This is a genomic window from Shewanella sp. 10N.286.51.B8 (assembly GCF_041469325.1).
Taxonomy (GTDB): domain Bacteria; phylum Pseudomonadota; class Gammaproteobacteria; order Enterobacterales; family Shewanellaceae; genus Shewanella.
This window is the reverse complement of sequence record NZ_JBFRKG010000013.1, coordinates 1-44,827: the sequence shown is the minus strand read 5'-3', so window position 1 is coordinate 44,827 and position 44,827 is coordinate 1. Positions and strand designations below refer to the sequence as shown.

Genomic DNA, 44,827 nt, shown 5'->3' with positions numbered 1-44,827 from the left:
AGCCAGAGCCAGAGCCAGAGAATAAACCTATTACAGCGGCTTTACCTGCAACAGGTGCATGGGCAAGTGATGCATTTACGGCTTTAGTTTGCCAATATGATGCAAGTGCTGAACTACAGGCCCAGCATCTGAGTTTACTCAGTATTATTAGTCACAGTTACAAGTTACGTAAACAAGCTGATTACTGCCAATACGGCGCAGGTTTGACCCAGCGTTATCAGTTAGCTTATCAACAGTATCGCCAGCAAAACGCCACTGCTGCAGATGATAAAGGCATAGGCTTTATGCAATTATCAACCATGCTCAATGATACTAAGCAATTTGATAAAGCCATTGAAGTCTGTCAGCAGGCCATTGATTATCAATTAACAGATGGAACTGTTACCGGTTTTGAAGGTCGAATTAAGCGTATCGAGAAAGCAAAATCTAAAGCGAGTAATTAAGTGAATTGAATAAGACTAGGTAATTGGCTTTAACCATGATTTAGGTTATTAGGTTTTACCATGATCTAGTACAATGGCACTATCGTATGGAAAAGCGGACTTAGGTTCGCTTTTTTATTGCCCTAAAAGTGTTGAAACTGAATGTAGCTACTGGAATCCTGTAGCTAAATATTGAGATTAAAAGTGCAACTTAGGGTGAAAATAAGCATGCTTAAAGAGGTTTAAATGATGAATCGTAAAATGCGTAATACGCTGTTTTTATTCATGGCTATCATGGGGCTAACCGGCTGTATTCGTACCCCAGAATGGACACTGTTTTATTATGCGGATGAAGCCAAAGCGCCGCAGCAACCCATCAACGCCAAATTTATAGCAGGTTATTACGATACGCTTGAACAATGCCAAGCTAAAGCCAAGGGCATGCTGAGATTAAGCGGCAAAAACAGCCATCCACTGGATGCTAACCAGCTAGAAAATGCCACCGCAATACCGGTTGCCATTGATAAAGGCTATCAATGCAAACAGTTATGCCAAGTCAATGATGACAATGTCATTATCTGTCAATAAAACCTTGCCAGTAGTGAGTTATTAGCCTTCGCCATCAGGCTATTGTAGACCCAAGGAACAGGTTAAATGCAGTTTAAACAGGATTATTTTGAACAACTGGAAGGCTTTTATTCGCAGGTCTATCCATTGCCTATCAGTCAACCCCATTGGCTGGCTTGGAGTGATGACGCCGCCAAATTAATTGGCGCGCAAAGAGGCCAACTTAACGCCCAAGGTGATGATGAATTACTGCTGCAACTGTCAGGTAATCACGCTATGCCTGGGGCAAGTTACTATGCGCAAGTTTACAGTGGCCATCAATTTGGTGGTTATAGCCCACGATTAGGGGACGGGCGCTCAATTATTCTCGGCGAAGCGCAGGCAAACCCTAATGCTACAAGTAAAACAGCTAATAACGCGTCAGCTTGGGATGTGGCCTTAAAAGGGGCTGGGCCAACACCTTATTCTCGCAGTGGTGATGGTCGGGCGGTTATGCGTTCCGCGGTAAGGGAGTTTTTAGCATCCGAGGCCTTGGCGGCATTATCGATTCCGACCACCCGAGCATTAGCGGTGATTGGCTCTGACTTACCGGTATGGCGTGAATCACAAGAAACTGCGGCGATTACAGTGCGTTTAGCCAAAAGCCATATTCGTTTTGGTCACTTTGAGTATTTTTGCCATAGCGACCAAGGTGGTAAAGATAAACTAATTCAGTTACTAAACTTCACCATTAAACAGCATTACCCGCATTTAACTCAAGATTATCAAGGCTATAAAGCCTGGTTTACCCAAGTAGTAAAAGATACTGCTATTTTAATCGGCCACTGGCAAGCGGTAGGCTTTGCTCATGGGGTACTTAATACTGATAACATGTCGATTCTTGGTGACAGCTTTGATTTTGGCCCATTTGCCTTTTTAGATACTTTTAAAGAAGACTTTATTTGTAATCACTCCGATCCCCAGGGCCGTTATGCCTTTGGTCAGCAACCTGGCATTGGCCTGTGGAACCTGCAACGTTTAGCCCAAGCATTAACGCCCGTCATTGAGTCAGATGATTTAGTGGCTGTGCTGAATACTTATCAAGCTGAGTTAGTGCAGCAATATTTACTGCTCATGCGCGCTAAAATGGGCTTGAGTGTCAGTGAGCAAACCACGGCGCAAGCCCAAGAGCAAGATAAAACCGACTTAGATCTCATTGGCCGATTTTGCCATGTGTTACAGCATAATTTATTGGACTATACCAATACTTTCAGGGCGTTTGGTCAGTTAGACATAACCAGTGTCCACGCCAATATTAGTGATGAGATAATCGATAGACCCAAATTTGACGACTGGTATAAAAGTTATCAGCAGCGGGTTGGAAAGGTTGATGATATTGACCAATGGCAAGCACAGCGTAATAGTGTGAATCCCAAGTATATTTTACGCAACTACTTAGCCCAAGAAGCCATAGTGGCGGTGGAAGAAGGCGACAATAGTAAATTGTTAGAGCTGCATACTCTGTTAACTCAGCCCTATGCTGAGCAACCAGAATTAGACCATTATGCCAATAGACCACCCCAATGGGGACAAGGCTTAATCATGTCTTGTAGTAGCTAGTCAGTCATAGTAACAAGGTATTTAAGCAACTTATTTGAAGGAACATCATGTTATTGCGTTCGGTGCAATTAGATAAAGCCTCGCTGAGCATTTTAATTTCAGCAGAAATAGATTTTGAGCAGTTTGAAGCGTTTGCTGAGCCCTTAGCCTTGGCAATGGATTGTGATATTCGCGATCGCTTATGGGGCGCAGATAGGCACCAATGGCAGCTTAATTTTGAAGGCAGTCAGCTGTGGCTTAACTATGAGTTTTACGGCGATATTTGTTGGATATCAACGGAAGTAGAAGCCGATCTTGAAGTGCTAGAATATTTAATCACCTTGCTACAACCGCTGATCACTGCCAATGCGGTAAAGGATACACATGAATAATGACAATGCTGACAACGACTATCTAGATAATGACGAAGATATCGATAGTCAGGAAAAGTCGGGTAATGTAATAGAACCGGAATCACATCTTAACGATATCGCGCCAAAGGCTAGTGCTGACGAGGCTTGCTTTCATTATCAAGCCTTAACGCCTGATTTAATTCTCGATGCCATTGAGAGTGTTAACATCTATCCTGAAACGGGGTTGCTGGCGTTAAATAGTTACGAAAATCGGGTGTATCAATTTCGCTGCGATCGCGGTAATCGTTATGTAGTGAAGTTTTATCGCCCCCATCGCTGGAGTGATAATCAAATTCAAGAGGAGCATGATTACGCACTCGCGTTAGCTGCTGAAGATATCCCCATTGCAGTACCTGTGATTGTTGAGGGTAAAACCCTGCATGAATTTAAAGGTTATCGTTTTACTTTATTTCCCTCTATTGGTGGCCGCGCATTTGAGGTGGATAACCTTGATCAACTTGAAGCAGTTGGTCGCTTTATTGGCCGGATACATCAATATGCTAGTCAAGAGAGCTTTCAATATCGTGAGCCCTTAAGCTGCCAAATTTTAGGGGATGATGCGCTGCAATATTTACAGCAGTCAGGGCAAGTGCCTGAGGCCATTAGTCAGCAGTTTTTCACTGTCACGCAGCAAGTGTTGGCCAAGGCCAAGTCTGTATTGGCGCAGCATCAATTTCCGACATTACGGCTTCATGGTGATTTGCATCCAGGCAATATTTTATGGACCCCAGATGGCCCAGGTTTTGTTGACTTAGATGATGCTCGCCAAGGCCCTGCGGTGCAAGATATTTGGATGATGCTCACTGGTGATAGAGCCCAACGGTTATTACAGCTAGATGTATTACTTGAAGGCTATGAGGAGTTTTGTGATTTTGACCACAAGCAACTTAAGCTGATTGAGCCGCTGCGGGCATTGAGAATGATCCATTACAATGCCTGGCTAACAAAACGCTGGCAAGATCCTGCTTTTCCAAGGAACTTTCCATGGTTTGGTGATATCAAATACTGGGAACAGCAAACATTAGCGTTTAAAGAGCAACTTTCAGCGCTGGATGAAGAGCCATTAAGCTTGATGAGTTTTTAATTGAGTAATTGGCAAACCATAACGTAGATTGTTACAAATGATCCTGATAAGGTCTTGAGCATAAGAGATAATCTACATTATTATAGATTTAGATAAATTAGCGTTAACTATGCTACGGCATAATTGAGATTGCATACTAAAGGAAACAAGATGAAAAAAGCATTATTAATGGCTGCAGCGTTACTATTAGCCCCAATGGCGGCAACCGCAGCAGACTATAAAGAAGGTGTGCACTACACTGTGATTAACGAAGGCCCAGCCACATCAAAGCCTGAAATTACTGAGTTTTTCTCATTCTTTTGCGGGCATTGTTACAACTTCTCAAAAACTGTAGTACCAAAAATTGAAGCGACCCTTCCAGAAGGTGTGGCTTTTAATCAGGCACACGTTGAGTTTATTGGCGCAGATATGGGCGTAGAAATGTCACGTGCTTTCGCTATTGCTCATCAGCTCAATGTTGAAAAGAAAGTTGAACCAGCTATTTTTGCTGCAATCCATGACAAAAAGCAACGCTTCACCAACTTAAATGATATCCGTATGGTGTTTATTGCTAACGGTGTTGACGGTAAAGATTTTGATGCAGCAGCTAAGTCTTTCATGGTGAATGCGCAAATGTCTAAAATGAAGCGTGATACTCAGAATGCAAAAATTTCTGGTGTGCCTTCGTTAGTGGTTAACGGTAAATACCGTGTTGAGACAGGTGCGATTAAGTCTTACGATGAGCTATTAGACATCGCTTATTACTTAGCGACAGCTGACAAGTAACATGAGGGTTTAACCTCCCACGTGACAAAAGGAGCCAATGGCTCCTTTTTTTGTATCTTTAATTTATTAGTGGCTGAAAAAGAGCAAAAAAAAACCGCATGTTTTAAAATTTGCATTTTAAAACAGTGCGGTGTTGAGCCAATTAGCTCGTTATTTACCCTGAGTAACGAAGTCACTTTACCAAGGTGTCAAAAAAATGGCAAGCGTCATCTTACTGGCTTGTTACGTTTTGTTTACATTGAGTTATTTTGAAGCGGAAAAAGATCGATTTTAATGAAACTCTTTTGCGGTTTTTTTGTCCAAATTTGAGTTGTAAAATGAAATATAGCCAAAGGAGTCTCCATGAGAAGGTTTCCGGTATATGCACCTAAACTCATCGTTAAACATGCGCGAATTTTTTTAACTGGGGTGATTTGGGTAAAAGACTTAGGGTGTTTAGAGTTTAGAAAGGGGCGTTTTTTAATGCCGAAAAAAAGCCTGCCAAAAGTAAAGCAGGCTGTTTCTGAGCTTAACCAAATGCTAGTAGCTCAGCATGTTGAAACTAACACAGTTTAGCTTTCGCTATTGAGTAAGCCGACAAGGCCATTCACTTTATCGTTCCAAGAGTTTAGGTCTTGTTGCAATTGCTGATTAGTCTCAGTCAATTGAGCATTCTTTTGCTTCTCTTCTTCAAGCTCCATTTTTAGTAGCTCTGCATTTTCAAGAGTTGCCTGGATTTTGGCTTCCAGTTGGGACAGTAATTCAAGGCTCATATCGGGAGTCCTAATAGTTTCTGGATGGAATGCTGATTCTAGCAGTGACTGGGGTTTAAGGAATAGCCAAATTCGTTAAGTGGTTAAAAAAAGAACGACTTTGGCTACTATTTTGTAAGCTTTATCCATCTGTCAGTGTGAGTGGCTTGTTTTAAGCTAAAAACCGCCACATCCTGTGCTTTTTCAGTGAAATGATAAAACTTTATTTGTTGCGGTTTACCATGCTTTAACGGCTAATTTTATGGTTTTAATTATTGTGAACTTCGATTGACGCTTAATTGTGCTCCACTTTATCCATTTGCTTGACATTACATCTGATGATTCATAGTCTGCTAGCATTGTTTTTAAGGTGGTAGCAAATGGACATCAAATATAATTTAAAAGCGGCATCGTCGCGTCGTACTGAGCAGTTTAAACCAGAAGGCAATGTAGGCTTTGGTAATCTCAGAACCGATCATATGTTTTTAATGGATTATCGAGATGGCCAGTGGTGTGACCCTCGCATTGAGCATTATGCGCCGTTTGAAATGGCCCCGGGCGCCATTGCGCTTCATTATGGTCAGTCCATCTTTGAAGGTGCTAAAGCGTTTAAGCATGACGATGGTGAAATCTACACCTTTAGACTGGATAAGAATGCCCAACGTTTAAATACCTCTGCAGATATCTTATGTATTCCTAACCTTGCTGAAGACATTCAACTGCAAGCCATTAATGCGCTTATTGATGTCGATAGGCTGTGGTTTCCAATGCAAGATGGCGCATGTTTATATATTCGGCCTTTTATTTTTGCTACCGAAGATCGTTTATCAGTGAGCCCAAGCTTGAACTTTACTTTCTGCGTGATCTTAAGCCCAAGTGGTGCTTATTACGCTGATGGGGTGAATAAAGCGATTCGATTACTGATCAGTAAAAAATTCCACCGCGCGGTATCAGGCGGCACGGGGGCATCAAAAGCGGCCGGTAATTACGCAGCATCGTTAAGAGCGGGGCAAGCCGCTGCTGAATATGGCGCTGCCCAAGTGTTATATCTTGATGCGAACAACAAGCAGATTGAGGAAGTGGGCGCAATGAACCACTTCCATATCCTCAAAGATGGCACTGTAATTATCCCGACGTTTACTGACACTATCTTAAAGTCCATTACCTCGCAATCTATGCTAGAAATTGGCCATTTATTGGGATGTGAAGTGCGCCAAGAAACCATTATGCTGGACAAATTTATCGCAGATATCGAAGCCGGTGAAATTGTTGAAGCGGGCGGATTTGGTACTGCAGCCGTGGTATCGCCAGTGGGCTCGTACATCTTTGAAGATGGCCGTATTGTTACAGTTGGTGATGGTGAAGTTGGCCCTTGCATCAAGCGTATTTATCAAATATTTACCCAACTGCAAAAAGGTGAGCTTGAAGGACCTGAAGGCTGGGTTAAGCGTGTTGAGCGTGTCGCGCCATAGCTAAACTGAATAAATTCAGACAATAAAAAAGGCTCATTTGAGCCTTTTTTATTGCTTGGAGTATAGGGTTTAGCTGTGTCGATTTTTATTGAATCGCTTTAATGCTATGCTAGTTTTTCCTGCTGGTTATCTAATCTTAGCCTTGCTAAACAGTCCTCAGCAGTCAGTGGTTTACTGAGTAAAAAGCCCTGCACTTGATCGCAGCCTTCATGCTTTAAGAAGTCAAATTGCGCCTCAGTTTCAACGCCTTCTGCCACGACATTGAGTTCAAGGCTGTGGGCCAGAGTAATAATGGCGCTGGTAATAGCGGCATCATCAGGATCATCAATAATATCGCGGACAAATTCTCTATCAACTTTCAAGGTATCGATAGGGAAGCGCTTTAAGTAACTTAAACTTGAGTAACCAGTACCAAAGTCATCAATGGCAATGGTAAGGCCTAGGGCTTTTAGCTGGGCTAATACTGTGACTGAGTCTTGCGGGTTACCCATGATCATCGACTCTGTCAGCTCTAACTCCAGAGCGCTGGCGGGTAACCCTGATACCGCAAGGGCCACTTCAATAGTGGAAATAATATCGGCTTTAAGTTGTCTTGCTGATAAGTTAACAGCCACAGAAATATGCTCAAAGCCTTGTTGATGCCATTCAGCTAATTGATTGCAGGCCTGATCAATGGCCCAATGGCCAATGCCGTTAATCATCCCGGTTTCTTCCGCTAACGGAATAAATTCCACTGGTGAGATAAATCCAAGGGTTTTACTTTCCCAGCGCAGTAGGGCTTCAACGCCAATAATCCGCTTGGTTTTAATGTCAAACTTGGGCTGATATACCAGATACATTTCATTATTTTGAATCGCCTGTTTAAGGCCTGCCTCAAGCTCTACATGACGGGTGGCATATTGGTTTAAATCTTCAGTGTAAAACTGGAAGTTATTACGCCCTAAAGATTTAGCATGGTACATGGCAGTATCTGCATATTTAATTAATGAGGTACTGTCGCTGGCATCATTAGGGTACAAACTAATGCCGATAGAAGGTGATACGGTAATATTTTTATCATCCAATAAGAACGGACTCTTAAAGGCGTTTAATACTTTTTCTGCCACAACAGCAGCAGATTTTATTTTGCTGAGCCCTTCAAGAATAATGGTAAATTCATCGCCACCGAGACGAGCAACAGTATCGCCATCGCGCACCGAGTTTTGCAATCGAATCGCCACCGCTTTTAATAATAAATCCCCCACATGATGACCCATGGAGTCATTAATGTGCTTAAAGCGGTCTAAATCCAAAAAGAATAACGCCACAATATCTTTAGAGCGATGGGCTTTGGTGATCGCCTGATTAAGCCTGTCTTGAAATAGGGTGCGGTTTGGCAAGCTGGTGAGCGGATCGAAATTGGCTAATATGCGTAAGTCTTCTTCGGCTTTTTTACGGGAGGTAATATCAGTAAATACCGCAACAAAGTGGCTCGTTTCACCTTTAGTATCGATGACCTGATTGATCTCCAGCCACGCCAAAATGCCTTTTTTATCTTTAGTACGAATATTAATTTCGCCAGCCCAATGCTTTTTCCTTAACAGTTGTAATTCCACATTATGATAAAAGGCGCGCGACTGTTTGCCGTAAGCTAAATATAGAAAGTGTTTGCCAGCAATGGCTTCAGATTCAAAACCGGTAATACGACTAAACGCAGGGTTTACCGTGCGGACTCGATAATCCAGTTCGCCTACCACTACGGCCTCGTTCATACTGTGTAGTACTTGGCTTGAGAGTTTTAATTCATTTTCAGTTGCTTTTCTGACGGTGATATCTTTATGGGTACCGGCCATGCGAACCGGTTTATCTTGCTGGTCCCATTCAACGACTTTGCCGCGATCCATTAACCATATCCATTTACCTGGCTGCTTTTCTACGCGGTACTCAGCTTCAAAAAACTCAGCTTTTCCGGCTAAATGGTCATTGAGAAGTTGGGCTACCCTCGCTTTATCTTCTGGGTGGATATTGGTGATCAATGCATGATCGTCTTCAGCGAACGGTTGAGAGGTTAAAATATTGGTACGGTAGACTTTGTTGTCGCGGATATTCCAGTCCCACATACCATCGCCTGAGGCCCATAACGCCAGTTTAAGGCGCTCTTCTGAAGCGCGGATACTGATTTCAAACTCACGTTGTTTTTCACGCTTTAATTGCTTTAAATAAATGAAAAATGTCAGCAGCAACATGAGGGCGATACCATAAATGACGTACGCGCCTTTACTTAGGTAAAATGGCGGCACCACAGTAAATTTGATACTAAAAGGCGGCTCTGTGTAGGGGTTATCAGTGAGGGTCGAGCGCACTAACAGCTCAAACTTTTTCGGCGGCAAATTGCTAAAACTGATGTCATTTGATTGATTTAACTCAACCCAATCATCATTGTGACCGACTAATTTGTAACTCAGTTGCTGTAACCCAGGGTAATTAAAATTCAGTGTACTGACAGTAAAACCAATGGTTTTATCAGAGTAGGGCATTTGTAATGCTGGTGGCTGTTGCAAATTTAATAATGGAAAATGCTGCTCACCCAAATGATAACTGGTTAGGGCTATTCTAGTGTTAGGTCTTTTAGCTGGAACCAATAGTGGATTAAATTGATTTATGCCATTAACGCCGCCAAACCACAGCTGGCCATCAGTATCGTTAAATTTAACCCCGCCGTTAAACTCCGCAGCTTGCACTCCATCAAATGGGTTGAAGAACATATACTCTAAACTAGTCGATACTCTGGCGATACCAGAATTGGTACTAAGCCACAGGTTTTGAGCATCGTCTTCTAACATGGCATAAACCGTGTGCTGCTTTAACGGTTCACTTAAGGGCTCAAATTGCAGTTGGTTATTAGTGGTTTCGATAACTTTATCGACGCCGCTATGGGTTGCCATTAATAAGTCACCAGCGGCAGTGACAATAAAATCTCGAATACGATTATCACTGAGTGTGCTAGTGTCGGCTGCTTGGCGACTTTTGATAATGAGTTCTTGTGTGTCAGGTTTTAGTCTGACTAAGCCTGCCATTGTGCCGAGCCACAGGCTGTTGTTATGGTAAGTAAGGGACAATATTGGGCGCTTACTGGGGACAAATTCAGTCTGAAAATCAAAATTGTATTGATGAATAACCTCTTCACCTGGCAATACAAAATATAAGCCGTAGTTACTAGCAATCCAAAGTCGGCCGCTATCATCTTGAGCAAATTTACGGATCAGCAGCGAGTCTGAAGCGCTATTATCAGCTAAAGGCACAAATGACAGCTGCTGATCTGGCGTTAATTGTGCCAGCCCGTGATTAGTACCAAACCACAGATTACCGTCTTGGGTTTGGGTGATGGCATGTACAGTTAACGGGTACTCTGCTTCATGTACATTAAGGGCCTGAGCAAATAGGTCGTTGTAGTAATAAAAACTACCTTGCTGCTCATCAAATAGTTTTAAGCCTGCGCTTTCAGTGCCAATCCATAAACGCTGCTGATCATCACGAAAAATCGCCCGGATCATATTGGCCATTTTAGGCTTGCTAGGATGGAGTTCGTAAATATGGTTAAAATACACTTGATTGAGGTTAAGCTTATTAATTCCTGAGTAGCGAGTGCCTAACCATAGGTTACCGTCTTCTGCGAGCATGATGCTTTGTAGATTGTCTTCGCTAATAGATTGGCGACTATTGGGATCGTATTTATGGATGCGGCTGCGCCATGTATCACCAATTAAATCCAATTGAATTAACCCAGCGTTTGCGCCAATGGCCCATATTTGTTTATCACCATTGATGACAAAGTCTTTTATTTGATTGTATTTTTTAGTTTGGTTATTGATCCAAATTGTGGTTTGTTCGCCGCTAATCAGATCGTAGCTGATCAGTCGATTGCTAATCGCTAACCACACTGCGCTTTTATCATGACTGGTTTTTATACTATTGACCCGCAGGTTGGGTGGGATATCTAAGCGGATAATGTTTTTGCTATCAATGGCGTAAGTGCCACTGGCTTGGGTGCCAACAAAAATATATTTGTCATCGATATTGGCGATACTGGTGATATGAGGATCGATAGCATTATTTAAGCTTATTTTTGCTATTTTATTGGTATGCAGTGATAGGGTGAATAAACCTGATTGAGTCCCTATCCACAAACTATTATCAATTAACGTGAGTTTAGTTAGCTTTAAGTCTGTTAACCCTTGGGCACTCCCAAAATGAGTAAACTCACCATTACTGAGGTTTAAACGGCTGAGTCCTTGGGAAAAGGTTGCCACCCATAAGTCACTATCAGATGATTGCAATATATCGGTAATGTAATTGCCGGCAATACTGGTGGGATTATTACTGTCGTTAACAAACACATCAAATTGAATGCCGTTATAACTGTGTAAGCCATCTTGAGTGCCAACCCATAACATGCCTGAGCTATCTTTGAACAGTTTAGTGACAGAGTTTTGATTTAAGTCGTTAGAGGCTTCAAATTGTTCAAACGCTAACAGGTGATTGTCATTAAGTGGGCTAATTGCATAGACGGAAGCTGACATTGAGGTGAAGAGCACCAAAATGCATAAGCATGTTTTCAAGGCTAAGGAAAAACGTAAATTCAATCTGCACCTGTAATAATTATAATGGGTAAAGAATGATGCCAAATTGCACATTGTTAATTAATATCTAATTTATAAACATGCTTACAACAGGGCGTACCGCTAGTTTATTTGTATATGTTGCCAGCGATTTAAAGTTTTTATTGTTGAATTATAACCATATTACGCGAGTAATATAGTTTTTTTCAAATTACATTTAAGTTTGCTGATTTTATGCTTGTTGAGAAACTGTTGTTGGCTTAACTGTTTTGATGAAGCTTGTTGGTTTAAAAACAAAAAACACGCAATTAAGCGTGTTTTTAGGCTGATTTTAAACAGTACTATTTGGGCGTAGATGTGTCATTAAGGTATTTTTTATAAATACCATCTAACTGCTGATCCTTCTCGAACCAAACTTGGTTTAACCAGCGCTGAAATTCAACTCGGGTTTCAGGATTAGAGAAATAATCTTCAGCATCCACTTTAGGTACTGGCATTTGCTCAATTCTGACCACAATTTTTTTAACACGCCCAGACATGACCTCATACAAAGCGCCTTTCTCTGTGTCAGCATCAGGATAAGCTAAGGTCATGTTAAGTAACCCAGTAAATTGCTCGCCCATTGCCGAAAGGGTAAAGGCAATGCCGCCAGCCTTTGGCCTTAACAAATGTTTATAAGGCGACTGTTGGCGCTTGTGTTTATCTGCAGTAAAACGGCTGCCTTCCACATAATTAATAATTGATGTTGGGAAATGCTTAAATTTTTCACATGCCTTGCGGGTGGTTTGTAAATCTTTACCCTTAAGTTTTGGATTCTTCTTGAGCTTAGCAGGGCTAGTTCGGTTCATGAACGGCATATCTAATGCCCAGCAGCCTAAACCCAGAAAGGGCACAAAGATTAGCTCTTTTTTAAGGAAAAACTTCAACATAGGAATATGGTTACGCAAGATATAGGTTTGCGCTGCAATATCAAAGCCACTGACATGGTTACTGATCAACAAATACCAGCCGCGTTCATCCAGGCCTTCAAGCCCCTCAATATCCCACTCTATTTTAGCAATGAGAAATAAAATACCGCCATTACAGCTTGCCCATGCCCACATAAAGCGGTTCATTAAGCGAGTAAGTGCGTTTCTTGCTGCAACTACAGGAACGACCAGCTTAATGACGCCACCAATACTAATGAGGCCTGCCCATAGTGTGGTATTGATGATCAATAAACTGCTACTAATAAAAAAGATGACTGGACCTGGTAAAAAACCTAGCATGTAGCTAAATACCTCTTATTTGTTTTCTTCAGCCATAATGCTGATTTTTTTATCTTTTTCTTGCCAAAGTTGATTTAACTGAGACTGAAAATCAATTTTAAACTGCCTATCATTACTATAGTCACCTTTTAAGGTCGCTGGGATATCAGAGATGTGAATATCGACATAAACCTCAGTTAACTCGCCGCAAATATACTCCCAGTAGCTTGGCACTTTATTAGGGTAGTAAATGGTGACATTAACTAACTTGTTGATGTGTTCACCCATAGCATCTAAAGCAAAGGCCATTCCACCGGCTTTGGGCTTCAGCAAGTGCTGAAAAGGCGAAGCTTGCTTTTGGTGTTTTTGCGGATGAAAACGGGTGCCTTCAACGAAATTCATCACGCTGACAGGCTTATGCTTAAATTTGTTGCACGACTTACGGGTAATCTCAATGTCTTTACCTTTAAGTTTTGGGTTCTTTTTCAATTGTGCTGTCGAATAACGACGCATAAAGGGAAAGTCTAACGCCCACCAAGCAAGCCCTAATATGGGAACAAATATGAGCTCTTGTTTTAAAAAAAACTTTAAAAATGGGATCTTACGATTAAAAACACGCTGAAGTACTAAAATATCGACCCATGACTGGTGGTTAGCTATAACCATGTACCATTCTTTTTCAGAAAACTGATCATCACCGCTTAGTTTTATGGTAACGGGATGAAAAATGGCTTCGATAACACCATTAACACTGATCCACGCACTGGCACAGTTATCTAAAATATAACTGCATATTTTACGAATAACATTAATGGGTAATAGTTTGAAAATACTAAAAATTAGAATGGGTGTAACCCAAACGATCGTATTTATGACATAGCAAATAAATGCTATTGAACCTTTAATTTTTGCTAACAGCGGCATCTAGCTCTCCTGTAAATGGAGGCTTATGTTACTCCGTGATAGCCTTGGGCTCAATCTGTTGGACAATAATATCCAATGTTTTGTTGTTTTATTACACTTAATTCAATATGTAACGACAACAGTGAATCATTTTAGTATTGCTGGCTTAATCTATTCATTAACCTATCCATGGCTCTATAACCCAAAGCCTGAGCAATGTGTCTTCTTTCTGTTGTATTGGATTGTTGTAAATCAGCAATGGTTCTAGAGACCCGTTGGATTCGATGGAAACTTCTCACTGATAGTCCTAATTTTTGAATGCTTTGCTCAAGAAACTCTAAATCACTTTGGCTCATGGCTAAATGTTGCTTTAGCAGTGCTGGTGATAATTCACAATTAATGACTCCGGCGCGGCTAAGTTGTTTTTCCCGCGCTAGCTGCACTCGCTTAGCAATGGATTGGCTACTTTCGCCTATTTCTTGGGTTTGCGTTAAGGTGCCTGCAGGCAGTTTAGGGACTTCTATCGTGAGATCGAATCTATCTAAAAATGGCCCTGATAAACGGGATAAGTAACGTTGAATTTGGTCAGGCGTTGCGCGAGAGTTTTCAACATCACCGCAAGGGCTAGGGTTCATCGCCGCGATGAGTTGAAAGCGACTAGAAAAGGTTACTTTGGCGGCAGCCCGCGAGATAACCACTTCACCAGACTCCATTGGCTCACGCAGGCAATCTAATACTTTGCGAGGGAATTCCGCAATTTCATCAAGAAATAAAATGCCTCTATGGGCTAAGGATATTTCCCCTGGTTTTGGCACGCTGCCTCCGCCCACTAAGGATATTGATGAACACGTATGATGTGGCGCTCGAAAAGGCCGCTCTAAAAAGGCTTGGGGTTTAATATTAAGTCCTGCAACCGAATGAATCGCAGCAACATCAATGGCCTCTTCATAGGTAAGCTTGGGCAGTAGCGGGATTATCCGATTGGCCAGCATACTTTTACCTGTACCGGGCGGACCAATAAATAGGGTGTTGTGACCACCTGCCGCTGCGATTTCCAGCCCTTGCTTAGCTTGGTATTGACCAATCACTTCGCTGAGGCAGAGTGCGTTTTCTGCTAAAGGTTCTTCAAACCATTCCAATTGCTGATCAACCAGTGGTAATTTTGCTTGGCCGTGCATAAAGGCTGCGAGGTTTTGCAAGTGAGCGACTAAGTGGGTTTGCGGGTAACCCACTAACTCTGCTTCATGGCGGTTATCTAAAGGGATGAATAATTCATGCTGTTGATTTTTAGCGGCAATAATAGCGGGCAGAATACCAATGCAGGGCCTTACTTGTCCTGACAAGGCTAGCTCACCAATAAACTCACATTGGGCTAACTGGGTATTAGGAATTTGCCCCGAGGCGGCCAAAATACCAATGGCGATAGGCAAATCATAACGGCCACCTTGCTTGGGTAAATCAGCCGGAGCAAGATTTACCGTTATTCGCTGCATGGGGAATTCAAAACCAGCGTTTATTAAGGCACTACGAACTCGCTCTCTGGCTTCTTTTACTGAGGTTTCAGGTAACCCCACTAAATTAAACGCAGGCAAACCATTACTAAGATGTACTTCGACAGTGACTTTAGGCGCTTCTACGCCGCAACAAGCGCGGGTGTTTACACAGGCAATAGCCATTAACAAATCCTTTTGTTTTGTGTGCTGGAATTTAGTAACTATTTAGTTAGTTTTTAAGCTTTCTAAGTGTAGCAGCTAAAATCAACAGTGCGATTTTAGCTGCTGTTGATATTTGAGAGGCTTAAATAACTTCAAGAAAGGCTTTTAAAATAGGTTCTTGAGTGCGTTTTTCTTTGCAGCAACAACCTAATTGAAAGGGGGCGATATCTTGTGGTGATTCAAGCCGCTGTAAGCGTTCTCGCACTGGGCTATTTTCGACTACCACATCAGGACTAATACTGACGCCACAGCCCAAGGCCACCATCGAGGTTATTGCCTCTTGCCCCGAGACTTGCGCATAAATATTGGGCTTGAAGCCCATGGCTTTAAACCAATTATCAGCGCGGCGTCTGCCAGGCCCATGGTCGGGGACAATAAAAGGCAGCTGCGCCCAGTCTATGGGTTGTTGCTTAATCATGCTTTGGGCTTGGCATTTTATGGTGGGCGCATATAGATGCAGCGGCACTTGGCCGATTTCTTCAAAATGTAGGCTTGCTGGCAATGAGTCTGGTAAGGCGATAATGGCAACATCGGCGCGATTATGTTGGATCTCTGCTACTGCATTGGCCGCATCCCCCGTGTTCAAGGTAATTTCCACATGAGGGTGCTCACGTCTAAAGCGGTCAAGCAATGCAGGTAGGTGACTGTATGCGGCAGTGACTGAGCAATATAAGTTGATACGACCGTGAAGTAAGGGCTGCTCGGGGTCAATGCGGCTTTTCAAACTTAACCACTCAGCTAAGGTGTGTTCGGCAAATTGCTTAAATTCATTGCCCGCATGGGTAATGCTGACACTGCGATTGTCCCGCTCAAACAATTTACAACCCACTTCTTCTTCAAGGCGCTGCAATGCGCGGCTTAATGTTGACGGGCTCACATGGGTTTGCTGGGCTGTTTTGCCAAAATGCAGGCTGTCGCATAAGTGTAAATACAGTTTTAATGCACGAATATCCATGTTGTAGCCTTAATAAAATCAGTGTCTTGAAATCAATTTGTTCAGATATGCGGGATATATCAATAACGTTGCAAAAAGTGAAACGTAGTGTGCCGAATATATCATTTTGAGCAATCATGAGCTTACGCTATAGTGATCTCAATCACAACTTCTGGATAGTTTGGCTGCCAGAATGGAGTGTCTCAAATTTCTGAATTAAAGGTGGTATCTCAGATGGCTAACTATTTTAACTCTCTGAATTTACGTCAACAATTAGCTCAATTAGCACAATGCCGCTTTATGGATCGTACTGAGTTTAGCGACGGTTGTAGTTTTATTAAAGATTGGAATATCGTGATCTTAGGTTGTGGGGCACAAGGCCTAAACCAAGGTCTGAATATGCGTGACTCAGGCTTGAATATCTCTTTTGCATTACGTCCGCAAGCGATTGCTGAGAAACGTGCATCATGGAAGCAAGCAACTGATAACGGTTTTAAAGTAGGCACTTTCGAAGAGCTTGTTCCTGCTGCAGATTTAGTGCTTAACCTAACACCTGATAAACAGCATTCAAATGTTGTTAATGCAGTAATGCCATTGATGAAAGAAGGTGCCACATTATCTTACTCTCACGGTTTTAATATCGTTGAAGAAGGTATGCAGATTCGTTCTGATATCACTGTTGTTATGGTTGCGCCTAAGTGTCCAGGTACTGAAGTACGTGAAGAATACAAACGCGGTTTTGGTGTCCCAACACTGATTGCGGTTCACCCTGAAAATGACCCGAAAGGTGATGGCCTTGCCATTGCTAAAGCTTATGCAAGTGCAACTGGTGGCGACCGAGCGGGTGTTTTATTGTCATCATTCATTGCAGAAGTTAAGTCTGACTTAATGGGCGAGCAAACAATCCTTTGTGGCATGTTGCAAACCGGCGCCATTCTTGGTTATGAAAAAATGGTCGCTGATGGTGTTGAGCCAGGTTATGCAAGTAAGTTAATTCAGCAAGGATGGGAAACTGTCACTGAAGCACTTAAGCATGGCGGCATCACTAACATGATGGATCGTTTATCAAACCCTGCCAAAGTGAAGGCGTTTGAAGTTGCTGAAGAGTTGAAAGAAATTCTTCAACCATTATTTGAAAAGCACATGGATGACATTATTAGTGGTGAGTTCTCTCGCACTATGATGGCAGATTGGGCCAATGACGATGCAAACTTACTTCGCTGGAGAGCAGAAACCAACGAAACAGCATTCGAAAATTCACCAGTATCCGATGAACACATCGATGAGCAAACGTATTTTGACCAAGGTATCTTCTTAGTTGCCATGATCAAAGCCGGTGTAGAGCTAGCGTTCGATACCATGGTTGCAGCAGGTATTATTGAAGAGTCAGCTTATTACGAATCACTACATGAAACGCCATTGATTGCTAACACCATTGCACGCAAACGTTTATATGAAATGAACGTAGTTATTTCAGATACTGCTGAATACGGTTGTTACTTGTTTAACCATGCAGCAGTGCCGCTATTACGTGACTACGTAAAAGCAATGTCACCAGAGTTATTAGGTGCTGGTTTAGCTGCGGGTTCAAATAGCGTTGATAACAAGCGCTTAATTGAAGTGAATGAAGCGATTCGTCATACCGATGTTGAGTTTATCGGTGCAGAATTACGCGGTTACATGACTGATATGAAAGGTATTGTTGAAGCTAACTAATTTTTGTTGATTGTGTTGTGAAGTACCTGTTCAGCTACGTTTTCGGGCAGGCATCAAACTTTTGTAAAGTTAAAACTTGCATAAAGTAGAAACAATCAATCAAAAGCTTAGGGTGGTTATCACGGATTTGTGTTGACCATCATAGCTTTAGATTTTGTTGTTGTTTGCATTGTCTCGGCAGGGAAGCTGAATTTTTTTTGACAACACAATTTTATGTTGTGTTTATAAATCGCTTTATGGTACTCCTATAAAGGATGAATTATAAACAGTCTGGCAAAGTGCGAGACCTTATAGCAACATTAACAAATATTTTTTAAGACATTTTTAGGATTCAGTCATTTATGTTTAACCAAGCTGCCCAGCTCATTATTGTGATTATTACCGTCGTGATTATTAAATCACCGCGGGGGTGGAGTTTGGCAAAAAGACTGAGTTAGAAAGTCAACATTTGCAAAAACCCCCGCTCCGAAAGGAACGGGGGTTTTTTAGTTTTAGGGCTGCAAATACTGGGCACATTAACAATACAGAGCGTGAGAGATGCATATGGAATCAGGGCAAAAAATGAGAGGCGCGGACGCAGTCATTAAAGTATTGGCCGCACATGGTGCAACCACAGTATTTGGTTACCCAGGTGGCGCTATTATGCCAATTTATGATGCTCTGTATGGTAGCCCTGTTACCCACCTGCTGAGTCGCCATGAGCAAGGCGCTGCATTTGCCGCTGTGGGTTATGCTAGAGCCAGCGGTAAAACGGGAGTCTGTTTTGCCACATCAGGCCCAGGTGCGACTAATTTAATCACCTCGCTTGCTGATGCATTACTGGATTCTGTGCCTTTGGTGGCGATTACAGGCCAAGTGTCAACGGCAGTGATTGGCACCGATGCTTTTCAAGAAATTGATGTTCTTGGTATGTCATTATCGTGCACCAAACACAGCTTTATGGTGACGGATATCAATGAGCTTATCCCGACGCTTTATAAAGCCTTTGAAATTGCCGCATCTGGCAGACCCGGCCCTGTGTTAGTTGATATTCCCAAAGATATCCAAATAGCTGAGCTTGAATACAAAACTCCAATACTCAGCTTTACTGAAGAACCCGCAGCTGAGCTAAGCGCGATAGATGCTGCTAAAGCTTTAATACAACAAGCTAAAAAGCCTATTTTGTATGTTGGCGGCGGGGTAGGTATGGCGGGCGCAGTTGATCATTTGCGTCAATTTATCAATGAAACGGGTATGCCTTCAGTGGCGACCTTAAAAGGTCTTGGCAGTATTGAACATGGCTGCAAAGGTTACTTAGGTATGCTCGGTATGCATGGTGGTAAAGCGGCAAACTTAGCCGTGCAAGCCTGTGATTTATTGATTGTCGTTGGCGCAAGATTTGATGATCGGGTCACCGGGCGATTAGCCACCTTTGCTCAAGATGCCAAAGTGCTGCACCTTGATATCGATATCGCAGAAATCAATAAGCTCCGCCAAGCTGATGTATCTATTTCAGCAGATTTAAGACAGGTGTTACCCGCGTTATCAATGCCGCTTTCATTAGCGCCATGGCAGCAAGAAATTGAAGATTTATATCAGCAACACCAATGGGATTATCAACATCCGGGTGAATTGATTTATGCCCCAGCAATGTTACGCCGTCTAGCAAACAAATTACCAGAAGACAGTGTTGTCAGCTGCGATGTGGGCCAACACCAAATGTGGGTGGCACAGCATATGTGGTTTCGCCGCCCTGAAGATCATTTATCCAGTGCAGGTCTTGGCACTATGGGCTTTGGTTTACCCGCGGCTATTGGCGCGCAAGTGGCGCGTCCAAATGCCACAGTGGTGACGGTATCTGGTGATGGTTCATTTATGATGAACGTTCAAGAGCTCACCACAATTAAGCGCCGCAAATTGCCGGTAAAAATATTACTGATTGATAATCAAAAATTGGGCATGGTTAAGCAGTGGCAACAACTGTTTTTTGAACAACGTTATAGCGAAACCGATTTATCAGATAACCCAGACTTTGTGTTAATGGCGTCGGCTTTTGATATTCCTGGCAGAACTATTCATCACGCCGATCAAGTCGAAGCCGCACTCGATGAAATGTTAAATACCCCAGGACCTTTCATGCTACACGTAGCCATTGATGATGCGTTTAACGTGTGGCCATTGGTTCCGCCAGGGGCATGTAATAGCGACATGATGGATCAAATGGAGAAGCAAACATGATGCATTCAGTTGAATTAACCTTACACAACCAACCGGAAGTAATGGAGCGAGTGCTGAGAGTGACTCGTCATCGGGGCTTTAGCATTATCCATATGAATATGCAGCTCAACGAGGCAGGTAGCGTCACACTGCATTTTGATGTCAAAAGTGAGCGAGTGATTGAATTGCTTACCCATCAATTAAATAAACTCATTGATGTCATCGATTGCCAAGCAGTGACTGTGCCTGCCGCTATCGATGTTAATACACCAATATTCGCAGCAGCTAGTCAAAAGACGACCGCGCAAGCATAAACAATTTCATCGATATAGATTAAGGGACAGACTATGGCAGCGACACAATCAGAACTTATATGGTTTAACGGTGAAATTATGCCTTGGCAAGATGCTAAGGTACACGTGATGACACATGCAATGCATTATGGCTCTTCAGTATTTGAAGGTATTCGCATTTATGATACTCATCTAGGCCCAGCAGGGTTTAGGCTAACCGACCACGTGCAGCGTTTATTTGATTCCGCCAAAATTTATCGAATGAATGTGCCTTTTAGCTTTGATCAAGTCATGCAAGCTTGCAGTGATTCTGTGCTAAAAAATAACTTACCCAGCGCTTATATTCGTCCATTAATATTTATGGGTGATGTAGGGATGGGGATCACCCCGCCAATTGACGCACAATGTGATATGGTCGTAGCGGCTTTTTCGTGGGGCGCCTACCTTGGCGAAGAGAGCATGGATGCCGGCGTTGATGTCGCAGTGACATCATGGCAGCGCCTAGCACCTAATACCATACCGACAGGGGCAAAGGCCGGCGGTAATTATTTATCATCACAGCTCATTTCTACAGAAGCAAAGCGTAACGGTTTTGATGAAGGTATCGCATTAGATACTAACGGTTTAGTTAGCGAGGGCGCTGGGGCCAATTTGTTTATTGTCAAAAATGGCAAAATATATACCCCGCCTGCAACCGCAGCCATCTTAAAAGGCATTACCCGTGACACGATTATGGTGTTAGCCAAAGAGCTTGGATACGAAGTGATTGAAGAAGCCATGGCGCGGGAATTTTTATATGTTGCTGACGAAATTTTCATGACCGGCACCGCCGCAGAAATAGTGCCAGTAAGAAGCGTTGACCGTATTGAGGTTGGCGCAGGCAAACGTGGCCCAGTGACACAACAAATACAACAAAGTTTCTTTGGTTTATTTAACGGAGAGACAGAAGATAAGTGGGGCTGGCTAGAGCCGCTAACTCAATAGCCTTGAGCTTAATAAGCAGCCTTGAGCTAAATCAAGAGTTATGAGCTAAATAAACAGCTTCAATCCATTTAAAATAATTATAAATTAAACGACTATTACAATTTGAATCAGTTTACTTTCAATGGTTACCGCATCATGTAAATGACTCAAATAAAATGGTTAAAGCAGTATTACAAGGAAAGGATAAGACAATGCCTAAACTACGCTCAGCAACCAGTACCGAAGGTCGTAACATGGCTGGCGCACGTGCCCTTTGGCGTGCAACAGGTGTAAAAGAAACTGACTTTGGTAAGCCAATTATTGCCATCTCGAACTCGTTTACTCAGTTCGTACCAGGCCATGTGCATTTAAAAGATATGGGCCAATTGGTTGCTGGCGCAATTGAAGAAGCAGGTGGTATTGCCAAAGAATTTAACACCATCGCCGTCGATGATGGTATCGCCATGGGTCATGGCGGCATGCTTTATAGCTTGCCATCACGTGAGCTGATTGCTGACAGCGTTGAATACATGGTTAATGCCCATTGTGCAGACGCGCTAGTGTGTATTTCTAACTGCGATAAAATTACTCCCGGCATGTTGATGGCAGCGCTAAGGCTCAATATCCCAGTGATATTTGTCTCTGGCGGGCCAATGGAAGCGGGCAAAACCAAGCTTTCAGATAAGATTATCAAACTTGACTTAGTCGATGCCATGGTAGCTGGCGCTGATACCAATGTCAGTGATGAAGACAGTAAGCAGATTGAACGTAGTGCATGCCCAACATGTGGTTCTTGTTCAGGAATGTTTACCGCCAACTCTATGAACTGCTTAACAGAAGCTTTAGGTTTATCACTACCTGGTAATGGCTCGTTATTAGCGACTCATGCTGCGCGTCGTAACTTATTTTTAGAAGCAGGTACGCGCATCATGGATCTCGCCACCCGCTATTATCGTGATGACGATGCCAGTGTTTTGCCGCGCAATATTGCCTCTTTTAAAGCCTTTGAAAATGCCATGGCGCTAGATATTGCCATGGGTGGTTCATCAAATACCGTATTGCATCTTATTGCTGCAGCACAAGAAGGTGAAGTGGACTTCACTATGGCTGATATCGATAGAATGTCGCGTATGGTGCCGCACCTTTGTAAAGTCGCGCCTTCAACGCCAAAGTACCATATGGAAGATGTTCATCGTGCTGGTGGGGTGATGGGTATTCTAGGTGAGCTAGATAGAGCTGGCTTACTGCATAGTGACGTTCCCCATGTGGCAGCGGATAATGGCGGCAATTTAAAATCAGTATTGGCTAAATATGATATTGCCCAAACACAAGATGCCGCTGTACGACGCTTTTATAGTGCAGGACCTGCAGGCATTCCAACACAAACTGCCTTTAGCCAAGATTGCTATTGGGACAGTGTCGATGATGATCGCCAACAAGGCTGTATTCGTACCCGTGAAAATGCCTTTAGCCAAGAAGGCGGCCTAGCGGTACTTTCAGGCAATGTGGCTGAAAATGGCTGTATTGTCAAAACGGCCGGTGTTGATGAGGAAAACCTGACCTTTGTGGGTACAGCGCGCATTTATGAAAGCCAAGATGATGCCGTAGCAGGTATTTTAGGTGGTGAAGTGGTTGCTGGTGAAGTGGTGGTTATTCGCTACGAAGGCCCTAAAGGCGGCCCTGGTATGCAAGAAATGCTTTATCCAACGACGTACCTTAAATCTCGCGGTTTAGGTAAGGCATGTGCATTGATTACTGATGGTCGTTTCTCTGGTGGTACCTCAGGATTATCAATCGGTCATATTTCACCAGAAGCTGCTGCTGGTGGCACCGTTGCACTGGTTGAAAATGGCGATACCATTGAAATCGATATTCCTTCACGTTCAATCAAATTAGCCGTTGCAGATAGTGAACTTGAGCGTCGCCGCGCTGCTATGGAAGCAAAGGGGCCACTTGCATGGAAGCCAGTATCTCGTGAGCGTTACGTATCTTTGGCACTTAAAGCTTATGCATTATTAGCCACCAGTGCCGATAAAGGTGCTGTGCGCGATCGCAGTAAATTAGAAGGTTAATCCATGCAATCCTTGGCATCAGCAACGCAACTGGAGTTAACGCCCATGCCCTTAGCTCAGCAATATTTACAGAAGATCCTATTGTCGTCTGTGTATGACGTCGCCAAAGTAACGCCGCTATCGAGCATGAAAAAGCTATCGGCACGCTTTGGCTGTGACGTGTATTTAAAACGTGAAGATATGCAGCCAGTGCATTCTTTTAAGTTGCGTGGTGCCTATAATCGTATTGCGCAGCTAACCCCTGAGCAAGCTGCTGCAGGTGTGGTATGCGCCTCTGCAGGTAATCACGCCCAAGGGGTGGCAATGTCGGCGGCAAGCGTTGGCATTAGTGCGGTGATTGTGATGCCGACGACAACCCCCGAAATTAAAATCGATGCGGTAAAGCGCTTAGGTGGCAATGTGCTGCTCCACGGTCAGGCATTTGATCAAGCCAATGATTACGCCAAAGCCTTATCTGAAACCGAAGGCCGAGTGTATATTGCCCCTTTTGATGATGAAGCGGTGATCGCAGGTCAAGGCACCATAGCTCAAGAAATGCTGCAACAGCAGCGTGATATTGATGTGGTGTTTGTGCCTGTAGGCGGCGGTGGTTTAATTGCAGGCATTGCGGCTTATTATAAAGCGGTTATGCCACAGGTTAAAATTATTGGCGTAGAGCCTGAAGATGCAGCTTGTTTAAAAGCGGCATTAGCTGCGGGCGAGCCAGTAACACTAAGTCAAGTGGGTTTATTTGCTGATGGCGTCGCGGTTAAGCGTATCGGTGAAGAGCCATTTAGAGTCGCCAAAGACTATGTTGACCATGTCATTACCGTTACCTCAGACGAAATCTGCGCCGCAGTAAAAGACATTTTTGAAGACACCCGCGCCATTGCTGAACCTGCTGGGGCGTTATCAACCGCGGGGATGAAAAAGTATCTACAGCATGTGGCCAATGACGCCGATAAGCCGTTAAAAGTGGCTTCGATTTTGTCTGGTGCTAATGTCAATTTTCATAGCTTGCGTTATGTCTCTGAGCGCTGCGAGCTAGGCGAGCAAAAAGAAGCTATTTTAGCGGTTAAAGTCCCTGAGCGTCCGGGGATATTTTTACGCTTTTGTGAGCTGTTAGAGAAACGCGCCATGACTGAGTTTAATTATCGTTTCTCCAGCCGTGATAAAGCGGTGGTGTTTGCAGGTATTCGCCTGTCAAATGGCCAAGCTGAGCTTGATGATATTATCGCAAATCTAGAAAGCGATGGCTTTGAAGTACAAGATTTGTCCCATGATGAAACCGCCAAGCTACATGTGCGTTATATGGTCGGTGGTCACCCGCCTGAGCCATTGGATGAACGCTTATTCAGCTTTGAGTTTCCTGAGCATCCTGGGGCGTTATTTAAGTTTTTAACTACCCTGCAAAGCCAATGGAATATCAGTCTATTCCATTATCGTAACCACGGCGCCGCTTACGGTCGTGTGTTAGCAGGTTTTGAAGTGCCCGCCAGTGACGGCGAAGCGTTTCAGCAATTTTTAACTGAGCTTGGTTTTGTTTATCAAGAAGAAACCCAAAGTCCAGCCTATCAGCTGTTTTTAAATACAGCTCAATAATAGCAGTCCGAGCATTTTCAGCCGAGTGCTAGCATATAGCAGAGCATGACAATAAATTTCATGCAGATAGCGATTTTGTGGTTATCTGTGTGTTATTGTCACAGCAGCCTGTTAACGGCGGCCACAAACGAAATTATATTCGGTGGCATAAAAACAATTAAAAAATGTAGGTTTCATTGAGCTATTACTAACTAGACCTCGAGCCAAGGAGACTTTGATGTTATCTGTTTCGTCGAATGCTGTTTCAAAAATTAGTGCCTTTAACCCACCTCGCCGCATCCTTATGGGGCCAGGGCCTTCAGATGTCTATCCTGAAGTTCTTGCTGCGCAAGCAAAACCCACCATTGGTCATTTAGACCCTTTATTCGTCGCCATGATGGATGAGCTAAAAGCGCTTATTCAATATGCATTTCAAACTGAAAATGAAATGACCCTAGCTGTGTCTGCGCCCGGTAGCGCTGGTATGGAAACCTGTTTTGTAAACCTGGTTGAGCCAGGTGAAAAAGTCATCGTCTGTCGTAACGGGGTGTTTGGCGAGCGTATGCGCCAGAATGTTGAGCGCGTTGGCGCGACTGCGATTGTGGTTGATAACGAATGGGGCGAACCTGTTTCAGTATCAGCGGTAGAAGCAGCGCTGCAAGCCAACCCTGATGCCAAATTCTTAGCCTTTGTCCATGCTGAAACCTCTACTGGCGCAGTATCTGATGCTAAAAGCTTATGCGCATTAGCGCAGCAACATGATTGCTTAAGCATTGTCGATGCGGTGACATCACTGGGCGGCGTTGAGTTACGAGTGGATGATTGGGGCATTGATGCCATCTATTCAGGTAGCCAAAAGTGTTTATCATGCGTGCCTGGGATTTCGCCAGTGTCTTTTTCAGCCAAAGCGGTTGAGAAATTAAAGCAACGTAAAACACCTGTTCAAAGTTGGTTCCTCGATCAAACCTTGGTAATGGGTTATTGGGGTAGTAAAGATAGTGGCGCAAAACGCAGCTATCATCATACCGCGCCTGTAAATGCCCTTTATGCACTGCATGAGTCATTACGTATTTTGGCCAATGAAGGCTTAGAAAACGCATGGCAACGTCATGCTGATATGCATCAGTTACTGCGCGCTGGCCTTGAAAAACTAGGGCTTACTTTTGTTGTTGATGAAGCGTGCCGTTTACCACAACTCAATGCGGTGTTTATCCCTGAAGGTGTTGATGACGCTGCAGTGCGTAAACAGTTGCTGGAAAACTATAATTTAGAAATCGGTGCGGGCCTTGGGGCATTAGCGGGTAAAGCCTGGCGCATTGGTTTGATGGGCTACGGCGCTAGACGCGAAAATGTTGCCTTGTGTTTACGTGCTTTAGAAGAAGCGCTGAACTAAGCAGGCTGATGTAAATGTTATATAAAAATGGCATCCAATTGGATGCCATTTTTATTGCTTTTTAGCCATGGTGATGGCTGAAAATACCAGCGATTTTCTACTCAGCTGAGAACTTTTTCTCTAATTCATCCACTTGGGCTTGCAGTGCTTCAAGCTTTTCACGGGTTTTTAATAACACGTGTTGCTGAACTTCAAACTCTTCGCGAGAGACCACATCTAATTTCATTAATTGGTTTTGTAGAATTTGCTTTGAACGTTCTTCAAATTCACCGGCAAATTGCTTTACGCCACTAGGAAGATTATCACTCAGTTGCTTGGCAACTTCTTCAAGTTTTTTAGGATTAATCATTATCAATTCCATATTAAAATTAGCTGTTTGTTAGCTCGATTGTACCTGAGGCGGAGGCGTTTTCCAAAGCAATCACCATTGTTTGCTGCTTCATTTGTCACTTTTAGTATTACGATCGAAAATACCATAACGATCGATATTTTTAATTGCAGCTTGGCGGTTTCTGGTATGATCACGATCCTTTTATTTTCGTTATTGGTGATCTAGTTAGCATGAAGTTAAATCCTGGGCAAAATGATGCCGTTCACTATGTTTCTGGACCTTGCTTGGTTTTAGCGGGGGCGGGTAGTGGTAAAACTCGGGTAATTATTAACAAAATTGCATACTTAGTTGAAAAGTGTGGCTACAAGGCGCGCAATATTGCTGCCGTGACCTTTACCAATAAAGCCGCCCGTGAGATGAAAGAGCGTGTCTCGCAGTCAATGGGGCGTAAAGAAGCTCGCGGTTTGTGGATTTCAACCTTCCATACCTTAGGCTTAGAAATTCTTAAACGTGAATATAAAGTGGTGGGCTTAAAAGCTGGCTTCTCACTGTTTGATGACCAAGACACCTTTGCATTATTAAAAGAGCTCACAGAAGATGAGCTTGAAGAAGATAAAGACCTCATCAAAGCGCTTGCTAGCGCCATTTCAAACTGGAAAGGTGATTTAGTCGTACCTGATCAAGCGCTCAAACGTGGCGGTGACGAACAAACTCAATTATTTGCCAAGCTTTATCAGCGCTATGCCCAGCAAATGAAAGCCTACAATGCGCTGGATTTTGACGATCTGATTTTATTGCCGACGTTATTGTTGCGTCATAATGAAGAAGTAAGAACCCGCTGGCAGACCCGTATTCAATACTTGCTGGTGGATGAGTATCAAGATACTAATACTAGCCAATATGAGCTGGTGAAGCTGTTAGTTGGCGAGCGTGCGCGATTTACCGTGGTAGGTGATGACGATCAATCGATTTATTCATGGCGTGGTGCTAAACCGCAAAATTTGGTGTTACTAGGGAAAGATTTTCCGCAACTGCGCTTGATTAAGCTAGAGCAAAATTATCGCTCTAGCCAACGTATTTTACGTGCGGCCAATATCTTAATTGCTAATAACCCCCATGTGTATGAAAAAACCTTATTCAGTGAGCTAGCCTATGGTGAGCCGCTTAGGGTGCTATTTGCTGCCAATGAAGAGCAAGAAGCAGAGCGGGTGGTAGCGGAGATTATTCGTCACAAATTCGTTGGCCGTACTCAGTTTGGTGATTATGCCATCTTGTATCGGGGTAACCATCAATCGCGGTTATTAGAACGTGCATTAATGACTAACCGCATTCCTTATAAGCTTTCAGGTGGCACTTCGTTTTTTGCACGCGCAGAAATTAAAGACATTATGGCTTACCTGCGCTTGGTGGTGAATCCAGATGATGATAATGCCTTCCTAAGGGTTGTTAACCTTCCTAAACGTGGTATTGGCCCTGCAACACTGGAGCGTTTAGGCAGTTATGCCAATGAAAAGCACATCTCGTTATTTGAAGCGATTTTTCAAGCTGAGCTAAACCATCATCTGTCGCCAGCGGCAATGGGGTCGTTATATCAGTTTGGTAAATTCATAGTCGATACCGGCGAAGTGGCTAGCCGCGGTGAACCGGTAGACGCCATTAAGCAGCTTATTCGTAAAATTAACTACGAAGATTATTTGTATGAAACCAGCACCAGCGCTAAAGCAGCTGAAATGCGGATGAAGAATATTTCAGAGCTGTATAAATGGGTGACTCAAATGCTTGAAGGTGATGATTTGGACGAACCAATGACCTTACCTGAAGTCGTTACCCGTTTGACCTTGCGTGACATGATGGAACGTAACCAAGAGGATGAAGGCGGCGATCAAGTACAGCTGATGACCCTACATGCATCGAAAGGCCTCGAATACCCTTATGTGTTTATGGTGGGCACCGAAGAGCGCATCTTGCCGCATCAGTCGAGTATTGATGAAGACAATGTCGATGAAGAGCGCCGACTCGCTTATGTGGGGATCACCCGAGCACAGAAAGAGTTATGGTTTACTATGTGTCGAGAACGGCGCCAGTTTGGTGAAACCATGCGCTGTGAGCCAAGCCGTTTTTTGATGGAACTGCCTCAAGATGACTTGATTTGGGAAAACCGTAAACCAAAGCAAACTGAGCAAGAAAGGCTGCAAACCGGTAAAAGCAATATTGCTAACTTGCGAGATATGTTTAAGAAGTAAGCTTAGCTAACTGACACTCCGCTCCTTGTTGGGTGTCAGCTATTTTCTCTAACTGCGTTTTTATACAGATGTCGTTAGCAGAGAATAAGCGCCCTTGACCTTGGTAGTACCCCAGCTGTCGTAACGCTGTGAGTTGTTCGTCAGTATTAACTCCATCAGCAAACATTTCAAACCCTAAGGTCGATGCAATGAGGCAATATGCTTTAGCCAATTGCAATTGTTTGCTATTCAGTAAATGTTGGCTTGCATCAGCATCCAGTTTAAGGGCTTTTATTGGCAAAAAGCTGAGGCTGCTTAACGAGCTATAACCTGTGCCATAACCATTAATGCCGATATTAACCTCAAGCTCAGTTAAAGTATCAAAGGCCGTGATATGGTTTTTTCGGTCTTTAACGAAGGCTTTTTCATGGAAAAATACCCATAAATGGCTTGGACTGATTTGGCTATTTTTGATGGTGTTTTTTAAGCTTCGTAAGTCGTATTTCAACTTAATATGCTTGCTTGATAGTGACATGTGAATTTGTGGCGCGTGGCCCAGGGTGTCAGTTAACGCCTTATAGCCACTATCGATATATTTAAATATATAGTCATCAAAAATGGTGATAGTTTGGGTTTTACTCGCCAATGACTGCAGTTGTTGGTGACTGATACTACCATGTGTAGCGTGTTGCCAAGAGGCTATGGGCTCATAAGCCAAAATGCTCAGACCATCAAAATCGACCACGGGGATTAAATTAACATTTATATGGTGATTTTCTAATGCCTGCTGGAAGTCCTGCTCTAATTCCACTCTTTGATTAAAGTGTTGCTCAATGTGCTGATCAAACACCACATAACAACCTTTACCTTTGGCTTTTGCCTGATACATAGCAGTGTCAGCATGACGTAAAATAGACTCGCTGTCATAGGAGGTGTTCTTTGCGCTATAAGCCACGCCAATACTAGCGCCGGAGATTACCTGTTGGCTGGTTAATGTAAACGGCTGAGCGATGGCTTTAAGTATGCGTTCACTGACATCTTCAGCATCTTGTTTACGATGAATTGAGTCTAGCAGTATCACAAATTCATCACCGCCTAAACGTGCAAGGGTATCGTTATCACGGATACACGCTTTTAATCTTTTTGAGGTTTCAATTAAAAATCGATCCCCTTCTAAATGACCTAAAGTATCGTTAATTTGTTTAAAGCCATCTAAGTCGATAAACAATAATGCACATTGTTCATTTTTATTACGCCTAAGATGTTTAATGGTTTGGGATAAGCGCTCCATAAAGAAGCTACGATTGGGTAAGCCGGTTAAATTATCATGTTTGGCATCAAAGACTAATTGGGCTTCGATCTTTTTACGCTGCATAATTTGTCGCTGCAAATTGTCATTCATTTCAGCGATAGCATGGGTGCGCTTTTGGACTTTGTCTTCTAATAATTCATGACTTCTTTTTAGCTGCTCTGCGGCTAATTTCTTTTCTATGGCATTGGCAATGTGTTGTGACACAAAGGTCAGTAACTCAAGATCTTTAACCGCAAAAGAGTCGTTATTGCTTAAGCTGTATATCGTTAACCCACCGGTGACTTCACCGTGGATGAATAATGGAATACCAATCCATTGCACCATTGCGTGAGTGTGGTTTAAGTCTGGATTATGGCCGTAGATGTCACCGGCTTTAATTAATGCTTGAATATCTTGCTGGCGCAGCAGTAGCGGCTTTTTATGCTTAAGAATATATTCTGTTAGCCCATCTTGCATTGGACGAGGCTTAGGCGGCTCTGAAGCCATCTTAGAGACATAAAAGGGGAAAGAAAGCGTATTGCTTGCTTTATTAACTAAAGAGATAAAACAATTTTCTGCAGGAATAAGTTGGCTGATGATTTTGTGGATCTGTGGATAGAATACAGATTGGCTAACATCAGAGGTCGACAGATCTGCAATTTGAAACAGTGCTGATTGCAACTTTTCAGCTTTTACGCGCTCTTGTACCTCTTGTTTTACTTTTTCGTAGGCATCACTGAGCTCTTTAGTTCGCTGCACAATGGCAATTTCGAGCTCTTCATTATGACGCAAACGTTCCATTACCCCAGAGATATGGTGGCAAATAAAGCCCATTAATTCTAATTCTAATTCACCATATATGATGTCATCACTGTAGCTTTGAACAACTAATACGCCAGTGACCTTATCATTATGCTTAATTGGTACCCCTAACCATTGCAGGCAGGCTGAACCTAAGTCATCTATTTCGCCTGCTTTTACCAGTGACTCAAAACCTTGAACATCACACAATAATGGCTCGCCAGTTCTCAGTACGTAGCCAGTAATCCCCCGTTTGAGCAGCGCTGATATTTCTTCATCGGGATAAAGCTCACTTGGATGGGGATCTTTTTCATCGGCAAAAAAAGGCAAGCTAATAATACTGCTGTCGGTATCGAGTTCAGCAATAAAGAAGTTGTCAGCGTGGATAAGTTTTTGCAGGTGAGAGTGAACGCCATGATAAAAAGCATCAAGGGAGATGGCGTTAGTGGCAATGTTGGAAATTTCCAGTAATGCATTTTGGATTACTTCAGCACGTTTGTATTTGCTTAGCAAACGCCTTAGTCGTGACACTCTTCTTTTGAGGTGCTCAACATTATCTGAACTAAATATGGGGAAGGTTCCCTTTTCCATAGCACGCCCTTAATTCCTTTAAGACTTTTTACTGACGTTTCAGTATATGAAACTTAACCAATAATGTGAACCAACATGAGTTTATAATTAAAAATGCTCAAAAATATCCCAATTCAGTCAAAACATGAGCAAACAGAAAAAAAATTAAAAACAAAGGTAGACGTGAAGCTGATTTATCCCTATTATGTGCGTCGCTAACCAAGGCGAGCGCCCATAGCTCAGCTGGATAGAGCGTACCCCTCCGGAGGGTAAGGCCGAAGGTTCGAATCCTTCTGGGCGCACCATTCGGTACAGTAGCTTGTTAGCAAAATTGAAAGATCAGTGGTGATTGTAGCTCAGTTGGTAGAGCCCCGGATTGTGATTCCGGTTGTCGTGGGTTCGAGCCCCATCAGTCACCCCATTCAATTTAACTTCTTTTAGAAGTGTCGTAATTGCAACATCTTCGGTGATTAGCGCAGCCCGGTAGCGCATCTCGTTTGGGACGAGAGGGTCAGAGGTTCGAATCCTCTATCACCGACCAAATTTTAGTATTCCAATTAGTGATTTATTTTGATCCTATCAAATTGGCCTACCGTATAAAAAGTTACATTCAGTGAATAGCGTTGTTGATAACGCGTCACTCACTCTTTTAGAGTGAAGCAAAGGGTTGACCTTATAAGACTTAGAATATCAGTAAAAATTTCGGTGATTAGCGCAGCCCGGTAGCGCATCTCGTTTGGGACGAGAGGGTCAGAGGTTCGAATCCTCTATCACCGACCACATTTAACAAAAAAGCCACTCAATGAGTGGCTTTTTTGTATTTCAAATAAACACCTTGTGCAGCATCATCCCTTTTAGCTACTCCCTTGTTACCTCAATGGTTGGTACGTTTAGTTAGTATCGCTGGGTTTGTTATACATTAATGCAGGTTACAGATAATAAAAAACCACATTTGCATGTGGTTTTTTGGGTATGAATTACCTTATTGGCTGATAAATTAAATGTTGATGGAAACCGGCGGTGAAATAAAGCCTTGGTAAGCATCAAGTCGCATGGAGGCAAAACGTTCTAACTGTGTTTGCTGCTGTATTCCGGTGACTATGACTTGAATATCTAAGCCTTTGGCCACATTCGATAAGGCTCTACATAGCTCAATATTGTGTTGGTCATCTTCCATATAGGCAAAGGATTGATCCAGTTTGACATAACTTGGGCGCAGGCTTTGTAAATAGGCCATTGAACCAAATTGACGGCCGAAATGATCAATACCAAATGTTGCCCCGTTATCACGAATAATATGGCATAACTTTTCACAGTTTTCTAAATCACTATAAACACTGGCTTCAGGTATATCAAAACAGATCCTTTCAGGGAAATTGCAATGACGTAAAAACTGCTGCAACCAAGTGTGAAAATGAATATCACTAATACTTTGAAAGGTGAGGTTAATAGCGAGTGGCTCATAATTTCGCTCTAAAAGTCGGTTTTCTACCACAGTTTCAATTAAACATTGATCCAGCAAGGTGCCTAATGACAATAACTCAACATAAGGCATAAATTGACCTGCGTGTTGCAATTTGTCGTCGACGGTAAGTTGGCAGTAAACTTCCCGCTGGCATACCTCTTTTTTGCGATTGAGCAAAATAGGCTGCCATCTGAACTGGAATTTTTTATTTCGAATCGCATCGGTGAGATTAGTGCGCCATTGCTCACGGCTAAATAATTGTTGTTCGTCGGTTTCAAACCAATGAAACACTTTATTGTCTTTTAGTGACTGCTGCAGTGCATTGTCAGCTTGGGCTAAAATATCACTGACGGTCATTTGACCAATGCGCTCTGCAACACCAATCGCAAAGCCTTCGTTGGGCTTACAACCTGCTTTTGATATTTCCTTATTAAGGGTTCTGAGTAAGGTTTGTAAGTATTTAGTTAGCTGTTCATGTTCAACATCGGCGATCAAAAAAGCAAATTCATAGGCGGCAATACGGCCAATAACAGAAGGTGCTACCTCATCTAAATGGTGCTGCAGCTTTTGTGACAGCAATTTAATGGTTTCATCACGTACTTGATAACCATATTTACTGTGCACTGTTTCTAACCAGTCAAATTTGGCTAAGAATATTGCTCCACTGCTAGGCTCTGCTAACCAGCCATTAATTCGACTGACCATATATTGTCGATTTGGCAGCCCTGAAACCTGGTCGACGAGGTTTTTCTTACGTAGGGCTGAGACTTCTTCATCCAGTGAGTTAAATACCTGTTTAAGTTGTGCCGACATGCTATTAAATGCACTTACTAACTCTTGCAGCTCTTTAGTTTTAGGCATTGGCATATCAGGTCCAAACTGCTGATTAGCCACTTTTTTTGCATGAATTGAAAGGTCGTGTAACGGTTTTAAAATAAAGCCTAAGCCAAAGCGAGCGCAGATGATAGCCAATAAAAATAGAATGGAAAAAATGATAATGGTATTAGAAATAATCCGCCACAGTTCATGGTAGCCAAACCCAGGGTGAGCGGTAATTTCTATTTTAGCTAATTGCAGCCAGCCTGAGGTTAAGACAGTCTCTTTGGTGATGCTTTTAAATAGCTCAAGGTCAATAAACCACTGCGGTACACCGTCGATTCTGATGGCGTTATTCCACACTTGTTGCTTACCATCAACCAGCCAAGTGAGTTTAATTTGCTGGTAATAACCGCCTTCAAATATCACATTGACTAGGGTTTCTGCGCCAACATCATCACCATTTTCAAGGGCAGGGACGAGCATAATACCAAGGGAATGACTGGCATTATTTAAATCTGATTCCATCTGCTTACTCAAGAAACTTTGGGTCTCAGTAAACTGCACGTAACCTAAGCTGATCACCACCAGTAAAAATAAACCAAAAAGTAACGCATAGATTTGACGAAAGAGGGTCATCTTGGTCACTGCTCCATTTTTTGTTTGGGTTGACGCAAGCGGTCGATACCCAATCTAAGTTTTAAATCATTCCATTTTTCAAGACGTGACGAGGAGCCAGCAAGCACACCTCGGCCTTTTTCTTTGTTGAGCCATAACTGTTTACCATTAAAACTATAAACAGGTATTAAATCATTTCTCATTGTCGCGGGTTTTATTATCGGGTCTAGATTGTCTAAAACCAGTGGTACCGCGCCTGGTGTTTCATAGTAAGCTAGCACCATGTGGTACTGGTTTACTGTTTTGGCTTTTACCATGGTAATTCTGAGTTTATCTTCAGGTATACCAACTTGGAGTAAGGTAAAGTATTTAGCGATAGAAAAATCTTCGCAATCACCAGCATTGACCCCAATAAACTCCATCGGAGAAGCCCAATAATTAGACTCGCCCCATAAGGCTTTATCGTCAACAAACTTAAATAAGTTAAAGAAACGGTTAACCTTTTCTAGCCTGGCAAGCTCATCAAGTTGCGGTGCTTCATTGATGATTTTGAACCAAGCTGTGGCGCGTTTTCCAGCTCTTTCACCGTAATGCTCAGTTAAAGCATTAATGGTTTTTTTTGCATCAATTTGCGCTGGTGGCGCGGCAAAAAGCCCCGATACCATCAAAGCAGATGCTAGCAGTGAATAATGACAACATTGTTTTATACGTTCTAACCTCGAACGGCCATTATCAGGCAACTGTTAGCACCTCAATGACAATTTTTACTGATCAACAGTATAAATGTGCCACTTCATATCTGTTTTTGAATCATCGCCAGTCACTTCAGCAATAACCCGGCGGTTAGCCTCATTAGCCTCGGCTGAGTCAGATTCATCAATAGGTCTATCGTAGCTATAGCCAATGGCATTGAGCCTTGACGGATTAATAGCAAAAGTGTCAGCTAATATTTGGGTAACGTTTTGTGCTCTGGCTTGAGATAAGTGTAGATTATGCTCATAGCTACCGGTTTTACTGCAATGGCCTTCAATGGTGACATTGGTGCTAGGGTACAGCTTCATTAATTGCGCAATTTGTTCAATTTGCTGATAAAAGCGTGGGTTAATGTCTGCTGAGTCATTTTCAAACAGAATGTGTAACTCCTGGCGCTCATTAATTTTGCTTACGGTGGCGCAGCCATAATTGTCGATATCAGCACCAATGACCGTTTCTAAGCAGCGCTCACGGGCCATAATCACACCGTCATTATCATTATCATTAAGATCAAACTCTTGTTGCGTGGCCGTATCCATAGTGACAATGTCTCGCATCGAACAGCCAGTCGCTAAGCTTATTACAAGTAGCAAAAACAAATATTTCATCATCTTACTCCACCTTCATAATCACGTTCACCTTGCCAAATATCTGGACGTGTGACCCGCAACGAGTCAAGCAATCTACCCGTTGCATTTAGCAGCCGATATTTTGCCGCCGTTTCGTCAAACTCAGTTTGCAGGTAATCTTTACGGGCTTGAAACAGCTCATTTTCAGTATCGAGTAAATCCAGCAAGCTACGTTGGCCTAAATTAAACTGTTGAGAATAAGCTACTTGGGTATCTTTAGAGGCAATCACATGGTCGCGAATATAGCGTTTTTGCGGTGCTAGCATCTCATAAGCATTCCAAGATAAATGCACCCCTTCAATAACTTGGCGATGTGCCCGTTGACGAATTTCTTTGGCCTCATTGATTTTGTAAGCAGCTTCCTTTTCCCGTGCGAGATCTTTACCACCTGAGAAAAGGTTGTATTTAACTCGTACCATGCCGACTAAATCGTTATTATGGCCGCCGACATTAGGGTTGAGAGCACTGCCAGTGCCGTAACCATCTTCACCATCTACATCATTATTCCAATTACCATTTAATTCTAATGAGAACTTTGGATAGTAATTTGACTGCGCTGATTTTCGTTCTTTATCTGCGGCGTTAATATCGCTATTGGCAGATTTAAGGATCGGATGATTTTCTTGGGCCATCAGCACGCTTTCAGCGATATTATCAGGCATCAAATCCATATCTGGCACTGGTGCAACTAAGTTATCAGGTTCTTTTTCGACAATACGAATATACTGTGCTTTCGCATCTAATAGGTTATTTTTAGCTGCCATAACATTAGCGTTAGCACGAGCTAATCGACCTGATATTTGCGATAAATCAGCAATGGAGCCTAAGCCTGATTCGGTGCGCTGCTTAATTTGGTCGTATATTTCTTCATGACTTCGGAGGTTTTTTTCCGATAACACTAATAGCTGCTCAGCTTTAATGTAATTGGTGTAAACCTTACTTACTTCTAAAGCGATATCTTCAGCAGCGGCAAATAATGCCCACTGTTCAGCACTGGCTTCAAATGAGTAGCGATCAACTTCACTGCTGGTATAGAAGCCGTCAAATAACATCTGTTTGATGCTAAAACCTGCTTCACCACGTTCGAGCTCCATAACGCCATCATCTAAATTATCGTTACCAGGCTGGCTTTTACGTCGGGTTGAGGGGCTGTCCGTTTGCTCCCAACCATAGGCGCCGGTTAAATCAACTGTTGGCATATAACCTGCCACAGCTTGATTAACTTGCTCCTCACGGGCTTTAAAGCGATTAAAGGCAATACGCAACTCTGGATTAGTATCCAAAGTATGGGCGACAGCTTGTTCTAACGATTGCGCGTTTAGAGTAGGTACTGCAAAAAATGCAGACATTGCCAATGCCAAAATACTCAACTTACGACACTGGGTTATATTCAATTTCATGTAAAAAACCCTCCAGGTTTTTTGTTTAATTCTCTCGAAGTGCAGTTTCTTTAGCCCTTAAAATAGGGTTTAAAATATACTCAAGGATTGTTCTTTGTCCGGTTATTACGTCTACTGAGGTAAGCATTCCCGGAATAATTGGCATCTGTGTGCCATCTTTTTTTATCAAATTTGATTCTTTGGTTCGTACTCGGATGGTATAAAAGCTGTTGCCTTCTTCATCTAAACTGGTATCGGCACTAATGTGCTCTACGGTGCCTTTGAGGCCGCCGTAGCGGGTAAAGTCATAAGCGGTCACTTTGACGATTGCGGGTAATCCTGGGTGTAAAAATGCAATATCTTGTGGGGTTATCTTAGTCTCAATCAGTAGCTGATCTTCTGATGGCACAATTTCAATAATCTCTTCACCTGGTTGTACCACACCCCCTAAGGTATTCATGTGTAAGGTTTTAATGGTGCCGTTAACGGGTGAGGTAATAATGGCTTTGCTGATCTTATCGAACGCGCCTATTTGCGCTTGGTTCATCCTAGATAGCTTAGTTTGCATTTCATTTAATTGGGCGCGTAAATCAGCAGCGTAAACAAATACCGCCTCACGGCGTTTAAGGATAGCTTCATCCATAGTGGCTTTTAATTTAGGCCGCAGTAGACGTAAGGTTTTAAGCTCGCCTTGAATGTCATTAACAGTACGTTCAAGTTTTAATAGCTCAACTTCTGGAACGATACCTTTTTGTGCTAGGGGTTTAGTGAGTTCTAATTCCCGTGAAATCAGCTGATAGCTTTTGGTTAGGGTGATAATTTTAGAGCTTAACTCTTCAGTTTCTTGTTGGCGCTGCTGAATTTGGCGCACCAAAATTTCTAACTGATTGCTGAGATTATCTAAACGGCCGCTGTATTCAGCTTGTTGGTTTTTAACTAAGTTAGGCTCATCATTGATAATCTCATCAGGAAAAACTAATGGCTGCTTCGTGATTTTAACTTGCTCGCGCCAGTTTGAAGACATGTCAGAAATAACAATACTATCTAGCTCGGTTCGCAGGCGGATCACATTAGTTTGTAAGCTATAAACCTCTTGTTCTTGTTGAGCGAAATCTGAGCGGAAGCGAATGTCATCAATTTTGACTAATGGCTGACCTTTGGTGACTATCATGCCTTCTTGGACATAGATTTCTTGTAGTACGCCACCATCCAAACTATCAATGAGTTGCACTTGGGAAGAGGGGATAACTTTGCCCATTCCTGAAGTTACCTGATCTAATTCAGAAAAATAGGCCCAAATAAAGAAGCAGATAAACATGGCCGCAATTGACCAAATGATTAGGTGATGACCACGTGGTGACTCGGTCATCATGGCACCATAAACATCATCGACCATGTCTAAATCATGGTTAGAGAGCTTGTTAGTCATTAACTGCGCCCTCCTGCAAGTAAGCCATTATTGAGTTTTTCAAGCACGCGATCTTTGGGGCCATCGGCAACAATATGGCCCTTATCAAGTACGATAATGCGATCAACTAAACGTAATAAGTGCATCTTATGGGTGATCAGTAATAAAGTGCGGTCTTTACTGACATGCTCCATTGAGCGAATAAACTGTTTTTCAGCGCGAGCATCTAAACTGGCTGTTGGTTCATCCATTAATAAGATGGGCGGGTCATTTAAGGTTGCTCTTGCTAATGCAACGGTTTGACGTTGCCCTCGGCTTAATGACAAGCCGCCTTCACCTACTTGCTGATCTAAACCTTCAGACTCAAGGTTAGTAAACATACTGACCCCAGAAAGCTGCACTGCACGAATAAGTTGATGCTCTGTCACCTGACGGGTGCCAAAAAGAATATTATCTTTAATAGAACCATGAAAAAGGGTCACATCTTGGGGCAAATAGCCGAAATTTTTACGTAAATCACTGGGGTGAATTTGACCCGCATCTAAGCCATCGTAACGCAGGCTGCCTTGAGTGGGTTTATACAAGCCAACTAACAGTTTTGCTAAGGTACTTTTGCCTGAGCCATTACGGCCGATAATAGCAATACGCTCACCGGGTTTTATGTGGACGGAAAGCGGATGTAGCACAGGTCTTTCGGCTTCAGGAAAGCTGAAAGCGATGTTGTCAGCATCAATTTTACCTTGTAAGCGCTGTTTGCTAACCAAATGGCCTTTGTTTTCAAACTCTTCTTCTTGGTTCATTACCTCGTCAAGTTGGCGTAGCGAGCTTGCTGTTTGGTTGCCTCGAGTAATTAGCCCTGCAAGTTGCGCCATCGGTGAGATCGCGCGGCTTGAAAGCATCACCGCTGCGATAATGCCGCCCATTGAGATAGCATTATCAGCCACCCGATACACCCCAAGGATCACCACGCAGACGACGGTAAGCTGCACAATAAAGTTAGCCACATTACTGACGGCATTAGTGAGTTTTTTAGATTTAAGCTGCCAGTTAGCGGTGTGGCCTATCATCTGCTGCCAACTTTTTTGTACTAGGCCTTCTGCGCCATTAGCTTTAATGGACTCTAATGCCGTTAAGCTTTCAATCAAATGGCCGTGCTTGAGGCTTGAAAAGCGGTTACTTTCTTCAATTGCGGCCTTAAGTTTTGGTTGGATGTAGAACGTAAAGCCGATAATGATAATCCCCCCAAGAACTGGGATAACCGCTAGGTCGCCGGCAACAATATAAATAATGGTGACAAACAGTAGGGCGAACGGAAGGTCCACTAAGGTGGTGATGGTTGCAGAGGTTAAAATTTCTCGAATACTGTCAAATTCACTTAATTGCCTTGCCATGCCGCCCACGCTAGGGGAGCGTTTTGATAGTGGAATCCCAATTGCTTTGGCAAATAATTTTGAAGAAACAATGATATCGACTTTTTTACCTGCAACATCAATTAAGTAGCTGCGTAACTGACGTAAAATAAGATCAAATAAATAGGCAATCCCTGCGCCAATGGCGAGTACCCATAATGACTCAAAGGCTAAATTCGGTACCACTTTATCGTATACATTCATGATGAATAATGGTGATACCAATGCGAATAAGTTAACTAGCACAGATGCAATCAGGGCATCTCGATAGATGGGTGCTGAGTCTTTAATGCTTTGTAGTAACCAGTGAGTACTATTATCGTGAATGTGAACATCAAAGCTGTTATCGCCACGAAACTCTTGTTTAACTAAAAATAGATAACCCACATAAAGGGTTTCTAGTTCTTCAATGGTGAGAACTTCTTCTCCACCGGTTTCGGGTAATTGAATGGTTGCTTTGTCAGCATCGATATCAAGGCTATGTAATATGCAGGCTTTTTTATCTTTAAGCAGTAAAATACAAGGCAGTAAAATAGCTGATATTTGATTAAGATCTTTACGGGTTAATTTAGCTGACAAACCACCACGCGAGGCAGCTTGCGGTAGTAAATCTGGAGTGATGTTAGCGCCAGTTAATGGTAAGCCTGCCGCAAGTGAGTCACTTGAGCATGGCGAACCAAAATGTTCAGTCATTAAGACTAAGCAATCAAGTAATGGATCAACAGTGGTCCGTTGGGACGCTGAAATAGTCCACTGTTCTTGATTGTTTGATGCAGTTGCTGGCACCTAATATAGATCCTTCATATTTATAATTATTAACAATCTCTTTAGTTGACGCTTACATATTACTACGTAGCGTCAACAAAGTGTTGTATTTAAGGAATAATATTACCATCTGGATTATGATCTAAAGGATCAATAATAGTATTTGGAGCCGGAGCTTCATTTGTGGTATCGACAATTAAAGCGCCATCATTAATTAATCCGTTAATAATGACCCCATCTTCATTGCTGCTATATATTGATGATAGTTCGATTCCATCGAGAATAATTTGTTGTTCAAAGACATCATCACCATTTGCATCAATACTAATAGTGGTAGATCCATTAGCTTCAGTAATGTTTAGCAAATCTTCTAAAGATGAGTACTCTTCGTTCACGAGTATGTCACTTAAATCAAGCTTATCTTCGCTTACGTTGAAGTCGGTAATATGGTCAGCACCAAATTCACCTTGTTGCCAGACGAAGGTGTCATTGCCACTATCGCCACGCATGATGTCATCACCTAGACCTCCTATTAGGGTGTCATTGCCTTCACCGCCTCTAAGCCCATCATTATGGCTGCCACCATCGATATTATCGTCTCCTGTATGACCATAAAGAATATCGGAGCCTGATTGACCGAATATAGAATCATTGCCACTACCTCCATTGACCGCATCTACTTGTGCTGAAGTAACGTCCTCTGTAAGTAATAATCCATTAGTATCTATTATGCTATCGGCGCCCGAAAGTGTGCCTGTCATGATGTGATGAGTATCAATTTCTTCGGAAGTTAACTCAAGTTCATCATCTGATTGATAATTAGTTGATCCTGTTGCACCCGCATAAATAGTGTCATTTCCTTTACCTGTTTCGATATGGTCATGACCCTCACTACTGCTTATAATTTGCTTATTATTCTGACTAAAGCTAGTAAGGTTGCTGCCATTGTCTGTAATCAAATTACCATCAGAGTTAGTTATTTGTCCGAATAAGCCTCCACCGAAACTAACATTGAGCTGTTTCTGAGTGCCATTTTCTCCATCTAATACAATAATTTCATCGGCTAAGTTTGAACCTTCTACGTTGAGATTATCAGACGTGGAAGTAGGAACTCCTTGTACATTAACCAAGCTAACGTCTATAGAAAGTGTTGCACTTGATTCATCGCCGTCGGAATCTCTAATTGTATAAGTGAAAGTTTCTACGGCATTGTCAGGGATAAGGTTATTATCCATGGTGACATCGTAACGATAGCTACCATCGGTATTGATAACCAAGTTACCGTATGTGCCTGTGATCACAGTACCTATATTTCCAACGATGCTCGTATCACTTTGATCCCCAGTCTCCACACCAACCACAACCGTATCAACATCTGCTCCTGTAATATCATTATCAATGACATTACCTTCGATATACGGTAACTCGTATCCATTACCTGCAACCATTCTTATAACTAAATCGTAGCTTGTTGCGGCATTTTCTTCAGTATAAATGGAAGTTACCACATCACCATTTTCATCTATAAAACCAATTACTTGAATAGTATAAAGTTCGCCTTCATAGTTAAACGTTACATTAGTTTGTTCGATAGTTACAATATCATCAGGATTTGGTCCGTCATTTGGCGTTTCATTGTGAGCTAAATTCAGGGTTAATGTTACAGGTGTGACAACACCAAAGGCGTCTATGACATTAAATACCACATCCATTGAAGCCCCTGTTATGGAGCTTCCTGAGTATATGGGATAGTTATAATGAGTAAAGGTTCCTAAAACAATATCCTGATTAAGAGCAAGTTCGCCGTTTAAAGCTGTGTCATTATCAATGAAGCCATATCCAGATTTCAGACCTGCAGTTACAGGATTACCCCAACGTATTTGATCGAATTCACTATCGTTATCTTCTCCGCCATTACCGATATCACCGTCATAACGGACAATATTAGCGCCACCAATTGTCGAGAGCCAAGTTGCTTGCACACCACCTATAATAGCGAATGAATCTTCAAGTACCTCAATAGTGACGTTATCATTTGTTGCTTTTGAAAAGTCATCAATAATTCCGGCAGATAATGTTGCTGAGGCACTATCACCATCTATATCGTAAGCAGTTATTTGGAAATTATCAGATAGTGACTCACTATTTGATCCAGTATGATTTTGTGCGCTATTTATGGAGTAATTATAATCAAGTAAACCATCGTTATAACCAGTAATCGTTAACGTTCCATACTCCCCTGCAATCACAATTGGGTTAGCTACAGAAGCTACGAGCAATGAAGCGAGTGTTAATGTGGTCGTATTAAGCCCATTTCGAATTTCAAGACGGTCTAAGCCATCATTAACTTCTATATTTGTTGAACCACTTGCTAATGTTTGCCCGTTATTTACAAAGCCAGTACCATCAGCTAAGGCAGATTCATCGACTAGAAGCACATCGGGGGTATTGATGATGACGTCTTCATCAAGTCCAATAACATTGATAGTTACAGTAGCGGTATCTATTGCTCCATATTCATCGGTAATCGTATAAGTGAAACTGTCAGTTGTGACTTCACCTGCAGATAAATTACGGAATGCATTATTGGCATTATAGCTATAGGTACCATCGCCATTAATTGTCAATAACGCGCCACTTGGGAGAGTTATTACTTCCCCATCAACTAAATTGTCGCCATTGACATGACTTATTGTGAACGTATGACCTTGAGCATCAATATCATTTGCTAATAAGCCTTCAGAGATTTCTGTGATGCTTAATGTTGCGTTTTCATTGACAACATAAGCATCAACTAGTGCAGGTCCTGTGACAGTGACAGAGTCTAAGTAGTAGTCTGAGGAGTCAGTGAGCTGTGGCCCTCCATTTGCTTCACTAATAGTTGGTGCAGCTTCAAATACCAGCTGGTCAAATACAAGGCTGCCAGTATTAATTGTAAATGTGCCGGTTGTGCCACTAGTTGTTGAAAAGGTTTCGGTTGCGACCAATTGACCATTGTAATAAGCGTACCAAGTACCTTGCTCACCACTATTTTCATCAGCAAACATTTTAGAAACACTAAAGGTTGCTTCATTAACTAGGCCATTGAAATCAATAACAATTGCTTCTGAAGTACCAGTTGCAGAATCATATTCAATTTGATTCTCTACTTGATCTGTAGACCTTGGCGAGCCCCCGACACCTAATTGATTGGTTCCATCGTTATAAGTCAGTGTTCCGGTGCTGCCGTCAGCATTTCTGGCGCTAATCACAAAGTCTGCTTCGCCATCAGCATTTGTAGGACTTACCCAACCGTTGGATGAGTCTGCAGTGGTTGAGAAAGTACTTCCAACAGCATCATCGACAGCGTCGATATTATTTAAATCAAAGGTAACAGTTGCTGTGTCAGTTAAGCTTCCGTCAGAAGCTTGAACTGTAAGGCTGATTTGGCTACCAATATCGTAATCGATTTTAGTTGTGTCATTGACCGTTATCACACCAGTACCTTCGTCGATGGCAAAAGCTCCATCTTCGCTAATTAGGCTGGTGGAACCATCTGAAAGAACAAAGCTGTAGCTCAGGTTATCTCCATCTAGGTCAGTGTCACCTAATGAATTTATGTCGTTAACATCATAAACAGCGGTACCGTTAATGATTGAGTCATTGAGCATATCAATGTGATCGCTGATATTTGGTGCTTCGTTAATATTTCGTTCGTTGAGGGTGATGGTGGCATCGGTGGTGTCACCGGCGCCATCGGTCATGGTGA

The 44,827-nt window shown here is 42.6% G+C and carries 30 protein-coding genes, 4 tRNA genes and 1 pseudogene; 20 read left to right on the top strand and 15 right to left on the bottom strand.

The genetic code is table 11. The features are described 5' to 3' along the window. From AB4160_RS06345 to AB4160_RS06315, 7 genes and pseudogenes are all read left to right on the top strand, one after another. A pseudogene (locus AB4160_RS06345) lies at positions 1-443 on the top strand (hypothetical protein); the annotation flags it as partial. 225 nt (positions 444-668) lie between these two features. After that, a complete protein-coding gene (locus AB4160_RS06340; protein WP_102475785.1) occupies positions 669-1,010 on the top strand; it encodes a hypothetical protein in 342 nt (113 codons plus the stop codon). Between the two features lie 66 nt (positions 1,011-1,076). Then, positions 1,077-2,588, top strand: a complete 1,512-nt coding sequence (locus tag AB4160_RS06335) for a YdiU family protein (protein WP_102440082.1) — start codon at positions 1,077-1,079, stop codon at positions 2,586-2,588. Between the two features lie 47 nt (positions 2,589-2,635). Then, positions 2,636-2,959, top strand: coding sequence for a DUF3630 family protein (locus tag AB4160_RS06330; RefSeq protein WP_102440081.1), 324 nt, complete (start codon positions 2,636-2,638; stop codon positions 2,957-2,959). Continuing rightward, positions 2,952-4,064, top strand: a complete 1,113-nt coding sequence (locus tag AB4160_RS06325) for a serine/threonine protein kinase (protein ID WP_372003931.1) — start codon at positions 2,952-2,954, stop codon at positions 4,062-4,064. The genes AB4160_RS06330 and AB4160_RS06325 overlap by 8 nt, the downstream gene beginning before the upstream one ends. Before the next feature lie 150 nt (positions 4,065-4,214). Further along, entirely contained in the window at positions 4,215-4,829 is a 615-nt protein-coding gene (locus tag AB4160_RS06320; RefSeq protein ID WP_102440079.1) for a thiol:disulfide interchange protein DsbA/DsbL, read from the top strand. 342 nt (positions 4,830-5,171) lie between these two features. Then, positions 5,172-5,384 (top strand): DUF1107 domain-containing protein, encoded by a 213-nt coding sequence (locus tag AB4160_RS06315; protein ID WP_102440077.1) that lies wholly within the window; start codon positions 5,172-5,174, stop codon positions 5,382-5,384. On the opposite strand, the gene zapB is transcribed toward AB4160_RS06315, so the two are convergent. After that, positions 5,381-5,581 (bottom strand): cell division protein ZapB, encoded by a 201-nt coding sequence (zapB, locus tag AB4160_RS06310; RefSeq protein WP_055026159.1) that lies wholly within the window; start codon positions 5,579-5,581, stop codon positions 5,381-5,383. The genes AB4160_RS06315 and zapB overlap by 4 nt on opposite strands. A 359-nt stretch (positions 5,582-5,940) precedes the next feature. On the opposite strand from zapB, the gene AB4160_RS06305 reads away from it, so the two are divergent. Next, positions 5,941-7,032: a branched-chain amino acid aminotransferase gene (locus AB4160_RS06305; protein WP_372003929.1), complete on the top strand. Its 1,092-nt coding sequence runs from the start codon at positions 5,941-5,943 to the stop codon at positions 7,030-7,032. A 104-nt stretch (positions 7,033-7,136) separates the two neighbouring features. On the opposite strand, the gene AB4160_RS06300 is transcribed toward AB4160_RS06305, so the two are convergent. The 5 genes from AB4160_RS06300 to ilvY all read right to left on the bottom strand — a co-directional run bounded on the left by AB4160_RS06300 (position 7,137) and on the right by ilvY (position 16,450). Then, positions 7,137-11,591: an EAL domain-containing protein gene (locus tag AB4160_RS06300; protein WP_372003927.1), complete on the bottom strand. Its 4,455-nt coding sequence runs from the start codon at positions 11,589-11,591 to the stop codon at positions 7,137-7,139. 380 nt (positions 11,592-11,971) lie between these two features. Next, positions 11,972-12,898 carry an acyltransferase gene (locus AB4160_RS06295; RefSeq protein WP_102440074.1) on the bottom strand — a complete coding sequence of 309 codons (927 nt, stop codon included), beginning with the start codon at positions 12,896-12,898 and terminating at the stop codon, positions 11,972-11,974. 15 nt (positions 12,899-12,913) lie between these two features. Next, a complete protein-coding gene (locus AB4160_RS06290; protein WP_102440073.1) occupies positions 12,914-13,801 on the bottom strand; it encodes an acyltransferase in 888 nt (295 codons plus the stop codon). Positions 13,802-13,932: 131 nt separating this feature from the next. Continuing rightward, complete coding sequence (locus tag AB4160_RS06285; RefSeq protein WP_303503561.1) at positions 13,933-15,456, bottom strand: YifB family Mg chelatase-like AAA ATPase; 1,524 nt, start codon at positions 15,454-15,456, stop codon at positions 13,933-13,935. 121 nt (positions 15,457-15,577) lie between these two features. Continuing rightward, positions 15,578-16,450, bottom strand: coding sequence for an HTH-type transcriptional activator IlvY (gene ilvY / locus AB4160_RS06280; protein ID WP_102440071.1), 873 nt, complete (start codon positions 16,448-16,450; stop codon positions 15,578-15,580). A 213-nt stretch (positions 16,451-16,663) separates the two neighbouring features. Between ilvY and ilvC the strand changes: the two genes are divergently transcribed. The 7 genes from ilvC (at position 16,664) to AB4160_RS06245 (ending at position 26,622) form a co-directional block, all read left to right on the top strand. Next, positions 16,664-18,145, top strand: a complete 1,482-nt coding sequence (gene ilvC, locus AB4160_RS06275; protein WP_102475781.1) for a ketol-acid reductoisomerase — start codon at positions 16,664-16,666, stop codon at positions 18,143-18,145. A gap of 543 nt (positions 18,146-18,688) precedes the next feature. Further along, positions 18,689-20,362 (top strand): acetolactate synthase 2 catalytic subunit, encoded by a 1,674-nt coding sequence (ilvG, locus tag AB4160_RS06270; RefSeq protein WP_102519703.1) that lies wholly within the window; start codon positions 18,689-18,691, stop codon positions 20,360-20,362. After that, complete coding sequence (ilvM, locus tag AB4160_RS06265; RefSeq protein ID WP_372003924.1) at positions 20,359-20,655, top strand: acetolactate synthase 2 small subunit; 297 nt, start codon at positions 20,359-20,361, stop codon at positions 20,653-20,655. Before ilvG ends, ilvM begins: the two co-directional genes overlap by 4 nt. Before the next feature lie 33 nt (positions 20,656-20,688). Beyond that, complete coding sequence (locus AB4160_RS06260) at positions 20,689-21,618, top strand: branched-chain amino acid transaminase (protein ID WP_102475778.1); 930 nt, start codon at positions 20,689-20,691, stop codon at positions 21,616-21,618. 191 nt (positions 21,619-21,809) lie between these two features. After that, complete coding sequence (gene ilvD / locus AB4160_RS06255) at positions 21,810-23,669, top strand: dihydroxy-acid dehydratase (RefSeq protein WP_372003922.1); 1,860 nt, start codon at positions 21,810-21,812, stop codon at positions 23,667-23,669. 3 nt (positions 23,670-23,672) lie between these two features. Next, positions 23,673-25,250, top strand: coding sequence for a threonine ammonia-lyase, biosynthetic (gene ilvA / locus AB4160_RS06250; RefSeq protein ID WP_303446741.1), 1,578 nt, complete (start codon positions 23,673-23,675; stop codon positions 25,248-25,250). A gap of 217 nt (positions 25,251-25,467) precedes the next feature. Further along, positions 25,468-26,622 (top strand): alanine--glyoxylate aminotransferase family protein, encoded by a 1,155-nt coding sequence (locus AB4160_RS06245; RefSeq protein ID WP_372003920.1) that lies wholly within the window; start codon positions 25,468-25,470, stop codon positions 26,620-26,622. A gap of 97 nt (positions 26,623-26,719) precedes the next feature. Here the strand turns inward: AB4160_RS06245 and ubiK are convergent, their stop codons facing one another. Beyond that, positions 26,720-26,971, bottom strand: a complete 252-nt coding sequence (gene ubiK / locus AB4160_RS06240) for a ubiquinone biosynthesis accessory factor UbiK (protein ID WP_076541888.1) — start codon at positions 26,969-26,971, stop codon at positions 26,720-26,722. 212 nt (positions 26,972-27,183) lie between these two features. On the opposite strand from ubiK, the gene rep reads away from it, so the two are divergent. Beyond that, entirely contained in the window at positions 27,184-29,196 is a 2,013-nt protein-coding gene (gene rep / locus AB4160_RS06235; RefSeq protein WP_102439733.1) for a DNA helicase Rep, read from the top strand. On the opposite strand, the gene AB4160_RS06230 is transcribed toward rep, so the two are convergent. Further along, the gene (locus tag AB4160_RS06230) at positions 29,186-31,858 is read right to left on the bottom strand and encodes a diguanylate cyclase domain-containing protein (protein WP_372003918.1); all 2,673 of its coding nucleotides are present in this window, start codon (positions 31,856-31,858) and stop codon (positions 29,186-29,188) included. The two genes, rep and AB4160_RS06230, sit on opposite strands and share 11 nt — an antisense overlap. A gap of 207 nt (positions 31,859-32,065) precedes the next feature. Between AB4160_RS06230 and AB4160_RS06225 the strand changes: the two genes are divergently transcribed. From AB4160_RS06225 to AB4160_RS06210, 4 genes are all read left to right on the top strand, one after another. Continuing rightward, positions 32,066-32,142, top strand: a tRNA-Arg gene (locus tag AB4160_RS06225). 40 nt (positions 32,143-32,182) lie between these two features. Further along, positions 32,183-32,258: transfer RNA gene (locus AB4160_RS06220), tRNA-His, on the top strand. Between the two features lie 43 nt (positions 32,259-32,301). Continuing rightward, positions 32,302-32,378 (top strand) — tRNA-Pro (locus tag AB4160_RS06215). A 162-nt stretch (positions 32,379-32,540) separates the two neighbouring features. Then, positions 32,541-32,617 (top strand) — tRNA-Pro (locus tag AB4160_RS06210). Positions 32,618-32,834: 217 nt separating this feature from the next. On the opposite strand, the gene AB4160_RS06205 is transcribed toward AB4160_RS06210, so the two are convergent. From AB4160_RS06205 to AB4160_RS06175, 7 genes are all read right to left on the bottom strand, one after another. Continuing rightward, a complete protein-coding gene (locus AB4160_RS06205; protein ID WP_372003916.1) occupies positions 32,835-34,757 on the bottom strand; it encodes an EAL domain-containing protein in 1,923 nt (640 codons plus the stop codon). 5 nt (positions 34,758-34,762) lie between these two features. Continuing rightward, entirely contained in the window at positions 34,763-35,401 is a 639-nt protein-coding gene (locus AB4160_RS06200) for a transglutaminase-like cysteine peptidase (RefSeq protein ID WP_102475774.1), read from the bottom strand. 99 nt (positions 35,402-35,500) lie between these two features. Next, positions 35,501-36,097: an OmpA family protein gene (locus AB4160_RS06195; RefSeq protein WP_102439735.1), complete on the bottom strand. Its 597-nt coding sequence runs from the start codon at positions 36,095-36,097 to the stop codon at positions 35,501-35,503. Further along, positions 36,097-37,518: a TolC family outer membrane protein gene (locus AB4160_RS06190; protein WP_102439729.1), complete on the bottom strand. Its 1,422-nt coding sequence runs from the start codon at positions 37,516-37,518 to the stop codon at positions 36,097-36,099. Before AB4160_RS06190 ends, AB4160_RS06195 begins: the two co-directional genes overlap by 1 nt. Before the next feature lie 25 nt (positions 37,519-37,543). Next, positions 37,544-38,926 (bottom strand): HlyD family type I secretion periplasmic adaptor subunit, encoded by a 1,383-nt coding sequence (locus tag AB4160_RS06185; protein ID WP_102439728.1) that lies wholly within the window; start codon positions 38,924-38,926, stop codon positions 37,544-37,546. Further along, a complete protein-coding gene (locus AB4160_RS06180) occupies positions 38,926-41,100 on the bottom strand; it encodes a type I secretion system permease/ATPase (RefSeq protein ID WP_102519698.1) in 2,175 nt (724 codons plus the stop codon). The genes AB4160_RS06185 and AB4160_RS06180 overlap by 1 nt, the downstream gene beginning before the upstream one ends. An 89-nt stretch (positions 41,101-41,189) precedes the next feature. Next, on the bottom strand, positions 41,190-44,827 hold a 3,638-nt coding region (locus AB4160_RS06175), incomplete at its 5' end, for a choice-of-anchor K domain-containing protein (protein ID WP_372003914.1).

What these genes read in the sequence shown, in the direction of transcription:
- AB4160_RS06340 (WP_102475785.1), top strand. Translation starts at nt 669, where the DNA reads ATGATGAATCGTAAAATGCGTAATACGCTGTTTTTATTCATGGCTATC.
- AB4160_RS06230 (WP_372003918.1), bottom strand. Translation starts at nt 31,858, where the DNA reads ATGGAAAAGGGAACCTTCCCCATATTTAGTTCAGATAATGTTGAGCAC.
- ubiK (WP_076541888.1), bottom strand. Translation starts at nt 26,971, where the DNA reads ATGATTAATCCTAAAAAACTTGAAGAAGTTGCCAAGCAACTGAGTGAT.
- AB4160_RS06205 (WP_372003916.1), bottom strand. Translation starts at nt 34,757, where the DNA reads ATGACCCTCTTTCGTCAAATCTATGCGTTACTTTTTGGTTTATTTTTA.
- AB4160_RS06290 (WP_102440073.1), bottom strand. Translation starts at nt 13,801, where the DNA reads ATGCCGCTGTTAGCAAAAATTAAAGGTTCAATAGCATTTATTTGCTAT.
- AB4160_RS06335 (WP_102440082.1), top strand. Translation starts at nt 1,077, where the DNA reads ATGCAGTTTAAACAGGATTATTTTGAACAACTGGAAGGCTTTTATTCG.
- ilvA (WP_303446741.1), top strand. Translation starts at nt 23,673, where the DNA reads ATGCAATCCTTGGCATCAGCAACGCAACTGGAGTTAACGCCCATGCCC.
- AB4160_RS06190 (WP_102439729.1), bottom strand. Translation starts at nt 37,518, where the DNA reads ATGAAATTGAATATAACCCAGTGTCGTAAGTTGAGTATTTTGGCATTG.
- AB4160_RS06185 (WP_102439728.1), bottom strand. Translation starts at nt 38,926, where the DNA reads ATGACTAACAAGCTCTCTAACCATGATTTAGACATGGTCGATGATGTT.
- ilvY (WP_102440071.1), bottom strand. Translation starts at nt 16,450, where the DNA reads ATGGATATTCGTGCATTAAAACTGTATTTACACTTATGCGACAGCCTG.
- AB4160_RS06245 (WP_372003920.1), top strand. Translation starts at nt 25,468, where the DNA reads ATGTTATCTGTTTCGTCGAATGCTGTTTCAAAAATTAGTGCCTTTAAC.
- ilvD (WP_372003922.1), top strand. Translation starts at nt 21,810, where the DNA reads ATGCCTAAACTACGCTCAGCAACCAGTACCGAAGGTCGTAACATGGCT.
- AB4160_RS06305 (WP_372003929.1), top strand. Translation starts at nt 5,941, where the DNA reads ATGGACATCAAATATAATTTAAAAGCGGCATCGTCGCGTCGTACTGAG.
- zapB (WP_055026159.1), bottom strand. Translation starts at nt 5,581, where the DNA reads ATGAGCCTTGAATTACTGTCCCAACTGGAAGCCAAAATCCAGGCAACT.
- AB4160_RS06320 (WP_102440079.1), top strand. Translation starts at nt 4,215, where the DNA reads ATGAAAAAAGCATTATTAATGGCTGCAGCGTTACTATTAGCCCCAATG.
- AB4160_RS06195 (WP_102439735.1), bottom strand. Translation starts at nt 36,097, where the DNA reads ATGAAATATTTGTTTTTGCTACTTGTAATAAGCTTAGCGACTGGCTGT.
- ilvM (WP_372003924.1), top strand. Translation starts at nt 20,359, where the DNA reads ATGATGCATTCAGTTGAATTAACCTTACACAACCAACCGGAAGTAATG.
- AB4160_RS06315 (WP_102440077.1), top strand. Translation starts at nt 5,172, where the DNA reads ATGAGAAGGTTTCCGGTATATGCACCTAAACTCATCGTTAAACATGCG.
- AB4160_RS06260 (WP_102475778.1), top strand. Translation starts at nt 20,689, where the DNA reads ATGGCAGCGACACAATCAGAACTTATATGGTTTAACGGTGAAATTATG.
- ilvC (WP_102475781.1), top strand. Translation starts at nt 16,664, where the DNA reads ATGGCTAACTATTTTAACTCTCTGAATTTACGTCAACAATTAGCTCAA.
- ilvG (WP_102519703.1), top strand. Translation starts at nt 18,689, where the DNA reads ATGGAATCAGGGCAAAAAATGAGAGGCGCGGACGCAGTCATTAAAGTA.
- AB4160_RS06295 (WP_102440074.1), bottom strand. Translation starts at nt 12,898, where the DNA reads ATGCTAGGTTTTTTACCAGGTCCAGTCATCTTTTTTATTAGTAGCAGT.
- AB4160_RS06325 (WP_372003931.1), top strand. Translation starts at nt 2,952, where the DNA reads ATGAATAATGACAATGCTGACAACGACTATCTAGATAATGACGAAGAT.
- AB4160_RS06330 (WP_102440081.1), top strand. Translation starts at nt 2,636, where the DNA reads ATGTTATTGCGTTCGGTGCAATTAGATAAAGCCTCGCTGAGCATTTTA.
- rep (WP_102439733.1), top strand. Translation starts at nt 27,184, where the DNA reads ATGAAGTTAAATCCTGGGCAAAATGATGCCGTTCACTATGTTTCTGGA.
- AB4160_RS06285 (WP_303503561.1), bottom strand. Translation starts at nt 15,456, where the DNA reads ATGGCTATTGCCTGTGTAAACACCCGCGCTTGTTGCGGCGTAGAAGCG.
- AB4160_RS06300 (WP_372003927.1), bottom strand. Translation starts at nt 11,591, where the DNA reads ATGTCAGCTTCCGTCTATGCAATTAGCCCACTTAATGACAATCACCTG.
- AB4160_RS06200 (WP_102475774.1), bottom strand. Translation starts at nt 35,401, where the DNA reads ATGGTATCGGGGCTTTTTGCCGCGCCACCAGCGCAAATTGATGCAAAA.